The organism is Paraburkholderia acidicola, from assembly GCF_002362315.1.
Lineage (GTDB): Bacteria > Pseudomonadota > Gammaproteobacteria > Burkholderiales > Burkholderiaceae > Paraburkholderia > Paraburkholderia acidicola.
Map to the genome: position 1 here is coordinate 2,531,357 of NZ_MTZV01000006.1, position 57,671 is coordinate 2,589,027.

Below are 57,671 nucleotides of genomic sequence, written 5' to 3' on the forward strand. Positions count from 1 at the left end.
ACGCATGCCCTCGTTGAGCATCTCGGCGGGGAAGCCGGTTTTCTCTGCAACGGTACGCAGCAGTAGCGCGGTAACGTCGATGCCTGCGTTGGCGCTGACCGGTGCTGCTGCGACTGGCGCAACCGACGGCGCGGATGCACTGTGCTGGCTACCCAGCAGCGCTGCAATGTCACCGATCGTAGCGGCCTGGCGCAGTTCGTCGCCGAGCTTGCCATCTTCGGCAACGCCCAGTGCATCGCGCACGCCAGCGAGAATTTCCACGCGCTTGATCGAATCGACGCCGAGGTCCGCTTCGAGACGCATGCCGGTGTTGAGCATTTCGGCAGGGAAGCCGGTCTTTTCGGCAACGATGCGCAGCAGTAACGCAGCAACGTCGACGTGGCTCGCGGCGCTGACCGGTTGAGCTGCGACCGACGCGACCGAAGTCACTGACGTAACCGATGCTGCTGCAGGTGCCCCTTGATGGCTGCCGAGCAACGCAGCGATGTCGCCGATCGTTGCTGCCTGACGTAACTCGTCACCGAGCTTGCCATCTTCGGCGACGCCTAACGCATCGCGTACCGAGGCAAGAATTTCGACGCGCTTGATCGAATCGACACCGAGGTCCGCTTCGAGGCGCATGCTGGCGTTCAGCATCTCGGCAGGGAAACCGGTCTTCTCGGCTGCGACGCGCAACAGCAACGCGGTGATGTCTACGCTCTGGCTGGCAGCGGCTGTAATCGGAGCGGCAACGACCGGAGATGTTGCTTTTGCGACCACCGGAGCCGGGGCTGCTACAGGAGCTGTTACAGAGGCAGCAACGTGGGCAGCAACAACAGGTGGCAACACGTTCGCGCGCGGCGCTTCGAGCGCGATGGGCGCCAGTTGCGGTGCAGCGACCGGTGCGCTGACGTTGCCCGACCACGCGACTGCTGTGCCGCCAATCTCCGCCGACAAGGCTTGTTGTCCTTGCAGGAATTGCAGATGCAATGCCATCGCTTGCTGCTGGCCACGCTCGATCTGCTGCAGTACCGCGGCTGACGGCGCGTGCTTCGCGAGCGTCACCGCAAGCTCGAGCTGACCGTCGAGGAACTGACGATGCGCATCGGCGAGCCACGCGTTTGCCTGCACGTCCTGTCCTACGTTCTGCGTGGCAGCGACCGGCAACGGCGCCGGTGCCACTGTCACTATGGGCGCTTGCACCGCCACAGGCACCGGAACATGCGCAACTTCCGGCCATGCCGGCCGTTTGCCAATGCGATGGTTCGAAGCGCTGATATTGAACGCGAGCGCACGCGGCGCTGCTTTCTGAATCGCGGGAAATTCCAGCTGCAGCGGCAATCCGAGCACGGCCAGTTGCACGGCCGCCGACTGGATCTGCAGACCGTCGTCGCCGGCCGGATCGGGTGCGGTCGGCAGTGCGACGTGCGGCTGACCTTCGAGAATCTCGCCGACGAGGCGCGTCAGGATGCTGCGCGGACCGACCTCGACGAAGACACGACCGCCCTCGGCGTAAGCCGCTTCGATCTGTTCGCGAAAGCGCACGGCGTTGAACGGCTGACGACGCAGCAGATCGCGTATGCCGGCGGGATCGGCGGGATAGGGTGCAGCGGTCACGTTGGCCAGCACCGGACAGTGCGGCGCGTGCGGTTCGAGCGTGGCGAGCGCGTCGTTCCACGCGGCTTCCGCGTAACCGACATGGGCCGTATGAAAGGCCGCTGCGACCGGAATGCGGACCGCCTGAATGCCGGCCTGCTTGAGCACCGGCAATGCCTGCTCGATGGCTTGCGCGTCTCCGCCGGCGACAGTCTGGCGCGGGCTGTTGAGGTTGGCGAGGCTGATCCCCGGCAGTTGCGGCAACAGTGCGCGCACGCGCTCGGCGTCGACATTCAGCGCCAGCAGGCCGCCTTCGGCGAGTCCGGCAGGCGGTGTCAGTGCACCGCCACGTGCGAGGACGATGGCGCGGTATTGCTCGTCGTCGAGGCTGCCCGCTGCCCACAGCGCGGAGAGTTCGCCGAAGCTATGACCGATCGCAAGGTCGGGTCGAAAGCCGTGTTCGCGCAGGAACGTGAACACGGCCATGTTGTACGCGCCGATCGAAGCTTGTGCGTACAGCGTATGGGTCAGCGCCTGGCGTTGAGCCAGCGCTTGTGCAGGAGCGAACGTTTCAGGCGGATAAAGCAGCCCGGTGATCGCGGCGTGGCCGCGTGCTTTCGCTTCGGCATCGAAAGCGTCGAAGATCGTGCGGAGCTGCGGGAAATCGGTGGCGAGCTTTGCGCCCATGCCAACGGTTTGCGCGCCTTGTCCGCTGAATACGGCGACCACTTTCGCGTCGCTGTCGAGCGCGCGACGGCGATAGTGGACCGTCTGCTGCAGGCTCCACGCGGCTTCTTCACCACGTTGGGCCAGCGTCTTCGCGACGAGACGCAGCAGGGTCGCGGCCTCATGCGCGTTGACGGCGGTGATGCCCACACGCGGTTGATCGACGGGCGGCGCAGTCTCGGGCCAGGGCTGCGTATGGTCCGCGTCCTGTTCGAAGCGTGCCGCGACTTCTTCGCAAAGTTGTGCGAGCGCGGCAGGTGTGGCGGCGCTCAACAGCAGCGGCAACGCACGGCGATGGCCAGGATCGGCGGGCACCGTCGCCGCATATTCCTGGAGCGCCAGATGCACGTTGGCACCGCCGAAGCCGAACGCACTCACGCCCGCACGACGCGGATGATCCGGATTGCCCATCCACGGACGAGCCTGTTTCGGCAGATACAGCGGACCATCGTCGCCGAGCAGCGTATTGGGCTTGCGTACATTGAGCGTCGGCGGCAACACCTTGTGGTGCAGCGCGAGCAACGTCTTGACGAGACTAGCCGCGCCAGCTGCCGCCTTGGTATGACCGATCTGCGACTTGACGCTGCCGAGCGCGACCGGTGCCTGGGCACCTTCGAGCACGGTCTGCAGCGAAGCGATTTCCACTGCGTCGCCGACGGTCGTGCCGGTTGCATGCGCTTCGATCAGGCCGACGCTGTTGGCCGGAAAACCGGCTTCGTCATAGGCGTTACGCAGGGCCCGCAACTGACCTTCGCTGCGCGGTGCGTAGATCGCGCCGCCGGCTGCGTCGGTGCTCGCACCCGCGCCGTGAATCACACCGTAGATGCGATCGCCATCGGCTTGCGCATCGGCGAGGCGCTTCAGCACCAGCATCGCGACGCCTTCGGAGATCAGCGTGCCGTCGGCCTCTGCATCGAACGCACTGACCTTGCCGCTTTTCGACAGGGCAGGCGTCTTGCTGAAGCTCAGGAAAGCGAGCTGCGAATTGTCGGTGTCGACACCGCCGCTGATCATCAGATCGGCGGCGCCGCTGCGCAGCTCCTGGCAGGCGAGTCGCACGGCAGCCAGCGAACTGGCGCAGGCCGCATCGACGGTATGGCTCGCGCCGCCCAGACCGAAACGGTTGGCGACCCGGCCGGCCACGATATTGGCCAGCATGCCGGGGAAGGTGTCCTCGGTCCACTGCGGGTAGTAGTTGCCCATCGCGGTGGCGACAGCATCGATCTGCTCCGCCGCGACGCCGGCCTGTTTGAGCGCGTCCTGCCATTTCGGAATGTCGCTGCGACGGGCCATGTCGAGCGCGAGTTCGACGGTGGTGCCGGCAACGCCGAGCACGACGCCCGCACGCGCGGCCGGCAGCGGTTTGCCCGCGGCATTCGACTCGGTGGCATAGCCCGCATCGAGCAGCGCTTCGCGCGCCACCATCATCGCGTAGAGCTGCGCGCTGTCGGTGGCATCGAGACTGTTCGGCGGGATGCCGTACAGCAGCGGATCGAAGGCGAGATCGGGCATGAAGCCGCCGCGATCGGCATAGGTTTTGTCGGGTGCCGACGGATCGGCATCGTGATACTGATCGATGCGCCAGCGGCTCGGCGGCACCGGCTCGAGGCATTCGGTGCCACCGAGAATATGACTCCAGTACTCACCGAGGTTGCGGGCCTTCGGTAGTACCGTGGCCATGCCGATTACCGCGATCGGTGCGGAGACCTGGTTCTGGACTTTGGAGGACTTTGGCATGAGCGGACTCTAGTCGGACACGGTTGGTGCGGTAGCGGGGGAGAAAGGGTGTGACGAAGACGGGACAGGCGGCAGCGGGTGTTCGAGCGAGTGTTCGAGCGAGTTTTCCCGCGAGTTTTCAAGCGAGTTTTCCAAGATCCGCGCCGCCAGCTCATCGACATGCGCGGCGGTGATCATGCCGATGTGATCGCTGCCGACACTGACCGTCGCGGCATGCGGACACAGGGCATGCCAGCCGAGGCTGGGCTCGCTGTCGGCGGGTCGTGATTTTTCGCCGCGGATCACAGTGAGCGGCCCGGGCCACACTGGCGGCCGGTAGGCTGCGAGCACGAGAGCGCTGCGGCGATAGATCGTCAGCAGGCTGTCGATGATCGAAATATCGGCGCTGCCAGGCAGGATGCCGGCCGCCTGACACGTCGCGAGCATGGCGCCGTGTCGCTCGTCGCGCGGCAGCTTGCGCAGGGCATCGGCGTCCAGCGGCAATGCGCGATCGAAATAGGCGACCATCGCCTCGGCGATCTGCAGCAGTAGCCCGGTTTCGTCGTACGCGGCAAACGGATCGCTACCGTCCGGAGCCGGCTGGTCGATCATGATCAGACTCTCGATGTCGCGACCGCGTGCCTTCAGCGCCTGGGCGACTGCATAGGCGAGCACGGCACCGAACGAATGGCCGGCCAGCCGCAACCCGCCTTCGGGCTGGCGCCGCGTAATCGCTGTCGCGAACTCGTCAGCCAGTTGCTCCATTGACGGCTCGTCGGTGCGCATGTGCAGATCGGGTCGCCCCGCCTGCACGGCGAGATGGCCGTCGAGCGCGCTCGCGAGCGGCAGGTAAGACATCGGATTGCCGCTGCCGCCAGGGAACAGATAGAGCGGAGCGCCCTCGTGGCCCAACGCGATCAGCGGTTCATCGTCGGGTTCGCCGTCGGCGCTCGCGGGTCCGCCGAGTAACGCCGCGAGACCTGCCACCGTGGGCTGGCGCAGAAATGAGGCGAAGGACACCTCGCGGCCGAAGTGTTGCCGCAGCCGCGCCATCAGATCGAGCGCAAGCAGCGAGTGCCCGCCAAGATCGAAGAAGTTGTCGTCGACGCCCACTGCACGTTCGGTGAAGAGTTGCTCCCACAACACGCAGAGCTCCAGTTCGAGCTGCGTGCGCGGCGCGCGGCTTTGCTCCTGGATCGGCATGCAGCGCTGCGGCGTCTGCGCGGGCAGACCGGCGATCAGTTCGCCGAGCCTCGCGTGCTCGTCGGCGAGTCGCTCGAGCAAGCCCACATACGCATCGAGCAACCGGCCCGCCTCGGCGAGCGGCATATAGGCGGTATTGACCACCAGCTCGCACCGCCAGCCCTCGTCGACCGGCACCACCAGCAAGGTCAGCGGAAAATGCGTCCGCGCGCCGTGTCCGTTCACCGCGACGATCGGCACCGTCGCCGCTTCCTGCTGCGCCTGACGCGGGTAGTTCTCGAACACCAGCAGCGCATCGCTGAGCGTGCGACCGGCAGGCAGACCCGACCAGCGGTGGATATCGGCACCGCTACACCATTCGTAGGGCACGGTGGCAGCCGCGCGATGGCTGACGTCGTCGCGCAGCCACGACCACGCATCGCCTTGCGCAGGGATGTGCAGGCGCAGCGGGAGGCTGTTGATGAAGAGGCCGATCCATTGCTCGCTGTCATCGAGCGCCGCGGGACGACCGGACACCGTGGTGACCTGGACCACGTCGCGCTGTCCCGAGGCCCAGCCCTGCAAGAGGGCGAACGCTCCACGCGCGACGTTGGCGAGGGTGATGCCGTGTTTGCGTGTCAACGCTTGCAGGCGTGCTGCCGGTGCGGCGGCCAGCACGCGATGCAGGTCCACCTGGCCCGCGGTGCCATGCAGGTCCGCGTGCGGTTGTCCGAGCGTAGTCGGGCCGACGAAGTCGTTCAGGTTCCCCTGCCAGAATGCAGCGGCCTGCTCGCGATCGCGCACGGCCAGCCAACTGGCGTAGCGGCGCGCACTGTGGCTCGGTGGCGGCAGATGTTCGGTGTGCAGTGCCTCTTCGAGCAGACGCGCGACGCTCCAGCCGTCGAGCAGCGCATGGTGGTAGGTCCACACGAAGAGCCAGCGCTGTGCGCCGGTCTCGTCTGCGTGGTTCGCATCGAGGCGCAGCGTGGCAAAGCGCAGCGGCGGCGCGTGGTGCTCGAAACCTTGCTCGCGGTCGGCGGTGAGCCAGGCGGCAAGGCGCGCTTCATTCTCTGCCTGGCCCTCTGCGTCATCGCGCCAGTCGAGGTGTTGCCATGCGGGCGTGAACTGCGTGAGTACCGCGCACAGCAGTTCATTCTGCGCGGCCCACACGAAGCGGCTACGCAGGGCATCGTGACGAACGATCAGGCGAGCCCAGGCGGCTTCGAGCGCAGCGGGATCGAAGCTGCTATCGAACGTCGCCGTGAATTGTTCGATATGCATGCCACTGCCGGGATGCGCGAGGCTCTCGAGCAACATGCCGCGTTGCTGGGCGCTGACCGGCAACAACTCGGCGAGAGCGCCCGGTGCCAGTTGATACGTGTCGAGCAGGCTATCGAGCGACGCCTGTTCGTGGATACCGCTCAGCGGAAAGTCGCACGGTGCGCGGCCGCCCGCATCGGGATGACGCAGCGTCGCGAGCAGTGCTTCCAGTGCCTGCACGGTGGCTTGAGCCCAGGCTTCCAGCTGGCGCGCGTCGGTTTGCGCCGCGCTATAGCGGAAGTCGATCCGCAGACCCGCCGAGGTCGCGTGCGCGACGATCTCGATCGGGTAGGGACGTGGCGCCTGCGCATCGATGGTGTTTCCGCTGTTTGCTTCCACCGCGCGCAGCGGGCCTGTTTCTGCGAGCGCCTGGTCGAGCTGGCCGAGGTAGTTAAAGGCCACGTCCGGTGCGCGCGCTGCCAGCGGGTCCATGCCGGCGGGGGCGCTGCGGGCGCTTTGTTTGATCGCCAGAAGCGCCTGTTCGAGCGGGCTGCGTTGGGCAGTGGGCTGGCCGGGCAGCGCCAGTTCGAGTGCGACGATGCGGGTGAACCAGCCCACTGTGCTGGCCAGCGCGGCACCATCGAGATCGCGGCCGTGACGCTCGAGCGCGACGCCCAGGCTGTGCTGTCCGTACACCTCACGCAAGCCGAGCAGCAACCCGGTGAGCATCAGTTCGGTGGGCTCGCTGCGATACGGTGTGTTGGCCGGGCCGAGCAGTTCGTGGCTGAGCGCGCTCGACAACGCGACGCTGCATACCTGGGTGTTGCTTTCGAGGTTCTCGCCGTCGCGGTGAGCCAACGGTGCGGGCGTCAAGTGCGACGCAGCGATTGCAGGTTGCGCGGTTGCCTCAGTAGTGACTTCATTGGCCAGATGCGCCGCCCAGTCGCCATAGCCGAGCGCAGGTACGAGCGGCTGTTCACCGTGCAGCAGTTGACCGAGATGTTCCAGCAGAACACGCCATGACATCCCGTCCACCACGAGGTGATGAGCGACCATCAGAAGATGCGGCCACGGCCATTGCGGCGATTCCAGCAAGAGCGCGGTCCAGAGCGGACCGTGTTCGATATTGAGGCTTTGCTGGGCTGCGGCGATCAGGACCTGGGCTTCTGCTTCACTCGCGACGTAGTGATATTTCGGCACACGGTCCGCCTGTGCCTCGGCGATGGTCTGATGCCACTGTCCCTCGTCGCAATGAAACCGCAGACGCAACGCATCGTGCAGCCGCTCCAGTTCGCTCAATGCAGCGGGCAGGCGTTCGAGCGTAGCGGGATCGACGGTCAGTCGCACGGCCTGATTCCAGTGATGGCGCTGCGGCATGTCGATGGCGAAGAACCACTGCTGGATCGGCGTGAGCGGCAGCGGACCCGCATGCGTGCGGCGCGCGATGGTTTCGCGGCGTCGTTGCAGCAGCGCGACCTGAGCCTCCAGGGTCGGCTGGCGCAGCAGTTCCTGCGGTTGCATCTCCCAGCCCTGGCGCGAGAGGCGCATCGCCATTTGCATCGCGATGATCGAATCGCCGCCCAGGTGATAGAAGTTGTCGTCGGCGGCGAGCGTGTCGACCTTCAGCAATTCGCGCCACGCCGCGCTCAGTACGCGGGCCTGTTCGTTGTCGGGCAGCGCAGCGAGATTCGCGCTGCGCGGCGCCGGCTTCGGCAGCGCGTTGCGATCGAGCTTGCCATTCACGGTGAGTGGCAACCGCGGCAATGTCACCAGGGCCTGCGGCAACATGTAGTCGGGCAGATGCTGGCCGAGGAAGGCGCTGAGTTCGCGCGCGTCGAGCGCGTGATCGGGCGCGAGTACGACGTAGGCCGTCAGTTGCTTGTGGCCGTCGGTGTCCTGCACGTCGACGAGCGCTTGTGCCACTGCCGGATGGGCGCCGATATGTGCTTCGATCTCGGCCAGCTCGATACGGAAACCGCGGATCTTCACCTGACGATCGGCGCGTCCGAGAAACTCGAGGCTGCGGTCGGCGCGCCAGCGTACGAGGTCGCCGGTGCGATACATGCGGGCGTCGGGCGCGAGGCCGAAGGGATCGTGCAGAAAGCGCTCGGCGCTCAGTTCGGGCCGCTTCGCATAGCCGCCGGCGACGCCGCCACCGCCGACATACAACTCGCCGACCGCACCCGGCGGCGCCAGTTCGCCATGTGCATCGAGCACATACAAACGGGTGGCGCCGACCGCCGAACCGATCGGCACGCTGACCGCATCGGGGCCGACGTCTTCGGGGCGAATCGGATGCAGGGTGGCGAGCACCGTCGTCTCGGTGGGACCGTAACCGTTGTAGACGCGTACCTTGCCGCCGCGTGCGAACAGCGCGCGCAACGCATTGAGCGATAGCCGGTCGCCACCGGCGATCAGATGCTCGAGATTGGCGAGTACCTGCGGATGGGTTTCGCACAGGCTCTGGAACAGACCGGCCGTCAACCACGCGAACTGCACGTTGTGCGTGTCGAGCAGGTTGCCCAGTGCATCGAGATCGGGCAAGCCGGGTGGCGCGACGAGCACCTGAGCGCCCTTTAACAGCGGCAGCCAGATTTCCATGATCGAGGCATCGAAGGCAGTCGATGCGAAGCTCAGATAGGTGCCATCCGACGGAAACTGCTTCATCCCGTCGAGGAAGTGCGCAACGTTCGCATGACTGACCAGCACGCCCTTGGGGCGACCGGTCGAACCCGATGTGAAGATCTGATAGGCGACATCGCTGGCTGTGCCGACGAACGCTTCGCTTGCCGACGGTGCTTCGTGCTTGCCTTGTTCGCGCAGATCGATGGCTGCGGGAAACAGCGCGGCGAACGACAGTCCCGCGTCGTCGCAGGCGAGCAGCAGGTTGGCGCCGCTGTCTTCCGCCATCTCCGCGATGCGCGCGGGCGGTGTTTCCGGATCGAGCGGCAGATAGGCCGCGCCCGCGGCGAGGATACCGAGCAGCCCTTCGATGAAATCGATCGAGCGGTGCCCGGCCATCGCCACGACGTCACCGCGGCGCACACCGGCGGCGTGCAATTGCGCAGCGATACGGCGTGCTGTCGTTGCGAGTTCGCGATAGCTGACCTGACGCAGTTCGGGGTGATTCCACGCGAGCGGCGAGCTCAGTGCGATCCGCTCCGGATGCGCTGCGGCCACCTCGTTGAAGCCTTGCCACAAGTGCGTAGCAGGTGCGCCCGCGGGCCGGAAATCGAGCAGGGCGGCGCGCTCGCGTGCGGACAGCAGCGGCAGTTGCGACAACGGACGTTGCGGCTCGGCCAGCGCGACGTGGAGCAACTGCAACCAGTGATCGAGCATCGCCTGCATCGGCTCGCGCTCGAACAGTGCGCTCGCATATTCCAGCGCGGCGACCAGTTGATCGCCGCGCTCCTCGAAGCACAGCGCGAGATCGAACTTGGTGACGGTCAGCGGCGTCGTGATCGGGCGTACTTGCAGGCCCTCAAGATGCAGGTCGTCCTGGAGCGCGTTTTGTAGCGAGAGCATCACCTGGAACAGATCGCGGCCCGTCTCACTCGTGGGCAACGCCTGGGTGGCGATGCGCTCGATCGGCACGTCGGCGTGACTAAAAATTCCGGTCGTCTGTTGACCAATGCTGCCGATCAAGCCGGCGAAGCCCAGTTGCGGATCGACCTCGAGCCGTAGCGGCAGACGTCCGGCAAAGAGACCTACGACATCTTCCAGTTCACGCTGGCCGCGTCCCGCAATCGCGGTGCCGATCAGCAATTCCCGCTGGCCGCTGTAGCGATAGAGCAGCGCGGCAAAGCTCGCGCACAGCGCGGCGAACAAGGTGCATCTCGCCTGAGTCGCAAGCTGTCTCAGCGCGCGCAGTTCGGCCGTCGGTAGTTCGACCTGCACTGAGGCGCCGACGAACTGTTTGTCCGTGGCGCTGGCGCGGCGTGTGGACAGTTCGAGCGCTGGCGGCAGGTTGGCGAGCTGATCGCGCCAGAAGGCGAGGTCAGCGTGGTCGGCGTTGTCGTGGTGTTGCGCGACCTGCCAGGCGGCGTAGTCGGCATAGCCCAGCGCGATAGGCGGCAAACCAGGAACCGCCGTCGTGCCAGGACGATACAACGCGCTTAGCTCGCCCAGCAGAATCTCGATGCTCCAGCCGTCGGCGATGATGTGATGCAGCGTCAGGCACAGCACATGCCGCTCTGCGGCGAGGCGGATCAGCCGTGTGCGCAACAGCGGCGCGTGCGTCAGTTCGATCGTGTTGGTGGCTTCTTCGGCCAGCAGGCGTTCCAGTTCGCTCTGCTGCTGGATTTCGTCGAGCGTGGACAGATCGTGCAGCGGCAGCGCGAGGTCGACCGAAGGCTGCACGGTCTGCATCGGCTGCTCGTCGATCAGCGTGATCGTGGTGCGCAATGCTTCGTGACGTTCGCAGAGGGCCTGCAACGCGCGCTGCAATGCGTCGGCATCGAGCGGGCCGTCGAGTTGCGACGCGCCGGGCATCAGGAAGGCCTGGCCGCCACCGAATTGCTGAGCCGCCCACACCGCGCGCTGCTGTACCGAGAGCGGCGCAGGGGCGCCCTGCGGATGCGCCCGACGCCGGATCGTCTGCGCGTCGCGGGCCCGTTCGAGCTGGGCCAGCAACTCCGCGCGGTGCGCCACCAGACGCTCTTTCAGGTCGGGCGGCAGCTTCCCCTTAGGTGCGCGAAAGCGCAGCTGACCGTCCTCGATCCATAGCGCGATACCGAGGTCGTGCAACTCCGCCAGCAGGCGGATCGCGATAGCGTTGCCTGCATCGTTCATAGAACGCCCTCTTCAAAAGCGTGGTCGTCGCTGGTTTCGGTGCGACCGCTACCGGTGCCAGCGCCGCCACTGCCGTTACGTAAGGCAGCGATTTCGGCGGCCAGCAGGCGCACGCTCGGCGCGCGCAGCACCAGCCCAACCGACAGCTTCAAGCCAGTTGCTTCGCGCAACTGGGCGATCAAACGGGTGGCCACGAGGCTGTCGCCGCCGAGCTCGAAGAAATCCTCATCGGGTCCAAGCTGCGTGAGCCCCAGCGTGCTGGCGAGCGCCTGGGCCACGAGGGCTTGCAGCGGATCGTCATACGCGGTGGCGAGTGCGGTCGGCGCGAGCGTATCGACGGCAGCCGGTGCGCGCAGCGTCTGGCTATCCCAGCGGCGCAAGCGGCTTTGCAGGTCGCTGGCCACCGCGAGCACGCGACCGCTGAGGCCAGCCGTCAGCGCCTGATCGGCGAGCGCGATGGCCGTGGCTGCGTCGAGCGCCGGTTCCGGCGGAAGGTCGCTGCTGAAATGCAGGCCGTCGTAGGCGAGCGCCAGCCAGCGGGTGTCGCCGCGACGGCTCTGCGCTTCCGCGAACACTTCCATCCAGCGATTGCCAGCGGCGTAGGCGGCGAAGCCGAGACCACCCAGCACCGTGGAGATCGACGAGCACAACAAGACGTGATCGAGCGTCAGACCGTCGAGTGCGGCGGCGAGCTGTTGCGTGCCGGCGCGCTTGGCCGCCCAGATCGCCGCGCTCTCGGCGAGGTCGGTTTCGAGCAACGGCCGTTGCGCCTCGCTACCGGCGATACCGGCCGCGTGGATCACCGCATGCAGCGCGCCAAAGCGTTGCTGGGCGATTTGCACCGCGCGTTCGGCCACGCCGGGTTCGGCGATGTCGCCGCTCAGTGCGAGCACCTCGGCACCGTTCGCGCGTAGCGCTTGCAGGCGCGGATCGTCGTCGGGTGGCGCGGTGCGGCCCAGCAGCACGAGCCGTGCTCGCGAGTGTTGCGCCAGATGCTGCGCGAAGGCGAAGCCGAGCTGGCCGTAGCCGCCGGTGATCAGCACCACGGCCTCGTCGCGCCACGGTGTCGCGGCCGGTGCGGCGGGCACCGTCTGCACCTTGGGCAGTCGACGTTGACCGTCGCGCAACTGCACCAGCGCGGGACCATCGGCCACGCACTCGGCCGCGAGTGCGGCGAGCTGACGGGCATCGTCGGCGCCCGCCAGGTCGATGCGGCGCAGACCCAGTTCGGGCAGCTCCTGGCTCAGCGGCAACGCGGCGGCGAAGGCCATGGCGGCTTCGCTGTCGGTGGCGTCGCAGCCGTCCTCGGCATGACGGCCGACCAGCACCAGTCGTTGCGGCGGCGACACGGCCAGTTGATGCGACAGCGCCAGCACCTGGCTGTAATCGGGCGCCAGCACGACGAGGCGTTGCTCGCGGCGCAGACCGTTGAGCGAGGTCAGTGTTTCGACAGCGGCGCCGGTTTTTTCGAGCCGTGCGGCGAGTGCGGCGAGCAATGCCGGATCGTTGCCGTACAGCGCGATTGGTTCGGTGCTGTGTGCGCGCGGCACAGCCGGCGCACGTTGCCAGTCGAGTACGGCCAGTTGCGGACCGGATCCGCTCGCGGCGTCGAGCCAGTGACGATGCTGCGCAAACGGATAGGCCGGCAAGCTCAGGCGTTGCGGCAGACGTGCGCCGTGCAGCGCGTGCCAGTCGACTGCACCACCTGCTTCCCAGTGCCCGGCCAGTTGCGCCAGCGATACTGCGTGCGTATCTGACTGCACAGCATCGGTCCCGGCAGTTGCCTCGGGCAGCGCGCTATCGCGCAGCAGCGCGACGGCTTCGCCGACCGTTTCGACGAGCCACGCCTGACGCCAGGCCAGCACGCGCCGGCCGCTCTGCAACGTCCAGGCGAGAGCGGCGAGATCGGTGTCGGGATGCTTCTGCAGATAATCGGCGAGTTGCTGGCGCAGGCGCATCAGCGCATCGCGATCGACGGCGGAAAGCGGCAGCAGTTGCGCGGCCGGTGTCACGACAGCGGCCGCGCGTACCGGCGGCTGCTCGACGATGCAATGCGCGTTGGTGCCGCCGATACCGAACGCGCTGATACCGGCACGACGCGCCTGCTTGTCCTGCCACAGTGTCGGCGCGGTCGCTGCGCGAAAACGCGTAGCGTGTTCCTGCAGCAGCGGGTTCGGTGTGTCCAGATGCAACGTCGGCGGGACGATGCCGCGCTCCACGGTCAGCGCCGCCTTGATCAGACCCGCCACACCGGCAGCCGCATCGAGATGGCCGACGCTCGATTTCAGCGAACCCAGCAGACACGGTTCGGTGCGCGCCTCGACACCGTCGAAAGCGGCAATGAGCGCGCTCAGTTCGACTTCATCGCCGAGCCGGGTGCCGGTGCCGTGCGCCTCGATATAGCCGATCGTGTTCGCCTCGACACCGGCATCGGCCAGCGCGGCGCGGACGACCGCTTCCTGGCCTTTGATCGACGGTGCAGTGAAGCCGAGCTTGTCGGAGCCATCGTTGTTGATCGCGATACCGCGAATCACCGCGCGGATCGGATCGCCATCGGCGAGCGCCGCGCTCAGTCGTTTCAGCGCGACCATCGCGACGCCGTTACCGCCGATGGTGCCGCCCGCGTCGCGATCGAACGCGCGGCAATGACCATCGGGCGAGTAGATCGAGCCTTCGTCGTAGAGATAACCGATTCGGTGCGGGACGTTCACCGATGCGCCACCGGCCAGCGCCACGTCGCATTCGCCGTTGCGTAGCGCCTGCACCGCCAGCGCGACCGCCACCAGCGAAGTGGAGCACGCGGTCTGCACGCCGATCGCGGGGCCGTTCAGACCGAGCTTGTAGGCGATGCGACTCGCGACGTAGTCCTTGTCGTTGGCAAACAGCACACGCTGGGCGAACGACGGGTCCTGCGCATGCTCGCGCAGCGCATGCAACGCATAGGTGCTGACCGTCGCACCGGCGAACACGCCGATGCGCTGATCGGTGTGCTCGGGATTCACGGCAGCCTGTTCCAGCGTTTCCCACGCGCATTGCAGCAGCAAGCGGCCTTGCGGATCGAGCAGCGCGGCGTCGGCGGGGCTGTAGCCGAACAGCTTTTCGTCGAAGTGACCGATGCCGTCGAGCGGTGCTGCGTACGGCACGTACGACGGATGGTCGAGCACGGCCGGGTCAGCGCCGTCAGCGAGGGCTTCTTCGCGGCTCACTTCGCGGATGCCGCTGCGTCCTTCCAGCAGTGCCTGCCACAACTCGTCGACATTCGCGGCGCCTGGGAAACGGCCGGCCATGCCGACGATGGCGATGGCTTCGTCAGCAGTACGGGTGGCATGGGCCGCACGCGGTGCCGCGCTCCGGTTTGCAGGACTCGCACCGTCGAGATGGGCCGCAAGCGCAGCGACGCTCGGATAGCGGAACAGTTCGGTCAAGCTGGGCACGCGCTCGAAACTGCGCTTCAACCGTGCATGCACCTGGACCAGCAACAGCGAATTGCCACCGGCCTCGAAGAAATTCTTCGTGGGCTCGATGTGCGTCAAACCCAGCACCTCGCACCAGATCGCCGCGACCTGTTGGCGCGTGGCGGTGCTCGCCGGTGCGATGTCGGTATCAGGCGACGCCAGCGGCGTCAGCTCGGCAAGCGCGCGGCGATCGGTCTTGCCGCTGACGGTCAACGGGAAGCTTTCCAGCGCATGCACGCGCGCCGGTACCAGGGCTGCAGGTAACTGCTCGCTCAGGAACGACCGCAACGTAGCGCCGTCGGGTGCTCCGGGGCTGACCAGCGCGAAGGCGTCGAGCCATGCGCGCACGCCTTCGCCCTGCAGCAGGACGATCGCATCGCGTACAGCGGGATGCTGGCGCAGAGCCGCCTCGATTTCACCGAGTTCGATGCGCTGGCCACGCAGTTTCACCTGATGGTCGCGACGTCCGAGGTATTCGACCCAGCCCTGTTCGCGCCAGCGACCGAGGTCGCCGGTGCGATACATACGCGCATGATCACCGGTCGCGTCGGGCTCGCCGACGAAGCGCTCGGCGTCGAGTTCGGGCCGGTTGAGATAACCGCGCGCCACCTGCACACCAGCGATACAGATTTCGCCGGGTACGCCGATCGGCGCGATGCGTCCGTGGCGATCGAGGATGTGGATGCGGGTGTTGGCCACCGGCCGGCCGATCGGTACCGGACCGCCGTGCCCGGCACAGGGCCAGTAGGTCACGTCGACGGCGGCTTCGGTCGGGCCGTACAGATTGTGCAGGGCCGCTTGCGGCAGGAACGTCAGGCAGCGGTCGCGCAGATCCGGGCTCAGTGCCTCGCCGCTCGTGAACACGCGGCGCAGCGGCGCGCAACGGCCGGGCTCGGTGTTGGCGAGGAAAATGTCGAGCATCGAGGGCACGAAGTGCAGCGTCGTGATCTGCTCGCGTTCGATCAGCGTCGCGAGGTAATCCGGATCGCGATGGCCATCGGGACGGGCCATGATCAGCGTGGCGCCGGTCAGCATCGGCCAGAAGAACTCCCATACCGACACGTCGAAGCCGCACGGTGTTTTCTGCAGGACGCGGTCGTGAGTGCTGAGCGCGTATTCGGCTTGCATCCAGTGCAGGCGGTTGGCGATCGCGCGGTGCGACACCATCACACCCTTCGGCTTACCAGTCGAGCCCGAGGTGTAGATCACGTAGGCGAGATTGTCCGGGCTTCTGTTCTGGTCTACCGGGCTGGCTTTGGTGCGGCGTTTGGTTCGCTTGCCTGCGCTCTTTCCTGCCGCGGCAGCGGCGGCCGATTCGCTCGCGAGGTTCGGCGCGAGTACGGGCAGCTCCGCGGGCAGCCACTCGTAACTACCGGCCGTAGCGACGAGCGCCACAGGAGCCGCGTCGGCCACCATGAAGGCGAGCCGGTCGGCAGGCAGGTCGGGGTCGAGCGGTAGATACGCTGCGCCTGCGCGCAGCACGGCGAGCAGTGTCATCGGCAGATCGACGCCGCGCGGCAGATACACGGCGACTACGCGGTCCGGTCCGGCGCCGATGGCGCGCAGACGCTCGGCGAGCGCATCGGCGCGCGCGAGCAGTTCAGTGAAATCGATTGCGCCGTCTTCCGCCGAGATAGCGGTGGCCTGCGGTGTGCGCTCGACCTGTTCGGCGATCAACGCATCGAGCGTCGTGGCCTTGCCGTAGTCAACGGCGGTATCGTTCCAGGCCGCAAGGCGCTGACGATCTTCCGCGCTGGCCAGCTCCACCTCGGCCCAAGCCAGCGCGCTATCGCCGGCGGCTTCGAGCAGCGCGCGATAGCCGGCGGCCATGCGTTCGATGGTCGACGCGTCGAACAGCTCGTTGCGGTAGATAAAGCGGCCGTGCACGCCGTCCGCGGAATCATCCAGATGCAGAGAGAGATCGAACTGCGCGATGTCGCCGGGCAGTTCCAGCGGTTGCAGGCGCAGGCCATCGGTCACCGTCGTATGGATGTCCTTGTGCATGTAGTTGAACAGCACCTGGAACAGCGGATGTTGACCGTTATCGACGCCGGGGCGCAGTGCCTCCAGCAGGCGTTCGAAAGGCAGCGCCTGGCGTTCGAGCGCCGTGCGGTAGCGCTGCTTCACCATGTTGGCAAGCTGGCCGAAATCGGCGGCTTGCGTCAGTTCGACGCGGATCGGCAGCAGGTTGATGAAGCAGCCGATCACGTCGTAGATATCGTCGCGCTCACGGCCGGCAATCGGCACACCGAGCGCGAAATCGTACTGACCGCTCCAGCGTCCGAGCAACGCAGAGAAGATTGCGAGGCTCGCGACGAAACGCGTCGTGCCCGTGGCGCGCGCCAGCTTGTCCAGCGCGGTGACGGCTTGACTGGAGAGGGCGAAATCGACCTGTGCGCCGGTGCGACCCAGATGGGCGGGGCGCACGTGATCGGTGGCGAGATCGAGCGCAGGCAGATCGGCGAGATCGTGGCGCCAGGCATCGATATGGTGGCGTAGCGGTGCGCTGTCGAGCATCGCCAGTTGCCATTGCGCGTAGTCCGCGTATTGCAGCGGCAGCGGCGCTAACGTGGCCGGACGTCGTGCAACGAGGCTGCGGTACAGCTCGCCGAGTTCCTGCCACAGCACACCGAGCGACCAGCCATCGATGATGATGTGATGCACCGTCAGGCAGAACACATGTTGTTCTGGCGCGAGGCGCAACAGCCGTGCGCGCAGCAGCGGCGCTTCGGTCAGATCGAATGGACGGCTGCCCTCGTCGCGGGCGAGTGTGAGCAGCGCCTGATCCTGTCCGGCGGGATCGAGTGCTTCGAGGTTGTCGACTGGCAACGCAATGTTGCCGGCCGGCATGACTTGTTGCAACGGCACACCGTTACGATCGATGAAGCGCGTGCGCAGGCTGTGCTGGCGTTCCTGTAGCAGCGCCAGCGCCTGCGTTAGCGTATCGACCTGCAACTGACCGTCGATCCGCACCGCACCGAACTGGTTGTACGCCGTATCAAGTGGGTCGAGTTGATGAACAAACCATAGGCGAGCCTGGGCCGACGACAGCGGCGTGGCGGCAAGCGCATCGCTAACCGGCACCGCGATCTGACCACCGGTGGACGCAGCGATCGACGCAACCGCAGCGCTCGACGCAGCCGATGCCGCCGCTGCGCCCGTCGTGAACGCCGCCGCCAGGCTGGCGAGCACCGGCGCATCGAACAACGTGCTGATCGGCAGCGTGCGCTGCAAGTGTTTGCCAAGGCGCGCCATGGCCTTGGCGGCCAGCAGCGAATGACCGCCGATCTCGAAGAAGTTGTCGCGGCGGCCTACCCGCTCCATGCCGAGCAGTTCCTGCCAGATCCGCGCGATGGCCTGCTCGGTTTCGCCGAGCGGGGCCTCGTATTCATGCGCCGATAGCTGCCCTTGAGAGTAATCGGGTACCGGCAGCGCCTTGCGATCGAGCTTGCCGTTCACCGTCAGCGGGAACGCATCGAGCGCGATAAAGGCGGCCGGAATCATATACTCCGGCAGCACCTTGTCGAGCTGGGTGCGCAGAGCGGGCACCGACAGTTGCGCGCCCGCATCGAGGATTACGTAGGCAACCAGCCGCTTGTCGCCCGGCGTATCTTCGCGCGTCAACACCACTGCTTCGGCGATCGTCTCGCAAGCGCTGAGCTTCGCTTCGATCTCGCCCAGTTCGATGCGGAAACCGCGAATCTTCACCTGATCATCCATGCGACCGAGATGCACGATCTCGCCGTTCTCGAGCAGCTTGCCGAGGTCACCCGAGCGATAGATCCGTTCGTGCGGCAGGTACGGGTTGGTCACGAACCGCTGTGCCGTCAGATCGGGCCGGTTCAGATAACCGCGACCGACACCGAGACCGCCGACGCAGATTTCGCCAGGCACGCCCGCGGGCACGAGGCGCTGCCCGGCATCCATGATGTAGACCGTGGTGGTCGGAATCGGCCGGCCTACGTTCGACAGATTGCTGTCGATCTCCGCCTGACCGATGTGCTTGAACGTGACATGCACGCAAGTCTCGGTGATGCCGTACATGTTGATCAGCGCAACGTGGCCGTACGCGCGATGGAATGCGCGCAGCTTGCCCGGGTCCAGCCCTTCGCCGCCGAAGACGACGTAACGCAGTGCCGGCAGCGTCCGTTCTTCTCCGGCAACGGCGACTGCGCTCAGGTTGTAGAAGGCCGACGGCGTCTGGTTGAGGACCGTGACACCTTCATGCTCGAGAAACTCGAGGAACAGTGCGGGGTCCTTGCGTGCCCGGTCCGGCACGATGGCCACGCGGCCGCCATAGAGCAGGGCGCCGTACATCTCCCAGACGGAGAAATCGAAGGCATACGAGTGGAACAGCGACCACACGTCGTCGGCGCCGAAGGTGAACTGCAACTTGTCGTTGTGCATCAGGCGCACGACGTTGCGGTGTTCGAGCAGGCTGCCTTTGGGTTGCCCGGTGGAGCCCGAGGTGTAGATCACGTAGATCAGGTCATCCGGTGCGGTCAGATTGTCCGGATTTGAGTCAGGCCAGCCGGCCAGACTGTCTGCGCTATCGTCCAGCGTGATCGTTTCCAGATCCCCGAGGGGGAGAGTGCCGGGCAGGTTCGGCGAGACGATGGCATGACGCGCGCCACTGTCCTTCAGGATGTATTCGATGCGGTCCACTGGCGCATGCGGATCGATCGGCACATAGGCCGCGCCAGCCTTCATGACCGCGAGGATCGCGACGATCATCTCCGCAGAACGTTCGACTAGCAGCACCACCAGCGCCTGCGGCGCGATGCCGGAGGCGCGCAGCCGATGCGCGAGCTGGTTCGCACGCGCATTCACTTCGCGGTACGTGAGCTGCGTGTCGCCGTAGCTGACGGCGATGCGCTCTGGCGTGCGTTCGACCTGCTCTTCGAACAACTGGTGCACGGTCCGTTCGTGCGGGTAGCTTGCCGCGCTGTCGTTCCAGGTGAGCAACTGGGTATCGCGTTCGGCAGGGCCGAGTAGCGGGACCGCGTCGACGGGTTGATCCGCTGCTGTCGTCAGCGCTTCGAGCAGGGTCAGGTAGTGCGCCATCATCTGTTCGATGAGCCGCGCGTCGAAGTACAGCGCGTTGTAGACCAGCTTGCCGGACCAATGCTGCTCGTGCGCATGAATGAACAGATGCAGGTCGTTCTTGCCGTAGCCCAGGTTGGTTTCAACCACCGTCGCGTTGAGTCTGCCACCCGACAGTGTGTCAGGCGCCGCGTCGTCGAACTGGAACAGGATGTCGAACAGCGCGGTGCGGCTCATATCCTTCTCGGGCGCGAGCGCGAGCACCAGCTGGTCGAACTGCATGTCGCGATGTTCGAGCGCTTGCGACGTCGTGCGATGCACCTGATCGAGCAGGGCTTGCAGCGTGGTCGTCGCATCGACGTGGGTGCGCAATACCAGCAGGTTGGCGAGCGGACCGATCAGTGCCGCGAGCGCGGCGTGTTCGCGACACGGTGCGCTAAAGCCGACGACAAGCTCGTCGTGTCCGCTATAGCGCCGCAACAACGCATTGAAACCGGCGAACAGCACATCGGCGGGGTTATAACCGAGGCGCGCGGCGACGGCGCGCAGGCGCTCCACAAACGGCTCGCCGATGACGAACTCGTGGCGTGCTTCGGCGAATACATGAATCGCCTTGCGGGCCCGGTTCAGCGGCAACTCCATGGCCTGGAGCGGACCGCGCAACTGCTGCGTCCAGTATCCGCGCGCTGCCTGTGTGGCTTCGGCCGGCAGGCGCCGCTGCCAGGCGGCGTAGTCGGCGTACTGGACCGGGAGTTCCGGCAACGCGGCGGCGCGTCCCGTCACCGTCGCTGCATACAGCTCGAACAGCTCGCGCGCCAGCAGACGCATCGACACGCGATCGGCGATCAGGTGATGCGCGGTGATGGCCAGCACCGCGTGCTGTGCGTTGATGCGGATCAACGCGGCGCGCAGCAGTGCCTGACTGGTGTGCATCGCGAACGGCTTGCGGGTTTCCTCGATGGCGCGGGCGAGCGCTTCCTCGCCAGTGGCCGGGAACTCGCTCACGGAGACGCGCAGCTCGGGGTCGAAGACCTGCCAGGCTTGCTCGCCGTCGCTGTGCACGCGTGTGCGCAACACTTCGTGGCGCGCGACCACACGGTTCAGCGCGGCCTCCAGCGAGGCAATGTCGGTATGTCCTGCCAGTTCGAGGATCAGCGGAATGTTGTGATAGACCGGGTTCGCGTCATACAGATAACCGGTCTCGAAGGTATCGACGAACCAGATGCGTTCCTGGTGCCACGACAGCGGGGTCCTCGCGTCGTGGCGTGTTGTCGCGACGAGGGCGGGCAGGCCGGTCGACGGATCGAGGTTGCTGGTGTGCGCCGGTGCATCGGTGCGGCTCGCTGGCAGCGTGGGTAGATCGGCCAGACGGGCGTGCGGCGCGGCGAGCGCGGCGTCGAGCAGCGTCGCGAAGTCGCTCGCCAGGTGTTCGATGGTGCTGGCATCGAACAGCGCGCTGTCGTATTCGATTGAACCACCGTAGGTGTCGCCGGCTTCGCCCAGTTCCAGCACGAGGTCGCTCTTTGCCTGACCGAGCCATAACGACACGGGTTCGCTGCGCAGACCCGGCAGCGTGGACAGCGGGATCGCCGGGAACATCGAGAAGAGCGTCTGAAACAACGGCGTACGATCGCGCGCCAGGGGGCGGTTCAGGCTTTGCATCAGGCGATCGAGCGGCACGCCGCCTTGCGCCAGCGCTTCGCGCGAGGTTTCGCCGACGCGCTGCCACAGCGTGCGCATGTCGGCGGCATCGTCGAACCTGAAAGGCAGCGCCGCCGTTTCAACGAAAAAGCCCACCGCGCCTTCGAGGTTCGCTTCGCCATGACTGGTGATCGGCACACCGATCGCGAAATCGTGTTGCCCGCTCCAGCGTGCGAGCAGCATGCCCCAGCCACCGAGCAGGATGGCGAACGGCGTGACGTTGGCGCTGCGCGCGGCCTGTTCAATCCGGTGCCGCAGATCCGCATCGAAACTCAGCTCGACACGTGCACCGCGCGCTGCGCGCACGGCCGGCCGCGGATGGTCCGTCGGCAGGGCGAGGTCGGGCACGTTCTGCAGGCGTTGCTGCCAGAACGACAGCCGCGCCTGCATCGCCGGCGTGTCGAGTTGCTCGCATTGCCACTCGGCGTAGTCGGCCATCTGCAGCCGTGGCGGTTTCAGCGCCGGTTGCGACGAATCGAGACGGTGGCTATAGGCGATCGCGATATCGGTCAGCAGCTGGACCAGAGAAGATCCGTCGCAGACGATATGGTGGATGCACAGGCTTAACAGCCAGTCCTCGTTGTCGAGGCGCAGCAACTGCACGCGCAAGAGCGGTGCATGCTGCAGGTCGAAGTTGCGCTCGATCGTCTCGCGAGCCATCTGCAACGCAGCCGGCATGCGTTGCTCGGCGGGCAGTGCGCGCAGATCGTGTTCGATCAGGCCGATGTGCAGTTCGGGTTCGACGGCTTGCCAGGGCGTGCCGTCGATATCGATGAACCCGGTACGCAGGCTTTCGTGCAAGTCCACGCAGTCGTTCAATGCCAGCTTCAGCGCCTGTGTCGACAACGTGCCGCGCAGGCGCAGGGCGCCGGCGATCAGGTAGTCGCTGATGCCGTCGTTCAGTTGCTCCAGCAGCCACAGTCGCTGTTGCGCGGGCGAGGCACGGAACAGCAGGATGTCGTTGGTCGACACCGATTCATCGATGCGAGCGCTCATTGGCTCACCTCACTATTGGCGGACTCGATGGCCTGCACGCCTTCGAGCGCGGCATCGCGGCGCACTCGGCGTTGCGTACGGGAGCGGATCGGGATGATGCCGGCGGATATGGGCGCGCCGCCCGCACGCGCTGCTTCGATGGCGATCGCGAGGCTGCGCACGCTGGGCTCGGCGAGGAACAGCTTCAGCGGCAACTCGATCTGCCACTGCTGACGTACCCAGCTCACCAGCTTCGCTGCGGACAGCGACTGGCCGCCGGCGGCGAAGAAGTTGCCGGTGGTCCCGCCCGGCGCCAGTTGCAGTTCGCGGTGCATGAAGTCGAGCAGTTCGCGTTCGAGCGGCGTCGCGTCCGGGACGACGATTTGCGCAGCGTCGGCTTCAGCGGGCCGCGGCAACCCCGCGCGATTGACCTTGCCGCTGCTGTTCAGCGGCAGCTCCGGCAGGCTCAGGTAGTGGGTCGGCAACATATAGGCCGGCACCTTGCTCGTCAGGTACTCGCGCAGGTTCGCAATCTCAGCGTTGGCCTGCGGATCGTTCGGCACGTACCAGGCGACCAGCATCTGATCGGCGAGCAGGTCAACTACGGCTGCGCCGATCTGCGGATGCGCGCGCAAGGCGATTTCGACTTCGCCCAGCTCGAGGCGCTGGCCGCGCAGCTTCACCTGACGATCGGCGCGACCGCGGTGAACGACTGCGCCGTCCTCGCGCCAGCAGGCGCGGTCGCCGCTACGGTAGGCGCGTGCGTTCGCCCGGCTCAGCGGGTCGGCGATGAACTGGCGCTGGGTCAGCTCCGGATTGCCGAGATAACCGCGAGTGACCTGTTCGCCGCAGATCAGGAAATCGCCTTCGATCCCGACACCGACTGGCCGATTGCGACTATCGACGATGCGGAACCAGGTGCCTTTAGGCGCGTGTCCGATCGGCACGTAGCGTTCGGTCTGCCCGGGCACGCAATCGAACTGGCTGACGAGGACGGTTGCCTCGGTCGGACCATAAGCGTTGTGAAATTCCAGTGGCAGCCCGAGCCCAAGAACCGCATCGCGCAGATCGGCGGGCACGGTGTCGCCGCCGGCCAGCAGATGGCGCATCGAACGGCATGCCTTGAATTCGGGCTGGCGCACCACCAGCTCGAGCATCGCCGGCACGATGAACGCGAAGCTCACCTCTTCGGCCACCATCAGCCTGGCCAGATACTGCGGGTCACGATGCTGCTCCGCCGGCACCACGACCACGCGCCCGCCGCTCGCGAGCGACAGACAGATTTCCATCATCGCGACGTCGAAGGTGGGGGGCGAAACGAGCAGCACTGCATCGTCGTGGCCCAGATCGTATTCGTCGAGCATCCAGGCGAGCAGGCGGGCCAGACCGTCGCGCGTGCACTGGACCCCTTTGGGTACGCCGGTGCTGCCCGAGGTGTAGAGCACATAGGCCAGTTGACCGGCCGTGATCTGCACCGGCTCGAAATCTTCTTCGGCGCTAGCCGCGGCGAGCGCGGACGGCGATTCGAGCGCCAGCACCGGGAGCTCGATATCGAGCAGGTCGGTCGCCGTGGCGGCCAGCGTGAGCACCACGACCGGCTGCGAGGCGGCGAAGATCTGCGCGCGGCGCGTTTTCGGTTCGTCGCCGGAGATCGGCAGGATCGCTGCGCCGACGTAGTAGCACGCGAGTACGGCGGTCACCAGTTCCGCCGAGCGCGGCAGTACCGCTGCCACGATGCGCTCCGCGCCTGCGCCCAGATCATGTAGACGTTTAGCCAGAACCCGGGCTGCGCGATCGAGCGTCGCGTAGTCGTATTCGCGTTGCTGGTCGCGAATCGCGACGGCATGCGGTGCGCGCGCAAGCTGCTGACGGAACAGCTCGACGACATCGGCAGCCGGCGGCGGCGTGGCATCGTCGGCAAAGGTCGCGAGGACCTTGTCCAGCTCCTCGGCCGGTAGCGCCACTGCGCGTTCCAGCTCGATGTGCGGATCGGCGGCAACCCGGCCGACCCAGTCGAGCCAGCGTCGACCGATGCGCTCGATCTGCTCGCGTTCGTAAAGGCCGTTGCTGTAGTCGAGATCGAGAAACCAGCCCTGCCGCGTCTGCAACAGATTCAGCGACAACTCGAACTTCGCGCCGGCCACGGGGGCATCCAGCAACTGCGTAGCGAGCCCTGCGAATTCGGTGTGGCGGGCATGGTCCATGTTGAAGATCACGTTCAGCGCGCCAGCGCGCTGCTCGTTGCCGAGCACCTGTTCGAGCAGGCGCGACACCGGATAGGCCTGGTATTCGCCCAGTCCTTGCCATTGCGCGTCGACTTCACGCAGCAACGTCTCGAAGCGCATGCCGGGCTTAAGGCGCGAGCGCCACGGCAGCACCTGCGCAGCCTGGCCGATCATGCGTTCGTGGCCGTGCTGGCGGCCGTGCGCGGCGATGCCGATCAGCACGTCGTCGCGGTCGTACGAGGCATGGAGCAGGCTCAGCGTTGCGGCCAGCGCTGCGGTAAACACCGTGGTGCCGTGGCTGCCGGCGAGCTTGCCGAGCGCCACACTCACGGCCTCGGGGACCGGCAGGCGCACGCGGGCGCCTTGCCAGCGCGACTCCTGCGTCGAACCTAGCGTGGACAGCGGCAGCGGTGCCGGTGCATCGGCGATGCGTTGTTGCCAGAACGCCAGCGCCTGCGTGCCGTCGGCTTCGGCGAGCGTCCGCAGATGCTCGCGGAACGGGGGTGCGGGCGGCAGTTCAGCGTGCGGGTTTTGTAGCAGGGTCGACAGTTCTTCGACCAGCAGACCTAGCGAAATGCCGTCGATCAATGCATGGTGCGCGCGGATCGCGAGCACGCTGTGTCCGTTCGACTGTTGCAGCAGGCCAACCTGTAGCGGACCGGTGCGATCGACGTCGAGCGGTTCGGCCTGAAGGGCGGCAAGCCATGCGTCACGTTCACCGCTGGTCGCGATGCGCAGCGGCACCGGCAGCACGGTGTGCACGGTCTGGCGATCGTTTTCGCCGTCGAGCGTGGTGCGCAGCGCCTCGTGGCGCTCAGCGAGGCGGCCCAGCGCGCGTTGCAGCGCGATCGCATCAAGCTGGCCCGCGACTTCCAGGCTGACGGTTTCGACATAGGCGAGCGCACCGGCCGGATCGATCTGCGAAGCAATCCAGATCTGTTTCTGCTGATCTGACAAAGGCAGGTTCAGCGGCTGTCCCAGCACGGGCACGGCGGTAGCCGCCTTCGCGCCGGGCAGGTAGCCGCCGTCGCGCAGTGCTTCTACGCTATCCATCGTGCGCTCGACGATGGCGTCGATTTCCGCTTCGCCGTGCGCATCGCAGAGGAAGCAGTTGCGACCCTCCCAGATGAACACGCCGCGATAAAGCAGGTGGTAGTACAGCAGATCCAGATTGCCGGTGTGCTTGAAGCGGAACAGCGAACCGAAGCGGGTGAGCGACAGCGGCGCGTCGATGGCCGAGAGGCGCCGGTTCAGGCGTTCGGTGAGTTCGCCGGTGCGCTCGTTCAGGCTCTCCTGGAACGAAGGACCGCGACGCTTCAGTTCGGTGAGCACCGAATGGCACAGCGAGAGGCCCAGCGGATGATTGTTGAACGTTCCCGCGAAGAAGGTGATGTACGGGTTCGGTGCCGAAGCGTCACCGAACTGCCACTGGCCGCCGTCGATGCCATCGAGCAGATTGCCGCGCGCAGCGAGCGCCGCCATCGGCACACCGCCCCCGATCGTCTTGCCGTACGTGACGAGATCCGCTTCGACGCCGAAAACCTGTTGCGCGCCGCCCGGTGCGCTGCGGAAGCCGGTGATCATTTCGTCGAAAATCAGCAGGATGCCGTGGCGTTTCGTGACTTCGCGCAGACGCTGCAGGAACTCGCGTGGCTGTATGCCCACGTTGCGGCTCTGCACGGGTTCGACGAGCACGGCGGCTAGCGTGTCGGCCTGGCGCGCGATCGCTTCGAGCGACTCATCGCTGTTGTAATCGAGCACCAGCAGGTCGTTGACGAAGCTCTGCGCGATGCCCGGCGCGACCGGTTCGCTCAGATCGCCTTGCGCACTACGGTCGCCGAGGAAACCGTCGAAATGACCATGGTAGGACTTGCGGAACGTAGCGATGCGATCGCGGCCGCGCAGTAACCTGGCCAGGCGCACTGCGGTCATGACCGACTCGCTGCCGGACTGGCAGAACAGTACCCGGTCCATCCCGCTGAGTTCACACATCAGCCTCGCGCACTCGGCGGCCAGCGGGGAACGCGGTCCGAGCGCGATACCGTTATCGATCTGCCGGTGCGCAGCCTCCTGCATGAAGGGCGCGCCGTGGCCGAACAGATTCACGCCGAAGTCCATCGAGATGTCGATGTATTCGTTGCCGTCGACATCCCACAGCAAGGCGCCTTTTGCGCGCTCGCCGGTGATCGGGTAGATCAACTCCTTCATCGAAGGGCGAAAGCCTGCCGAGGCGCGCACGTCGGCGAAGTGTTGACGACGGATTCCGGCGAGTCGTTTGGATTCTGCTGTGCGCGCGATGTAGCGCTTCGCAAATGCGTCGAAATGCGCGGCCTGGCGCGGATCGGCATGCGTTGTTGTCGCGGGGGCTGCTGCGGCGAGCGCGACGGGAGTATGCGACTGCGGTAGCGCAGCGGCTACGCTCGCCACTGCCGGTGCTGTGGCTGCTGTCCCGATGGCCGCGATGTTGCCCGTTGTGCCGAGCGCGGCGAGTTGCGCGCCGATCACACTCTGCACGAGGCTCAGCTGTTGCTGGAGCAGGCCTTCGATGCCGGTGGAAGGCAGCACCGCTGCCGTTGCTGCTATCGCAAGGGGCGCAACAGGCGCTGCTGCGACGGGCTGTGCCACGTGTGCCACAGGCGCCACCAACGCTGCCGCTGGTGCCTGCGTCTGAACGACAGGCGTCGGCGCCACCGTAGTCTGCGTCGCGAGGAACGCGCCCAGACGATTGATCGTATTCAGCTCGCCGAGCAATTCGCGGATCCCGATCTTCACGTTGTAGCGGGTCTGGATGGCACGCACTGCTTCGGCCAGCACCACCGAGTCGGCGCCCATTTCCACGAATGGCAGGTCACCGGTCACGGCCTCTACGGATTCACCTAGCGCCTCGGCGACCTGGGCACGCAGTTCGGCCTGGATCGTGGCGACGCGTGCGGTGTCTCGTGCGGGGTCGCTAGCGGCGACGACGGGTTCGGCGTTGCGCCCGGAATTGGAAGTTGTCATGGGAGCGAGTCTCGACTGGGCCAGTTTGTAGGTACTGCGTACGAAGGGCGAAGGTGACTGCGGGGTGCGGCTACGGCGATAGGGGCGGTCGAAGGCAGTCCAGTCCAGGTCGATGCCGGCCGCGTACAGCGCGGAGGCGCTGTCCAGCATGCCCTGCCAGTCGTCATCGCTACCGTTCAGACTGCTGCACCACAGGGTGTCTGCCGGCGCCGAACTGCTTTCGCCGAGCGTGCTCAGCACCGGACGCGGCCCCAACTCGAGGAACGTGCGATGGCCTTGCTCGATCAGGGTGGCGAGACCTTCGCGAAAGCGCACCGATCCGCGTGCGTGGCGCGCCCAATAGGCGGCGTCCGGTGCGTGTTCGTGGGCCTGTGCACTGAGATTGGAAATCACCGGCACAGCGGGGGCGCGCCAGGTGATCCGTGCGGCCAGCGCCTGCAACGGCTCCAGCACGCTGTCCATCAACGGCGAATGGAAGGCGGCATTGGTGTCGAGCGCGCGGTGGCGAATCTTTCGCGCGGCCAGTTGCTGCGCGACGCGCTCGATGGTGGTGGGACTGCCCGCGAGCACACAACTGCGCTCGCCGTTATCCACTGCCAGGGCGAGTTGCGTGGGCTCGGCGTCGATCAGCGCAGCGAGACTGCTGGCTGGCGCGGCGACTGCAAGCATGCGACCCGCTGGCGCATGTTCCTGCATCAGTGCACCGCGTGCGGCCACGAGCGGCAGGATGTCGTCGATGCTCGCCATGCCCGACAGTGCCGCGGCGCTGTACTCGCCGAGGCTATGGCCGAGCAGCGCGACGGGATGAACGCCCCAGTCTGCCCACAGCTGCGCCAATGACCAGCTCAGTGCGACGGTGGCGGGTTGTGCGTAGCGGGTCTGTTGCAGCAGCGTGCTGTTTTCGGCATCGAACAGCAGACGCGGCAACGGGAGTTCGAGCGAGGGCGCGAGGAGTTCGGCGCAGCGATCGATGGCCGCGCGGAACACCGGTTGCGTGCGATACAGCACGGCGCCGGCGCCGGGGCTAGGGTTGCCCTGACCGGTCAACAGAAACACCACGCCCTGAGTGCGCGGCTTGCCGTCGGCGGGAGGCGTCGCGGCCAGCTGTTGCAGCGCCTCGCGCAGCGCGGTGCGATCGCTTGCGTGTACTGCGGCGCGCAGCGGGTGCCGCGCGCGGCCGACATTCGCGGCAAAGCAGAGATCTGCCAGTGCGACGTGCGGTGCATCCGCGAGGTCGGCTGCGGCGCGGCGCGCAAGCTCGGCCAGCTGCTCGCTCTTACGCGCACTGAGCGCGTAGAGATGGCGCGGCCGCTCGAGGTCCGCGCTCGGCACGACCACCTCGGGGGCTTCTTCGATGATCACATGCACGTTGGTGCCGGACAGACCGAACGCCGACACCCCGGCGCGACGTGGCCGCTGTCCGCGTGGCCACGCGATGCTTTCGCGCACGACCGACGCGACGCTGTGCTCCCAGTCCACATTCGGATTAAGCGCGGCAATCGGCGGTTGCGGCGGCAGCGTGTGCTCGCGCAGCGACAGAACGACTTTGGCAAAACCGCACAGTCCGGCAGCGGCCTCGGTGTGACCGATGTTCGCCTTCACGGCGCCGATGTACAGCGGCGCTTGCCGGTCTGCTGTGCCGAATACCGACTGCAACGCGGCAACCTCGATCGGGTCACCGAGTCCGGTGCCGCTGCCGTGCGCTTCGACGAAGTCGATGTCGTCCGGTTGCAGACCTGCGTTCTGCAATGCGGCGCGGATGACCTGTTCCTGCGCGAGCTTGCTCGGCACGGTCATGCCGCCGCCGCTTGCGCCATCCTGGCTCAGCGCGGTGCCACGGATCACTGCCTGGATGTGGTAACCCTGACGTACCGCCTGCGAGAGCGGCATCAATACGGTCGCGATACAGCCTTCGCCGTTGCCGAAACCATCGGCATCGGCGGCGAAAGTCTTGCTACGGCCGTCGGGCGCGAGCGCGCCGATGCGCTGAAAATAGCTGCGCGCGAACGGCGCCAGATTCAGATGCGAGCTGCCGACGATCGCCAGCTCGCACTCGCCGCCGCGTAGCGCGCGGCAGGCCAGGTGGACTGCGGTGAGCGAGGACGAGCAGGTGGTTTCCACGGTCATCGACGGACCGCTGAGTCCGAGATGATAGGACAGCCGGCCTGCGGCAAACGCAGCGGCGTTGCCGGTGCCGAACAGCGTGTCGACGGTGTCGAAGTTGCCGTTTGCGAGCGGCAACTGTCCGTAGTCGTTCGAGCCCATGCCGACGTAGACACCGACCCGGACGCTATCGGGGGCGTCGCGCAGGCGGTCGGGAGCGATCGCAGCCGATTCGAGCGCTTCCCACGCGACTTCGAGCAGCAGCCGCTGTTGCGGATCAAGCGAGGTTGCTTCGCGGCGCGACAGCCGGAATAGCGGCGCGTCAAAGTCGTGAGCGGCGCGCAGGAAAGCGCCTCGCATGCCGCTCAGATTGCCAAAATCTTCGTGGCGTTCGGGCGGCAGGTCGCCGGTTGCAAGCCGGCCGGCGGCGAGTAGTTGCCAGAAGCTGTCGAGGTCTTCATTCGTGCTGGCGTCGCCATTCGGCAGACGCGCCGCCAGCCCGACGATGGCGATCGGTTCGCGCGCCAGCACCTCTGCTTCCACGCTGTGCTGACGCAGGCGTGAAGCTGCTACGGCAAGCTGCATCGAGCTGAGCAAAGGCAAATCCGACATCAGGCATCTCCCGTGGCTGTGATCAGTTCTTGCGCGGCGGCGGCGTCATCGAGTCCTGCGATCAGGGACAGCAACTCACGCACGGGTTGGTCCGCGAGCGTCGATGGCCGGACCGCCGTGGTCGCGCGTGAAGACGATGCGCGATCCTCGGCTGGCAGCAGCAAGTCGAGTAGACGGGTAGCGAGGCTACGGACGGAGGGTGTTTCCAGCGCCAACGTACGAGGTAGCTGTAAACCGCTGGCGCGCTGCAGGTTGTCGTGGAATTCCAGCGCCATCAGCGAGTCCATGCCCTGCGCCTGCAGGCCCAGCACCGTATCGAGACGCTCGCCTGACGGCAGATGCAGAACGCGCCCGATGATTTCGCCGATCCGCTGTTCAAGCAGGTGGGTTCGCTGTGAGGCCGGTGCGTCGATTAGCCACTGGCGCCATGGGGCGTGTGCGACAGGCGCCGCGTGCTGTTGAATACGATCGTCGGTATGCAGGTTCTGCGGTGCCGGGTTGGTCGCTGTGGCTGACTGTTCCGGTTGTGTCGCGAGTTGTTGCTGCGGTTGTTCTTGTTCGGCAGCCGCGAACCAGCAGCGACGACGGCGCCACGGATAAGCAGGCAAAGCCGTAATGCGCCCCTGCGGGTAGATGCGATCCCAAGCCAGGTCGTGGCCGTGAACGTAAAGCAGCGCGAGTGCTTGCGCAGGTTCGTTTGCCTGCAGCAAACGGATGCGGTCGGGCAGGCCGGCCGGTGTATCGGCGGTGTGCAGCAGCAGGTCCCAGCGACCCGTGAGTTTGCTCAGCGCTTCCTTGCCGGCGCCTGCGGGCAGCACCTGGTCGACTGCGAAACGACCGTCGTCGAGCGCGCTGTCGTCGGCGACGATTGCGAGCTTGCGCGGTCCCGCCGCGGGCCGCTGACCTTGCAACAGCGCGGGGTGGGTTTGCCCGGCTGCGGCTGCACGCAAGGCGGCGACAAGAGTCGCGTGATCGCCATAGGCGAACAGACGCTGATCGAGATGATCCCGGTGTCGTGCCGCGCTATAGCAGACGTCGTGCAACTGGTCCGGCGCGATGCCGTCGATACGTACCGCATAGCGTGCGGCAAGCTCGCGCAATGCGTCCGGATGTGCTGCTGAAAGCGGCAACGACCCGCTTTGCGCCGGGTCGATCGCTACGTGGTTGTTAGGCCCGGGTTGTGCGCTGACCTGTTCGAGAATCACGTGTGCGTTGCTGCCGCCGAAGCCGAAGGCACTGACGCCGATATGTGCGGGTCGACCTTGTGGCGACAGCGGTGTCATCGACGTGACCACCTGCAGCCCGAGTGCTTCGAGATCGATCTCCGGATTCACGCGCTGGAAATTCAGACTGGCCGGCAAGCGACCTTCGTCCAGTGCCAGGGCTGCTTTAAGCAATCCGGCCATGCCGGAGGCAGACTCGAGATGGCCGATATTGGTCTTGACCGATCCGACCAGCAGCGGCGATGTCCGCTCGGCCCGCAACGCATGGGCCAGTGCGTGCGCTTCGATCGGATCGCCTAGCGGCGAACCGGTGCTATGTAATTCCACGGCATCGATGTCGCTGGCCTGCAAGCCCGCGTCGGCCAGCGCCGCTTCGATCACCGCAACCTGTGCGGGTCCGCTCGGCGCGGTGAGGCCATTGCTGCGGCCGTCCTGATTCGACGCGCTACCGGCAATCAGGGCGAGGACAGGGTGATGGTCGCGGACGGCGTCGGTTGCGCGTTTGAGCACCACGATTGCTCCACCTTCGCTACGCACGTGACCATCGGCATCGGCGTCGAAGGTCTTGCAGCGACCGTCGGACGAAAGCATCCGCGCATTGCCGAACACCTCCATGAGATCGCCCGCGAGCAGCAGGTTGACCCCGCCGACAATGGCAAGATCGATCTCGCCCGCGCGCAACGCGCGTACCGCGAGATGGATCGCGTTGAGCGATGACGAGCAGGCCGTATCGAGCGCGAGGCTCGGACCCACCAGATTGAGGACATAGGAAATGCGATTCGCCGCGATGCTAAGCGCATTGCCGGTACCCGAATACAGATCGCGTTTGCCGTCGCCGCCCGCTTGCAGACGACTGTAGTCGCAGTTGGAGATGCCGACATAGACGCCGGTCTTGCTCTCCGCAAGATCTCTGCGCGGCAGGCCGGCGGCATCGAGTGCTTCTACTGCCAGCTCCAGCAGCAAGCGCTGTTGCGGATCCATCTGGTCGGCTTCGCGCTGCGCGATGCCAAAGAACTCGGGATCGAAGCGATCTATTTCATTCAGCAGGCCGGCGCGCTGCACGCCGCGGGCCAACTCCTGGCGCGCGGCCGGTATCGTCGTCACTGCCTCGCGTGCGTCACCTAGCAAACTACGGAATGCGGCCAGATCTTCTGCGCCTGGAAATCTACAGGCAGCGCCGATTATGGCGATCCGTGAAGGTCCGGATGATGTCAATGACATACCTGAGTGCCTCGTTCCGATCGCGCGTAGACAGACATCCACGCAATGTTTTATATGCGGTGGGCATGCGTGGTTTCTGGGAACTGTTTCACACGCAAGCCCTGTTAAAAAACGCCTGAACTCTGGCGATCGGACAAATGGATTTGCGTAACGAATCAATTGTCAGCGGTGGCAATTAGACGCGGGCCGGCTCGGGATGTCTGCCCCGGAAACGAGGGACATTGCCGCTTAAGCGGTGACGGTGGTATTTGTCACGGGAATGGGAGTAAACGCGGGTGTACGCTTACGTGTAATTCGCTATTGCTGGAGTGGATTTACCGACGCGCAAGTGGACGCCGTGAAGAGGGCAGGCGGAGTTAGCGTGACTGGTTGTCGTGGGACAGTGATGCGGACATGCATCGCGCATTTGCGATAAATCGCAGGTTGAGTGGGTTCAGATAATGTTGTTTTGAATAGCCTGATATCCAGCAACCCGTTTTTGTGTGATCGCGCATCAGAATCGATCAGCATATTTGACATCCGAATGCCATATGCGCCGGTCATAAGCATTATTCAGTTGATCGAGTGTCATCGCGTGGTCACGCTGTTCAAGCAGGCCGTCCTTTTTTAGAAACTGAGGGTACTCGCTTGCGAAATCCGGGGCCCGGCACGCGATTCTGTCCGTCTTCGCATGGCAGCACAGCGAAAAATTTAAATGCGTGTATGCATATAATGCACGATGATCGTACTTGTGCATAAGCATGTTTGTAGTGAATCCAGCGACTCTCCACGCCTCACACGATCATCCTCGACACTTCGCACCGCATCGATCTCACTGGAAAAAGGGTTAACCCCGCTTGGCGTTCCGCCCAAACGATCCTAACGTTGCATACATTGACCGAACGGCTGGACGGTTTATTAATGGCCCGGCCCGGTCGATCAGGCGGATGTGTTCCTTTCCTTCAGATTACCGATCTCCTCTTCGTCACCGCGCAGCGATCCTGCTCATGTCGACGAAAGCAAAGAACTCGACTCTCCGGCCACAACGGAAATAAATAGGATTCCTACATCTGGAGCTACCAACGTGAACAGCTGGATTGAAAGCAATGCCATGCGATTCGCCATCGCATTGGTCGTGGGAGGGTGTGCGCCCGCTTTCCTGGGTTACGGCAACGCGGACGCTGCCGGATCGCTGGCGGCGCTGGCGGCGCCGGCAGCGTTGAAACCGGTCGACTACGTGACACAGTGCGCGAAAATCAACGGCCAGCAATTCAATGGCATTACGGTGACAGCCAGTTTGCGCATCGCTACTGCAGGTGGGAACCCCGCCTATTGCAAGGTATCCGCAACAGGGGCCGCGAATACCCAGCTCGACATCGAGGTCGATCTTCCCGACAACTGGTCGAACCGGTTGCTGCACCAGGGCGGGGGTGGTTTCGATGGAAGCATTCCAACTGTCGAAGCGACCTCCGCACAGTTCCCGTTGATCAAACCGCTGGCACGCGGGATTGCCTATACCGCATCGAATGGCGGCAATCGCACCGGCAATCCTGCGGAGCTGCTGACGAATGCAACCGAGCTACAGGACTACGCGTATGCATCGACGGGCATCACGGTTCATTTCGCCAAGGCAGTGATTCGCGCGTTTTATGGTTCGGCGCCGCGATATACGTACTTCAACGGTGCGTCGAACGGTGGCCGCGAAGCCTATCTTGCCGCGCAGAATCTGGCGGGCGATTACGACGGCATCATCGCTGGCGATGAGAGCATGAACATGGGCACTCAGGTCGCGGCGATGCTGCATACGGCAACGCTTGCGGGTTCCCCTGCCATGCCATCGAGTGCGCAATGGACAGCCGCCTATGGTGCGGCAGTCGCGCAATGCGGCAACGCCAATGGCGTGATCCTGAATCCGGCTGCCTGCACCTTCGGTCCTGTCGCGTTGCAGTGTGGTGCGTCGGGTGCGCCTGCGGCAACGTGTCTTTCGCCGGCACAAGTACAGACCGTGCAGCGTTTGCTTGCTCCCTTATCGACAAGCAACGGTCAGCTCCTTTTTGCCGGCTATAACTGGGCGGATTTCGGCTCCATGTTCGGTGTCGGTGGATACGGCGGACTGGGTGGCGGCTTTGCGGCGATCGGAACCGGCAACGTGGAGTGGTTGTTTCCGCCGACGGTACCTGGCAGCCTGCAGGCGAACTTCAATGTCGACGCGTCTTATCCGGTCATCGCGGCAGGGCTGCAAAACATTGGCGCGGATCACCACCTGCCGGCCATCGCGCAATATCTGATGGCGGGTAAAAAGATGATCTCGTTTAACGGCGCCGCCGATCCGTTGATTTCACCGCGCGACCATCTGCGCAACTGGAAAACCGTTGTACAGCTTGCTGGTTTTGCCGGGAGCAATGCGCGCTTCTATCTGGAGCCGGGCGTGGGACACGTGCTCGGCGGCAACGGTCCTGATCAGACCGACTATCTGGGCGCAATGATTGCGTGGGTCGAGTACGAGATCTCGCCGGGGCAATTGCTGCTCGTGAAATTCGATGCCAATGGCAAGGTGACGTCGTCGCTGCCGGACTGCCCGTATCCGTTCGTGCCGCACTATCTGGGCGCTGGTGATGTGAACGCGGCGTCCAGCTATATCTGTGTGCCGGGATAAACGGGCGCGGCGGTCATGGTCCAACGAGCCTTTAAGCAGGAGGTGGTGTGCTTTGAGAGGTTCCGCGGACCGGACTGGATCTTCCGTTTGACGCAAAAGGCAGCGGGAGACCGGAATATGCCGGGAGTCGGCGAAGTCTTCAGTGAGGTTTGAGTTTTGGTGACGCCTGCGTGGATCATGGATGGGGTTGGCCAGAATGACTTGCCTGGATAGTCATTTTTGCTATGATTGTGACTATGGACAAATGACCATAGGCAAATCATGAATGACAATCAGGTTTCCAAATCCGAATTCAAGGCGAGAGCGCTTGAATTCTTCCGGCAAATCGAGTCATCGGGCGAAAGTATCATCGTGACTGATCACGGCAAGCCCGTGCTCGAAGTCAGGCCGTTCGGCGGCATCGAGCGCAATCCGCTTGATGTGCTACGGGGTTCGGTTGTGCGGTACGACAATCCGACCGATCCGGTCGCGGAAGGTGATTGGGAGGCAGCGCAGTGATCGTGCTGGATACGCATGCGCTGGTGTGGTGGGTGACGGCTGACCCGACGCTAAGCAAGAAGGCCAGGACCGCTATTGATCGGGAACTTGCCGGAGGCGAGATCATCGTTTCGGCAATCTCGGCTTGGGAGATCGCCATGCTCGTCGATCGGGAGAGGCTGGTCCTGTCGATGGACGTGGGGAGTTGGCTCGCAACGGTATCTGCCATCGAAGCCGTGCGCTTCATTTCGATCGATCCTGAAACGGCAGTCAAGTCGGTCGAGTTACCGGGCGAGTTTCACAAAGACCCCGCTGACCGGATGATCGTTGCGCTCGCACGTAAGTTTTCAGTTCCGCTTGTGACCAAAGACGAAAAAATACGGGCCTACGCCCATGTCAAAACGATCTGGTAACAGGAAAACGATGGAAGCAAGATGTCTGGTTTCAACTTCGCCTTTCCGTGAACGCTTCCTCAATTCCGCACACACCGAAACCCCGCATAAACATGCTGATAATGCGCCTGAAACCAGTTGCGGAACGACGGTCTCAGCATCGATAGCGCGGTGCGCGCCGAACCGCCTTTAAGCACGTAATGCTGTCCATCGAAGAAATTCGCCGAGTAGCCGAGATAGAACGGAAACGCCTCGAAGCCCGGTAGCGCGTCGAACTGCGTCGAGGTCCATTCCCAGCCGTTGCCGAACTGGCCTTCAACACCGAATGCACTGACGTTGTCGGGATGGGCATCGACCGGCTGCGGGTTCCAGTTGCGAAAATCGAAATTACCCGAGACGCCTTGCGGCGCACCGTGCGCGGCGCGTTGCCATTGCGCCTCGGTGGGCAGTGACTTACCGGCCCAGCGCGCGTACGCACTCGCTTCCGCGTGGCTGACATAGACCGGCCAGTCGAGCGGCAACGCAATATCGTCGAACATCGTGTGTAGCGTCCATGCTTTGCCATCGCCGCTGTCGTGATTGCTACGCGACCAGACCACCGGATGTTCGATCTGTTCCGCTTCCCGCCATGCCCAGTCCGCGTCGTTCCACCATGTACGCTCGCGATAACCCCCCGCATCGATGAAGTCGCGATACTCGCCGTTCGTCACCATATACCGGTCGATCTCGAACGCCGGCACATCCACGCGCAACTCGCCGAATTCGTTGTCCCAGCCGAACTGTCCGCTTTCCTTCGTGATGCCGAGCACGGTCGGTCCCGCGGGCACGCTCATCATCGCCGGCGCGGTGAGTGCGCGCACGGCATCGTGTGCCTGAGCCGACGATACGCCCCCGCTGGGGAGTGGCGCGATCTTCTGCGCAAGCGGCAACTGATGCAGCATGTACGCGAGCGTTTCCGCATGCATCAACCGGTGCTCGATGGCGACGTTCAGCAGTTGTGCGGGCGAACCGGTCGCCATGCCGTTCTGCTCGAAATCGATGGTGGCGAGCGCCTGATCGATCTGCGTGCGGGCGCGTTCTGCGTAGTCGCGCACGACGTCGCGTGTGGGCCAGTCGGCGGGCTGATCGGTGGGGAAGCCTTCATCGACGGGGTCGATGCCGAACGCGAACAGCGCGTCGAGCGACGGCGCGAAGGCGGGCAGGGCGCACAGGCGTTCGGCGAACAGATTGCGGTCGAACGCTTCGAGGTGGCCGACATAGAACACGATGCGATGACGCTCGCGAATCGGTCGGTCGTAGAGGAATTCGGGTTTGACGACGGCAAACAGCGCGTCGGTCACGTTACGGGCTTCGATCAGGCGTTGGATGAGCGGATGCTGGACGGCAAGGTCGCGTTTCATGTCGCCGGGTCTCCTTGCGGGGGGACGGTTTGCAACTTTACCTTTTTTGCAGAAGGCGTGCCTGGGTGCGATGCCGCGCTCGAGCGTTCGCACGAGCGCGGCCACTATGTCGATCTGTCCAGGCTTTTGAAATTCTGACAGGGTCAGGCTGTCTTGTCGTCGTCATGCCCCGCCGCTGCCGGGACCAGCAGTACCGGCAATGTGGCCTGCCGCACACAACGCTCCGCGACGCTGCCGAGTATCAGCCGCTGGAAGCCACGCCGGCCATGTGTGCCCATCACGAGCAGGTCGGCGTGAAAGGCCGCGGCGCCTTTCAGCACGAGCGTGGGGACATCGTCGAGCGAGGAAGCGTCGGCGGTGACGAGTTCGCCGGCAACGCCGTGTGCGCGCATGACCTGCGCGAGCTCGGCGGCGAGTTCCTTGCCCTGTGCGATCAACTGGTTGTGCAGTATCGACGGATCGTAGCCCGGCGCCTCGAAGTACATCGGTGTGTTCTCGATCACGTAGAACGGTTGCAGTACCGCGCCCGGTGTACTCGCCAGCGCGAGCGCTGCATCGAATGCGCGGCGCGAAGTAGGGCTGCCGTCGACGGCTACGAGGATGCGTGTGTACATGGAAGACTCCGCGTCGAAAGAGAGGGAAGCTGAAAATCCGCAGACGTTTCCAGCGTGGTGCGGCACGAATATCAGCTTAGATGATTGCCGGCGGGCGCGCAGCGTGCAGCGCATGGGATGTCAAACGTTTGCCTGGCAAATTTTCCAGTGACCCTGCGGCGCCGCGAAGGCCTGCTGTGACTGGTTTTGGCACATATCGACAGCACTAACTGAAGCAGTTCTCGACGGGAAACCGGGTAGATTTGCCTTACAATCCAAACCTATTCAGACAAGCTGATTCCCGTCGACGATGAACGAGCGCAAATCGTTGGGCCTGCCCGACAAGATTTACAGCGACATCCTCAGTCGTATTCTCGAAGGCGAATACAAGGAGGGTGGCCGTCTGCCCACCGAGCACGCGCTGGCCGAACGTTTCGACACCTCCCGGCCGACCGTGCGCGAAGCACTGGCGCGGCTGCGCGCCGACGGCATCATCGTGACGCGGCACGGTTCGGGGACGACCGTCGCGCGGCGCCCCGATCCGGACGTGCGTCGCTTTGCACCGCTCGAAACGCTGTCCGACATCCGCCGTTGCTACGAATTTCGCATCGTCACCGAGGCGGGCGCGGCGGCGCTCGCTGCCCAGCAGGCGGACACCGACGATATCGCGGCGATCCAGCACGCGTGGGACGAACTCGAGCGGATCGTCGAAACCCAGGGCATCGGCGCCAAGGACGATTTCTCTTTTCATCTGGCCGTGGCCCGTGCATCGAAGAATCCGTTTTTCATCACCGTGATGTCGTTTATCGAAGAGCAGATCGTGTTCAGCATGAACCTGTCGCGCAACCTGTCGCTGGTGAAAACCGTCGAGCGGCAGCGGCTCGTACAGGCCGAGCATCTCGCGGTGCTCGATGCGATCCGTAGCAGGGATGCCGTCGCGGCGGGCCACGCGATGCGCGTCCACCTCGAAAACGCACGCGACAGGATGTTCGGCTCGTAGCCGCGCGTCCTTCCTGCGCGCGCTGGGCCGCGAGGCTGTCGGTAGCGCATCCGGTGTCTGCCTCTCCCAAGCTTGACCCACCTTCCGTTTTTATCCGTTCTCGCGCTTCGCGCCAGGTTTGTCCCCCGTGAATCCTTCCCGCCCCCTGCCTTTTCGCGACGCGCTGCTGGCCATGCTCGGCATCGGCCTCGTCAACATGCTGGTCGCACTCGACCAGACCGTGGTCAGCACGGCGCTTCCGTCGATCGTCTCCGAGCTGCAAGGCTTCGAGTACTACGCGTGGATTGCTAGCGCGTATCTGCTGGCATCGGTGGTCACGGTGCCGGTGTTCGGACGGCTCGGCGACTACTTTGGCCGCAAGCGCTTCGTGATCGCCGCGGTGATCGTATTCACGGCAGCGTCGGTGCTGTGCGGCGTTGCGACCAGCATGCCGTTCCTGGCGATTGCGCGCGGCCTGCAGGGCGTGGGCGGCGGCATGATGGTCGGCACGGCGTTCGCGTCGATTCCGGATCTGTTTCCCGATCCGCGCGCCCGCGTGCGCTGGCAGGTCGTGATGGCCGCGGCCTATGGCATCGGCACGGCGGCCGGGCCATCGCTGGGCGGCTGGCTGAGCCAGCATTTTGGCTGGCGCTCGACGTTTCTCGTCAACCTGCCGGTCGGCGCGCTCGCGCTGTACTTCATCTGGGCGCATCTGCCGGCTTACCGGCGCGTGGGTGGCGGCGAGGTGCGGATCGACTGGACCGGGGCAGCGCTCGTTGCGCTCGTGCTCGGCGGTCTGCAGACCTTCATCGAGGCGGTGCCGAAAGACGGCCTGACCACGGGCAACCTCGTGCTGGCTGCGCTGGTCGTGCTCGGTGCGCTCGCGTTTCTCGTCTGCGAGCGGCGCGCCACGCACCCGATCGTGCCGCTCGATCTGTTCCGGGACCCGCAACTGGTCACGCTGTTCACGTTGTCGCTGCTGTCGGGCTTCGTGATGTTTTCGCTGATCTTCTTTGCGCCGTTACTGCTGCAAGGCGGCTTCGGACTGTCGCCGCAAGAGGCGGGCCTGCTCGCGACGCCGATTGCGGCGTGTATTGCGCTCGGTAGCCTGATCAACACGCGCATCGTGATTCATCTATCGAAGCCGACGTTGATTCTTTCAATTGGCTTTGCGTTGCTCGTGGCGGCGTCGGTGGGTATTGCACTCGCTACGCCGACCACCCGGCACCTGTGGCTGGAACTCGCGATGGGAGCGGTCGGTATTGGGCTCGGTTTCATCCTGAACAACCTGAACGTGTTCGGCCAGGAGATCGCGGGACGTGAGCGCTTCGGTATCACGACGGCGCTACTGCAGTCGACCCGGATGGTGGGTGGCATGCTCGGCACGAGCGTCGTGGCGACGATCGTGAATCGCCGCTATGCCGCGGGTGTCGCGGATTCGCTGCGGGTGCTCGGCGAACCGGTTGCGTCGGCGTGGCTGCCGAAGCTCGCCGATCCACGCATCCTGATCGATCCCGCGCTGCGCGACGCGTTGCTCGCTGAACTGGTGCGGGCACGGCTCGACGGTCCTGCGCTTGTCGAAGCGGCCCGGCAGGTGCTGGTGCAATCGATACACATCGGGGTGCTGCTGACAGGCGTTGCCGCGCTGGCGGCGGCGCTGATGGTGCGCCGTATTGCCAGCATTACGTTTCGGCGCAGTTGAGGGTGACAAGCCCGGCCGGGGTTCGTCATCAAGTCAAAGCATGCCCAACGAGATGGCCTTGATGACCGTTTGCCCGCGCGTGCGCGTGGCAAACTTGTCGAGCAGGTTGCGCACGTGATACACGACCCCATGCTCCGAAATCCTGAGCAGCGTCGAGATCTCGTGCGTCGACTTGCCCGCTGCCAGCCAACGGAGTACTTCCGCTTCGCGTCGTGTCAGCCGCGGAGGTAACTGTGGCTGCGGACCCTTGATGATCCGGCGCATGGCTTCGTGGGCCATCGTGGCAATCAGCGGTCCCCACATGAGATTGGTCGTGATTTGTCGTTGCGCGTCTCGCCCTTTTTTGTCCAGCGCGAGGCTCAACATGCCAAAGTCGCCTTCTCTCGTCTGTACAGGGAAAGACACGCCGGACTTCAGTCCATAACTCGACGCTTCCTCCCAGAATTCCTGTTGTCTGGGCGAACCACCCATCGCGTCGGACCATACCAACGGGACGAGAGAGTGCATTGCGTGCTCAACTACGGGATCGAGCGCAATGTAGTTTTCGTGATCGTAGGTCTCGCGCCAGCGCGGGTCATAGTTCGATTCGATTCGTTGTTCGATATTCCGGGCGCTGTCGATCGCGAACCGGCCACCGTACAGCATGGAATCGAAACCAAGCTTTCGACCGAGGCGCACGAGAGCCAGTCGGAGCATGTCAGCATCTTCGAGCGTGCCAATTTCCAGAACCGTCGATACGAGTTCGTGGTTGTCGGATATTTCCATCTGAGGCTTCCTGTAGCACCACTGAATGCGCACCGTTGATTTGCAACGCGCGCAAAAAATCAACTATACCGCGCCTGATATTCGATTACTTCCTGGCAGGCACGGGTACGGCCATACGATTAACACGTTCTGCCGCCATTGAAACTGGCGAATGGTGAGGGGCGAGCATGCGTTGCGCCCCGTACCCGACTAGTGAATTTTCTTTGCGTTGTTGCCGGCCTGGCAATCAGGCCGCAATCGCCATCGATCCAAACAGTGCCGCCAGCGTTTGTGGGCTGACCGACCAGTCGAGTGCAACCGTGCGCTCCACGCCGATCTGCAGGGGCGCCCCAAGACGATCTATTTCGACGCCGGCGCGGCGCAGCATCCGCTCGATCGGCATGGTTGTCACGACCACGTAACTCGTCACCCCTATGCGTTGGGCGAAGGTCATGGCGGCCTGGAACATACGGATAGTCAGATTGCTGAAGCCAAAGCCCTGTTCCTCGCCCTCTGTATCGACCGCGAGCCGGCTGAGTTCCCAGATATGCCGGCCGACCGGTGCCGCCGCGCCGTGCAGTGTTTGCGGGAAGGTATGGCGCAGCATGTTGGGGCCTTCTGTTGGCATCAGGCGGCAACATCCGCGAACCTGGCCTGTTTCATCCTGAGCTATCACGTAGTAGGGATCGAGCGCATCGTAGCCGTCGACCTCCATGCCGTCGATGATGGGAATGTCCCAACCTAGCCGGCCACCGAAGACCTGGGCGCGTAGCCGGTACATCTCCTTGATGTGTTTGCTGTCGAATTCCTGCCTGGTGCCAATCCGGATCGTAGTGTGCATAAAAGCTCCTCCTGCATGTTTGGGTAGGTACGAAAGGGAGAAGCTATGCAGTTTGTATGGAGATTGCACCTATCCATATAGGTAGGTGCCACCAGGGAGCGTACTCCAGCAAAATTGAGATGACCGGCAAACAGATAGAACGGTTGCTAAATTAACCACTGAGAGATACACCATGGAACTACTGGAAAATCATTGGCAAGCGGGCATCCAAGAACGGTCGCCGGAGGTGTCGTCCGCGGTTGACCGTGTACTGATCATTGCGTACAGGAAGAAGAAAAAGGAAAGTCAGCGCCGTTTCTGGGCACGTTTCGGTGTGACCCAGTCGCGCGGCAGCCGGTTTGAATCGGGCGCGGAAATTCCGGCACCGGTGTCAATCCTGCTGGGTCTTTATTTCACGAAGACGATCTCCGATGGAGATCTGGGACGGGCTGAGCGAGTGCTCTACAGCCAGGAATCCCGGTCGTTGATCAGCTTGGGTCAATAAGTCCAAGCTGCGTGGCAATCACGGCGGCCGCCCGCCGTGAATTGACACCAAACTTCGTTCGGATGTTCTTGACGTGAAAATTCACGACAGCTTCCGAACAGTTGAGAATATGTGAGATTTCCCACGTGGACTTGCCTTGGGCGGTCCACGCCAGACATTCGCGCTCGCGGGGCGTCAACTGCGGAATCAGCGGTTGTGCGTGCGCCTTCAGATGACGCTGGCTGGTGTCTATCACCAGGTCGCGCAGCAGCATGAGGTCGGGTAGCGCGGTGTTGACGTCACGCCAGAAATCGTCGGTCGGCGTGCGGTCAGTCACGAAAGATAGCCCGCCCCATTCCTGCTTGGATCCATGAATCGGCAACGTCACGCCGACTCGCAGGCCGTGCGAGCGCGCTTCCTCAAACATCGCTTGCTGCGGTGCTGGGGCGTTGTCGAACAGTTCCTGCGACCAGGCAAGCGGCGCAGAACGTGTCGAGCAATGCGACACGACGGGATCGATACTCGAGAGCTTCCTGTCGTCGTAGATCCGGCGCCATGACGCCGCGTACGTGCTGCGTATGAACGCATCTTCGAACCGGCTGCCCGGTCGCAGCAGGATCGCCACGAAGACCTGATTGAAACCCCACTTTTCGGCGAGATTGCTCACCGCACCGAACCATGCCGATTCGTCCGGGGCGTCCAGTATCGGTGACATCTGCTCGAGAAGGTGTAGCGACACGTCAGTTCTCTCCGGTTGCGCGGCTCGACCGTCGGTGATGCCGGGGCGAAAATCCCGGCCGGTCGTTTGCACGGGGAGAATTTATCATTATTTTTAAATTCTGGTAATTGAAATTGGAATAAAGATCGCGTCTATTCCAATTGCGGCGGCGCGCAATAGCCTGAGAGAAAACAAACAAAAGCTTCTCGCCCCGATTGATCAGGATAAGCACACTACTGCGTGTACGCGCCGGTTGTCGGGCAACCGGCCGGTAGGGCGGAAGCCCGGATACGCCATTTCACCGTCATCGATTTAACAGCTGTGATAACACCACAATAAGAGTTGCTTCTACAATTGAGATTCAATTCCATGTGGACAGTCAAAAGAACACGTAAAGGCACAAGTGAGGTAGAAATGCCCGTCTGAATGTCTATTACTCAGTAAGAATGAGCCTTCTCGGTTGTCATACCAAAATGGCTCAAATTTACTCAAGTTGTTTGACAACATTGTGGGCCCGGTGCTAACTTGTCGGTTGTCTGACCGAACATGCGCCGAGGCACCATGAACGTTTCCCCGCTCCACGAAAGCGAATTTGCGGCCACGGTGATGGCGGTTCCGCCGCTTGCCCGCCGCACCGATTTTTCCCTCGACGCCGAACAGAACCGGAAACTGATTCGCCACATCGAAGCGGGCGGCGTGCGCACGCTGCTGTATGGCGGCAACGCCAATCTGTATCACGTGGCGGTGAGCGAGTATCGCGCGCTGCTCGACCTGCTTGCCGAGTGCGCAGGTCCCGGGACGCGCGTGATCCCGGCGATCGGTCCGGACTACGGCAAGATGCTCGACGAGGCCCGCATCCTCGCGCAAACCTCATACCGCACCGCGATGGTGCTGCCGCTCACCGGCTTCACGACGTCGCAGGGGATCGAAGACGGCCTATCGCGCATCGCCGAGACGGCCGGGATGCCGCTCACGCTCTATATAAAGAGCGAGGAATACGTGGATGTCGACACGCTTGCCCGACTGGTCGAGCGCGGTACGTTGATTGCTGTCAAGTACGCGATCGTGCGTGAACGGCCGGAGCACGATCCCTATCTGCGCCGCCTGCTGCAACACATCAGTCCGGCCCAGATCATTTCGGGGATGGGCGAGCGTCCGGCGCTCGTGCATCTGCGCGACTTCGGGCTCGCGTCCTGGACGACCGGTTCCGGCTGCATCGCGCCGCATACGGTGACGGCGTTACTCAATGCAGTGAAGGCCGCGCGCGTCGATGAGGCGCAATCGCTCTACGATGCATTCATGCCGCTCGAAACGCTGCGCGACCGGATCTCGCTGATCCGCGTGCTGCACGATGCCGTCACGTTTTCGAAGATCGCCGATATGGGGCCGCTGTTGCCGTTACTGAGTTCGACGCCGGTCGAGCATCATGCGAAGATCGACGCTGAGACGCAGGCACTGCTCGCGTTCGAGCGTCATCTCGTCGAACGGTCCACAATCCGTTGACGGCGTCCTTACCCCGTCTGACTTTGCGTGGCGCACCCCGGCGGTAGGTCGAGGCGGCGCGGCGCCTCACAGGAGTGGCAACATGCAGATTACCGGAGACATGCTGATCGGCGGCTCGACGGTGCGCGGCACCAGGGGCACGCTGCGCGCGTTCGACCCGGCCCGCAACGCGGAAATCGAGCCGACCTTCGGCGCGGGCGGCACGACGGAAGTCGAGCGGGCCTGCGAACTGGCCGCGCGCGCATTCGATTCATACCGCGCAGCACCGCTGGAAACCCGCGCCCGCTTTCTCGAAGCAATTGCCGACAACATCGTGTCGCTCGGCGATGTATTGATCGAACGCGCGCACGCCGAATCTGCGCTGCCGAAGGCGCGCCTCGAAGGCGAGCGCGGTCGCACGGTCGGTCAGTTGAAGCTGTTTGCTGCGCTGGTGCGCGAGGGCCGCTGGCTCACCGCCACGCTCGATTCCGCGTTGCCTGAACGCAAGCCGCTGCCGCGGCCGGACCTGCGTCTGCAGAAAATTCCGGTCGGGCCGGTCGCCGTGTTTGGCGCGAGCAATTTCCCGCTGGCGTTTTCGGTCGCGGGCGGCGATACCGCATCGGCGCTCGCGGCCGGTTGCCCGGTTGTCGCGAAGGCGCATCCGGCGCACCTCGGTACGTCCGAACTGGTCGGCCGCGCGATCCAGAAGGCGGTCGTCGATTGCGATCTGCCGGAAGGCGTGTTCTCGCTGCTGGTCGGCGCCGGGAACGAGATCGGCGAAGCGCTCGTCGCGCATCCGGCGATCAAGTCGGTTGGTTTTACAGGGTCACGCCGTGGCGGCCTTGCGCTCGTCGATATCGCGGCGAAGCGTCGCGAGCCGATTCCGGTGTTCGCCGAAATGAGCAGCGTCAATCCGTTTTTCCTGTTGCCGGGCGCGCTGAAGCGGCGCGGCGATGAAATCGCGGCCGGTTTTGTCGAGTCGGTGACGCTCGGTGTCGGCCAGTTCTGCACGAATCCGGGCCTTGTCATTACGCTCGATGGCGAAGAGACGCAGCGCTTCATCGACGCGGCGGCGCAGGCGCTCGCGAAGAAGGGCGCGCAGACCATGCTCACCGCCGGTATCGCGGCTGCCTATAAGGATGGTGTTCTGCAGCGCGGCGAGGAACGTGGTGTGACGACCGTCGCACAGGGCATGGCAAGCGATGCGTCGTGTGCAGCGCTGCCGGCGCTCTTCACGACCAACGCGATGCACTTTCTCGCGACGCCGGAACTCGAAGACGAGATCTTCGGGCCGACGTCGTTGATTGTGATCTGCCCGACGATCGACGACATGCTGCAGGTGGCGCGTCATGTGGAAGGCCAGTTGACCGCGACGTTGCAGCTCGAAGCCGAAGACTATCCGCTCGCGCGGCAACTGCTGCCGGTACTCGAGCGCAAGGCGGGGCGGATTCTCGCGAACGGTTTCCCGACCGGCGTCGAAGTGTCCTACGCGATGGTGCACGGCGGTCCGTTCCCGGCCACGTCCGATCCGCGCGCGACATCGGTGGGTGCGACGGCGATCGAGCGTTTCCTGCGCCCGGTCTGCTATCAGGATCTGCCGGCTGAGCTGCTGCCGGAAGCGTTGCGCGACGAGAATCCGCTGAAGCTCTGGCGTCTGCGCGACGGCAAGCTCGGGCGGGAATAAGCCGCACCTGAAAGTCCGACATGCCGGGCGTTCATGCGCCCGGTTCTTTCTCTTTCCCTCTCCTGCGCCATGACCGACGCCAGCCGACGCTATCCCGACCTCTCCGTCCGTATCCTCGATCCGCGCTTCAACGCGCTGCGCCTTCCGCTCGCTTCGGTCGAGTGCCTGTACCAGGGCACGCGCTGGTCCGAAGGCCCGGTATGGTTTGGCGACGGGCGCTATCTGCTGTGGAGCGACATTCCGAACAACCGCATGCTGCGATGGGACGAGGAGAGCGGTGCGGTGACGCCGTTTCGCCGGCCGTCGAATAACGCGAACGGCAACACGCGCGATCGCGAGGGACGGCTCGTCACCTGCGAACATCTGACGCGGTGTGTGACACGCACCGAATACGATGGCTCGATCACGGTGCTCGCCGACCGTTATCTGGGCAAGCGCCTCAACTCGCCGAACGATGTCGTCGTGAAGTCCGACGGGTCGATCTGGTTCAGCGATCCGACCTTTGGCATCGAAGGCTATTACGAGGGCGAGAAGCAGGAATCCGAGTTGCCGGCCTGCGTGTATCGCGTCGATGGACAGACCGGCGAAGTGAGCGTCGTTGCCGATACGGTGCTGGGTCCGAACGGTCTCGCGTTTTCACCGGACGAGTCGGTGCTGTACATCGTCGAATCGCGCGGCACGCCACGCAAGATCCGCGCGTTCGATGTCGCCGGCGACGGCCGCACGCTCACTGGCGACCGTGTGCTGATCGACGCGGGTCAGGGCACGCCCGATGGCTTTCGTGTCGATATCCACGGCAACCTGTGGTGCGGTTGGGGCATGGGCACCGACGAACTCGACGGCGTGCGCGTGTTCACCGCGCAAGGCGAGGCGATCGGACATATCGCGCTGCCCGAGCGCTGCGCGAATCTGTGCTTCGGCGGACGGCATCGCAACCGTTTGTTTATGGCGGCGTCGCACGGGCTGTATTCGCTGTACGTGAATACGCAGGGCGTGAAGGGTGGTTGACGAACGATGGTGCCATGCGAGGAAAGTTGCTAAACAAGTTGGAGAGGTGACTTGGCGATGTGGTAATGCGTATCTCGATGCAATCTGTAAAACCCTTATAAATAAAGGGATTGAAGCGTAAATCCACTGGCTTGACTCCATGATGTGTTTCTGAAATTTGCTTGACATCTAAGGGCCGCCTTCGCTATGTTCCACGAGGAGCGAGACATGGAGCGCCGCTGCTCGACAGGTGGTGGGGTTCCCTACAAGAAGCGAGGAGATGCGATGATTTTTTCGGGTAGCGTGTCGGCAAGGCACGTCGCGGCGTGTGCGGCGCTTGCGGCTGCAGTGGCACTGACAACATTCGCACCGCTCGCGCACGCAGCCGGTCCAGTTGCGCTCAACATCGTCGACGTAGCCGGCGACCTGCAACTGACACAAAAAGGTTTCGAAGCCTTCAAGGCGAAATACCCGACCCTCGTGTCGAACATCACCTACACGAATGCACCGGCTCCGCAGTTGCCCGGCAAGATCAAGGCGATGCAGGGCGCAGGACGCTCCGACATCGATCTCGTGCTGACTGGTACCGACGCGCTCGCGGCCGGCATCCAGCAGAACCTGTGGATCAAGCTGCTGCCCGATCAGGCGGCGGCGTTTCCCGGCACGCTCGACCGCTATGCGCCCGGGCCGCGCAAGATGCAGGAGCTCGCGCAGGGCTACGGTCTCGAGGTCGCCTATATGCCCGCTGGTCCGCTGCTCGAATACAACCCCGCGAAGGTCAGCGATCCGCCGCGAACACCCGCGCAACTGCTGCAATGGTGCAAGGCGCACCCGGACAAGCTGATCTACGCGCGGCCCGCCAATTCGGGTCCGGGCCGCACGTTCCTGATGGGGCTGCCGTATGTACTCGGTGACAAGGATCCGCAGGATCCGGTCAACGGCTGGGACAAGACGTGGGCGTTTCTCAAACAACTCAACGACTGCGTTCCGTACTATCCGGGCGGCACATCGGCGGTCATGAAGGAACTCGGCGAGGGCACTCGCGACATGACCGTCACGGTCACCGGCTGGGACATCAATCCGCGCGCACTCGGTATCGTGCCGGCCGAATTCCGTGTGCAGGCGTTCGACAACATGACGTGGGTCAACGACGCGCACTACATGGTGATCCCGAAGGGCGTGCCGAAAGAGAAACTCGACGTGCTCTACAAGCTGATGAACTTCATGCTGGAACCGGCGCAGCAGGCGCTCACGTACGACGACGGTTACTTCTATCCGGGTCCCGCGATCAAGGGCGTGACCGTCGATCAGGCACCGGCGCACAGCCAGGACGTACTGAAACAGTACGGTCGCCCCGAATACGCGAAGCTGCTGGCCGAGCGCCCGCACGTACTGCCGCTCAGTGCATCCGCGATGGTGGCGGCGTTCCAGAAATGGGACCGCGAAGTAGGTGCGCAGAAAACGAAGTAGCCGGCTGCGCTGGCTGCTTTGCACGAGCGAACCGGACGGCGCGGCCCGCGATACCGCCGTCCGCATCAGGACATCGTCATGAAGCATCAGTTTGAGCAATTGCGGCTCGCAGCAGTGAGCCGCAGTTTCACGAGCGCCGACGGCCATCCGGTCGCCGCGCTTCAGGGACTCGATCTCGACATCCGGCGCGGCGAGTTCATCGCGTTGCTGGGGCCCTCGGGATGCGGCAAATCGACGGCGCTCAACTGCATCGCGGGTCTGCAACCGCTCACGTCCGGCGGTATCTGGCTCGACGAAACGCGCATCGACATACTGCCGCCCGAGAAGCGCGGCTTCGGCATGGTGTTCCAGAACTACGCGCTGTTTCCGCACATGTCGGTGCTCGACAACGTCGGCTTCGGCCTGAAGATGCGCGGCGTGTCGAAGAGCGAGACCGCCCGCCGCGCACGCGAAGCGCTGCAACTCGTGCAACTGGTCGGCCACGAACGCAAGCTGCCTGGTCAACTGTCGGGCGGCCAGCAACAACGCGTCGCGATTGCACGCGCGATCGTGATCGAACCGCCGCTCGTGTTGATGGACGAACCGCTGTCGAATCTCGATACGAAGCTGCGCATCGAAATGCGCGCGGAGATTCGCCGTATTCATAGCCAGCTCGAACGCGCGACGCTTTATGTGACGCACGATCAGGATGAGGCGCTTTCGATGGCCGATCGTATCGTCGTGATGAAAGAGGGCGTCGTCCAGCAGGTCGGGACGCCGAAGGAAGTCTATGGGCGGCCGAAGAATCTGCATGTTGCGCGTTTCATGGGCTATCGCAACGTGCTCGAGTTTGCGCTCGAGGGGCAGCAGGGCGACGGCATCGCGGTGAACGCGAATGGTGTGCGTTTGCTGGGTGTCGCGATGGAAGGGTTCGACAGTCAACGCGTGTGCGTTGCGCTGCGACCCGAAGATATCGAACTGGCTGCGCCAGGAACCGACAATAGTTTCGATGCGGACGTCACCACCGTCGAATACGGCGGTCACGATTCGCTGCTGCGTGTGCATACGATGTTCGGCGATCTGTGGGCGCGCATCGCCGGTGAATTTGTTGCCGGTGAGCGTCTGCGCTTAAGGGTGCCGCCTGCGCGTACGCTCGTCTACGACGGCAGCGAAGCACGATGAACGCCGCAACCCTTGCGCCTCCCGCTGCACCGCGCGATCCGAAAGCCTGGCTGGTTGCGCCGGCGCTGACCTTCATCCTCGCGCTGTTCGTCTATCCGTTCGTCTACGGTCTCGTGCTGTCGTTTCAACCGATGAACGGCGGCGGCGTGTGGGCGAACTACCGCACGTTCTTCACCGACACGTCGATGTGGCCGACGGTCCTCGTCACGCTCAAGCTCGCCGTGCCCGCGACGCTGATCAACGTCGGTGTATCGGTGCCGGTCGCATTCGCGCTGCGGCGCCACTCGCCGTATCAGAAGCTCGTTACGACACTGCTCGTGATCCCCGTCACGCTCGGCACCGTGTTGATCGCCGACGGCATGCTCACGTACTTCGGTCCGAACGGCTGGTTTCCGCAGGTGCTGCGCGCACTGCATCTGTACACGGACGAAGTGCGGCTTACGCACAACTACTGGGGCGTGTTGATCTCGCTCGTGGTGTCGGGTTTCCCATTTGCGTTCCTGCTGACGCTCTCGTACGTGACCGGCATCGACCCGACGCTGGCGAATGCGGCCGCGACGCTTGGCGCGAGCCCGTGGCAGCAGTTCCGGCAGATTTATCTGCCGTTGCTGATGCCGGGGCTGACGATGGCTGCGTGTCTGTCGTTCGTGCAGGCGTTCTCGGTGTTTCCGTCGGCGGTGCTGCTCGGTGCACCGGCCGGCCCGACTCGCGTGATGTCGATCGCGGCAGCGGAAGCGGCGTTCGAGAGCTACGACTACTCGCTCGCGTCGGCGATTGCAATCGTGATGGGCTTCGTGCAGTTGATCGTCGTCGCGGGCATGCTCGGCGCCCGGCGCTTCTTCTATCGCGGACCGGTTAGCGGAGGGAAGGGCTGATGACGACCGATCGTCCCGCTGCATCGTTACAGCCGAGGCCCACCGCAGCAGATGCGCCATCTGCACGCAACGGCAGCCACCGCACAAGTCTTGCCAGCCGAGCGTGGACCACGCTCGTATGGGGGACGATGCTGTTCTTCCTGCTGAACGTCGTGCTGCTGATCGCCACGGTCGCCGTCAACTCGCTCGCGACACGCTGGTTCGGCACGTTGCTGCCGCAAGGTTTCACGTTGCACTGGTACGCGCAGGCATGGGGTGACTTCCAGCTCGCGAGCGTACTCTGGGTCACCGTCGAAGTCGTCGGCGCGGTCGTGCTGCTATCGGTTGCACTCGGTGTGCCGGCGGCCTACGCGCTTGCACGCGTGCAGTTTCGCGGCAAGCGCTTCGCGATGCTCGTGTTCCTGCTGCCGCTGATGGTGCCGCCCGTCACCTACGGTATTCCGATGGCGACCGCGATGTACCGCATCGGTCTGGCTGGCACACTGGGCGGCGTGATCCTCGCGAACCTCGTGCCCGCGCTGCCGTTCGTGATTCTCGTGATGACACCGTTCATCGAACAGATCGATCCGGCGCTCGAGTCCGCGGCGCGTATCTTCGGTGCGAATACATGGCGCTATTTTCGCTACGTGCTGCTGCCGCTGCTCGTGCCGGGTATGCTGGCCGCAGGGCTGCTGGTGCTCGTGCGTACCATCGGCATGTTCGAGTTGACGTTTTTCACGGCCGGCCCGGCGACGCAGACGCTCGTCGTCGCGCTGTACTACGCGGTGTTTTCGACCGGCGTGCGAGCGCCGCAATCGATCGATGCGATGGCGATGATCTATATGGCGATCACGCTCGTGTGGGTGCTGATTGCGCTGCAGTTCGTGAGCCCGACGCAGATCGTCTCGCGCGTGAAGGAACAGCGCCGCTGAGCCGAGCCACCTCCTGTCGGACGAACCACGCTCGTCCACGATCCGATCAAGCTGGGAGCGATACGTGACAAAGAAAAAGACCCCTGAAGAACTGCGCAGTCATCGCTGGTACGGCGTCAACGATCTGCGCTCGTTCGGCCATCGCTCGCGCACCGCGCAGATGGGCTATAGCCGCGAAGAGTACGCGGGCAAACCGGTTATCGCGATCCTCAATACGTGGAGCGAGATGAACCCGTGTCATACGCATTTCCGGCAGCGTGCAGAGGAGGTGAAGCGCGGCATCTGGCAGGCGGGCGGCTTCCCGATCGAACTGCCGGTGCAGACGCTGTCCGAGCCGTTCCAGAAGCCGACTACGATGCTCTACCGCAATTTTCTCGCGATGGAAGCCGAAGAAACGTTGCGCTCGTATCCGGCGGACGGTGTCGTGCTAATGGGCGGTTGCGACAAGACCACGCCCGCGTTGCTGATGGGCGCGATCTCGATGGACCTGCCCACTATCTTCCTGCCCGCCGGCCCGATGCTGCGCGGCAACTGGAACGGCGCGACGCTCGGCTCGGGTTCGGACACGTGGAAATACTGGGCCGATCTGCGCGCGGGCAAGATCACCGAGGAAGACTGGCAGGGTGTGGAAGGCGGCATTGCGCGCTCGCCAGGGCACTGTATGACGATGGGCACCGCGTCGACGATGACGAGCGCGGCCGAAGCGCTCGGCTTCACGCTGCCCGGTTTCGCATCGATACCGGCGCCCGATTCGCGTCATGCGCAGATGGCCGCGAAGACCGGCATGCGCATCGTCGAGATGGTCTGGGAAGATCTGAAACCGTCCGACATCGTGACGGCCGGCGCAATCGACAATGCCGTCACGACCTGTCTCGCGTTGTCGGGATCGACGAATGCGATCGTCCACATGATCGCGCTCGCGCGCCGCGCGGGTGTCGAACTGACGCTCGATCGTTACGACGAGATTGCACGCCGCGTGCCGGTGCTCGCCAACATCCGGCCGACTGGTGCCTACCTGATGGAAGATTTTTTCTATGCGGGTGGTTTGCAGGCGATGCTCGTCGAACTCGGCGATCTGATCGACGGTTCGCAGAAGACGGTGAACGGGCGCACGCTCGGCGAGAACATCGCGGGTGCGCAGGTATTCAACGACGATGTGATCCGCCGACGCAGCGCGCCGCTGTTACCCGACAACGGCCTTGCTGTGCTGCGCGGCAATATCGCGCCCGACGGCGCGGTGATCAAGCCGGGCGCCGCTGATCCGAAGCTGCTCGTGCATACCGGCCGCGCGGTCGTATTCCGCGATTACAACGACATGGCGGCGCGTATCGACGACGATGCGCTCGATATCGACGAGACCTGCGTGATCGTCCTGCAACACGCGGGGCCGATCGGCGCACCGGGCATGCCCGAGTGGGGCCAACTGCCGATTCCACGCAAGCTGCTGCAAAAAGGTGTGCGCGACATGCTGCGCATCTCGGATGCGCGGATGAGCGGGACGAGCTACGGCGCGTGCGTGCTGCACGTCGCGCCGGAGTCGTTTATTGGCGGTCCGTTCGCGCTGGTGCAGGACGGCGACCTGATTGAACTCGACGTGCCGCGCCGCACACTGAACGTGCTGGTATCCGACGATGAGCTGGCCCGACGCAAGGCTGCGTGGGTCGCGCCGGCACCGCGTTTCGAGCGCGGTTACGGTGCGATGCATCAGGTGCACGTGATGCAGGCGGACAAGGGTTGCGACTTCGACTTTTTGCAACGCGGCGGCGCGCGTCAGGGTGATCCGGAGATCCACTGACACGGCGCTGCCGCTGCTCGAACGATCAGTTGACGATCTGCCGACAGTCAGTTGCTCGTTCAGTAACCGACGCGGTAAACCCGACCCGTCTCCGCGCCCTCGACGCTGCGCAGGTAACCTTGTGCCGCGCGTTGTGCGGTAACCGGTTCGAAGCCGCGGAAGTAAGGTGCATACGCGTCCATCGATTCGACCAGCACAGTCGGGCTCACCACGTTGATGCGCAGGCCGCGCGGCAGTTCGATCGCCGAGCCGCGCACGAAGCCTTCCAGCGCGAGATTCACGGTTGTCGCACTGGCGCCTTCGCGAATCGGTTCGTCGGCGAGGATGCCGCTCGTCAGCGTGAATGAACCGCCGTCGTTCACATAGCGCTGCGCACCGAGCACGAAATTGATCTGGCCCATCAGCTTGTCGCGCAGACCGGTCCAGAATTGCTCGACGGTCATCTCGGGCAGCGGCCCGAAGTGCACTTTACCGGTCGCCGTGACGATGCCGTCAACCTTGCCGATTTCGCGGAACAACTGCTCGATGCTCGCCGGATCGGTGCCGTCGACGCGATGCGCACCGCGTGTCGCGCCCACCTCGATCACTTCGTGACGAACCTTCAACGCTGCAGCCACAGCCTGACCCAGCGTACCCGTTGCACCGATAACGACGATCTTCTTCATGTTCTGCTCCCGCGAGTGGATGGTGAATCATTCCTGATTGTCGCGGACCGCCGCAGTGGGAAAAAGCCGTCGCGAAGCCGGGGTCCTGAAACCCCAGGTTTCGAATCGAATTCGGGTCGACGCATTCTCGCTCAGGGTCTCGCTCAGTACCGCATTGAAACGATGCACGTACTGCGCATCCGCGTGCGCAAGCCCGCTCGCGGATTGAATCAAACAGTGCGTTGCATCGCGCGATTATTTAACGCGCTGAAACTCGATCAAGCGAGCCGGCCGCCGATGATTCAACGCGTAATGTTTGTGCCCGCGAGTTTCGTAGCCGGGCGGCAGATCCGGGTTGTCGAAGCCCTCATCGAACGCTTGCGGTGGCTCTGGCTCGACCATGCCCCGATCGATCACCGTGTAACCTGGCGTGACCGCGAGCAGCAGATGGTTGCCACCCGTACGGCTGTCGAAACCCGCCATCCCATCACGCGCTTCGGGGACACTGTTGTCGAGTGTCGCGTTGCTTTGTGTCACTTCGTCGGGACCGATCGCGCCGTGTCCGTCGAGCCGCGCCGCTTCGCGATTCTTGCCGTCGGTGTCGACCGTGCTGTCGTGCGTACGATCATTGTGTAGCTCTGTACTGAGCCCGCGTGATACGGTATGTTTGTTCGTATCGTCGGTATCGGTTGTGTTCATTGCGTTCCTCACTCTGAAATATGCGGACCTCGACGGCTGTCGCGGCCTTCATTGATGAGTGAGCAAAACCCGTTCCGGGGAAGCAACGCAAAACGCCGTAAAAAAGTGCGTTCGCTCTATGAACCAAATGTCAATTTTTACTTTTTTAATGGACGATACTTTACGACAGAGTATCATCGTACTCCGACGAGCCGGCGCGCACCGAACACTCTGCAGGTCATCAGAAGCACCCACCGCAACAGCATTCTGCAACAGCGAAATTCGGGCTATTGCGGCGTGGAGGATGCACAGCGGCAGCGCGCCTTTCGAACCATCATACGAGGCAGTCAGGGCGGGTGACTCATGCACTTTGATGCTGCATTTACACATCGCGGCTACTTGCTGAATTGTGAGCCGGCACACGTGGGCGACGGCTCATGGCAACCCTATGTAGTGATCTCCCGTTCCAGCGACGGCGAGCTCGTTGCCAATCGTTTCTTTCCAACCGACCTTCGATTTCCCGACGAAGCCACCGCGATCGCGCATGCCCGCGACTGGGCGGTGCGATGGATCGACGCGAGTAGCGTGACGATCTGAGCGGGCGCATACAGCCCGCCTGGTGAAGCCCGTGCCTGGTAACGGCACGTTGCCCGGGGCGCCGCAAAACGCGGTAATCTCTCAGGACACTTCACTCTGAACCGTGCCCCGCCGCACGGCGCCGCGTCCACCATGTCAAATGTGTCTTCCCACAACTGGGGCCTCGAGCAGATCGTCGCGGATCTGCGCGCGTCGCGCGAGCAACTGCACCGCACCCGCCATCCGCTCGGCATTCGCGAACTGCCGTCGCGCGATGCGGTAATCAGCATTGTGGGCGGTTTGCGCGCGGCGCTGTTTCCGACCCACTACGGTGCCGCCGATCTGACCGACGAGAGCGTCGACTATTACGTCGGCCATACACTCGAAAGCACGTTGCGCCTGCTCGCCGAACAGATTCGCCGCGCGCTGCGTTTTCTACCCGAACATGCACAAACCAGCGACGAAGCGCTCAGCGTGCGCGCATTCGATGTGGCACGCGAATTCGGCAGGCAGTTGCCCGGTATCCGGGCGCTACTGGTGAGCGATATCCAGGCCGCATTCGCCGGCGATCCGGCTGCGCAACACATCACTGAAATTCTGCTCTGCTATCCGGGTGTGTGGGCGATGACGCACCATCGTCTTGCGCATGCGTTGCACCGGCTCGGTGTGCCGTTGCTCGCGCGCTTCATCAACGAGATCGCGCATTCGGCAACCGGCATCGACATTCACCCGGGTGCGCAGATCGATTCGAGTTTCTTCATCGATCACGGCACGGGTGTCGTGATCGGCGAAACGGCTGTGATTGGCCAGCGCGTGCGCGTGTATCAGGCCGTCACGCTCGGCGCGAAGAGTTTCGCCGCCGACCTCGACGGTACGCTTGTGAAAGGCAATGCGCGGCATCCGGTCGTCGAGGATGACGTCGTGATCTACGCGGGCGCGACGATCCTCGGTCGCGTGACGATCGGGCGTGGTTCGGTGATCGGCGGCAATGTGTGGCTCACGCATAGCGTGCCGCCGGGCAGCAGCGTATCGCAGGGCAAAGTCCGCGAAGGCGAGCGTACGGACGAAGGGAAACACTGATGGTTGCGCGCGGCGTTCGCGATGCGGTGGAGGCGGGCGCCAGACAACCCGGTGTCACCGCACGCGTTCAGATGCCGCGCTGTGCGCTGGCCGGTGTCGAAGCGACGGCGGCGCGGACTGCCCTGGCATTTGCCCGCCACACGCACGACCGCTTTGGCATCGGCGTGATTGCACAAGGTGGCCAGCGATCGGCGAGCGGTCGCGGCCCGGTCGAAGCGCGCGCGAACGACGTGATCACCGTGAATCCCGGCGAGATCCACGACGGTAGCCCGCTCGATGAACGCGGCCGCGCGTGGCGCATGTTGTACTTCGAACCGTCGTTGTTATTCGATGCCGTGGGCGAACTGGCCGATGCGCCTGCGCGTTCGCTCGAACTCACGGTGCCGGTGGCTCGTGATTTATTGCTGAAGCGGTTGTTCGAGCGTCTGTTCGCGGTATCGGTGGAAAGCGGGCCAGCGGCCGATTCGCTCGCCTGCGAGGAGGCGCTGCTTGCGCTGTTCGCGCACGTCGGCCGGCATCACACCACCGTTGCGCTTCGTAGCGCGCGCGAAGCGACTACGCCGGTTGCGCGGGCGA

The 57,671-nt window shown here is 64.3% G+C and carries 29 protein-coding genes (2 of these 29 running past the window's edge); 17 read left to right on the forward strand and 12 right to left on the reverse strand.

Features of this window, described 5'->3' with window-relative positions; genetic code table 11:
• The 5 genes in view from BWP39_RS29880 to BWP39_RS29900 are tightly spaced (at most 9 nt apart) and all read right to left on the reverse strand, a layout consistent with a single transcriptional unit that may run on beyond the window.
• Window positions 1-4,038: the 5' portion of a type I polyketide synthase gene (locus BWP39_RS29880; RefSeq protein WP_096725787.1), read on the reverse strand. 2,946 nt of this gene lie to the left of the window's left edge; only the first 4,038 of its 6,984 coding nucleotides appear in the window; it begins with the start codon at window positions 4,036-4,038; its stop codon lies off the left edge, out of view.
• A 9-nt stretch (window positions 4,039-4,047) separates the two neighbouring features.
• Complete coding sequence (locus tag BWP39_RS29885; protein WP_096725788.1) at window positions 4,048-11,250, reverse strand: non-ribosomal peptide synthetase; 7,203 nt, start codon at window positions 11,248-11,250, stop codon at window positions 4,048-4,050.
• Window positions 11,247-22,445: a non-ribosomal peptide synthetase gene (locus tag BWP39_RS29890; protein ID WP_096725789.1), complete on the reverse strand. Its 11,199-nt coding sequence runs from the start codon at window positions 22,443-22,445 to the stop codon at window positions 11,247-11,249. The genes BWP39_RS29885 and BWP39_RS29890 overlap by 4 nt, the downstream gene beginning before the upstream one ends.
• Window positions 22,442-30,364 (reverse strand): hybrid non-ribosomal peptide synthetase/type I polyketide synthase, encoded by a 7,923-nt coding sequence (locus tag BWP39_RS29895; RefSeq protein WP_096725790.1) that lies wholly within the window; start codon window positions 30,362-30,364, stop codon window positions 22,442-22,444. The genes BWP39_RS29890 and BWP39_RS29895 overlap by 4 nt, the downstream gene beginning before the upstream one ends.
• On the reverse strand, window positions 30,364-32,808 hold the full coding sequence (locus BWP39_RS29900) for a beta-ketoacyl synthase N-terminal-like domain-containing protein (protein ID WP_096725791.1): 2,445 nt from the start codon (window positions 32,806-32,808) through the stop codon (window positions 30,364-30,366). The genes BWP39_RS29895 and BWP39_RS29900 overlap by 1 nt, the downstream gene beginning before the upstream one ends.
• Before the next feature lie 1,063 nt (window positions 32,809-33,871).
• Between BWP39_RS29900 and BWP39_RS29905 the strand changes: the two genes are divergently transcribed.
• From BWP39_RS29905 to BWP39_RS29915, 3 genes are all read left to right on the forward strand, one after another.
• Entirely contained in the window at window positions 33,872-35,443 is a 1,572-nt protein-coding gene (locus tag BWP39_RS29905; RefSeq protein ID WP_096725792.1) for a tannase/feruloyl esterase family alpha/beta hydrolase, read from the forward strand.
• Between the two features lie 261 nt (window positions 35,444-35,704).
• On the forward strand, window positions 35,705-35,941 hold the full coding sequence (locus BWP39_RS29910) for a type II toxin-antitoxin system Phd/YefM family antitoxin (RefSeq protein ID WP_096725793.1): 237 nt from the start codon (window positions 35,705-35,707) through the stop codon (window positions 35,939-35,941).
• Entirely contained in the window at window positions 35,938-36,333 is a 396-nt protein-coding gene (locus BWP39_RS29915) for a type II toxin-antitoxin system VapC family toxin (protein WP_096725794.1), read from the forward strand. The genes BWP39_RS29910 and BWP39_RS29915 overlap by 4 nt, the downstream gene beginning before the upstream one ends.
• Window positions 36,334-36,392: 59 nt before the next feature.
• On the opposite strand, the gene BWP39_RS29920 is transcribed toward BWP39_RS29915, so the two are convergent.
• Both BWP39_RS29920 and BWP39_RS29925 read right to left on the reverse strand, forming a co-directional pair.
• A complete protein-coding gene (locus BWP39_RS29920; protein ID WP_096725795.1) occupies window positions 36,393-37,712 on the reverse strand; it encodes an SUMF1/EgtB/PvdO family nonheme iron enzyme in 1,320 nt (439 codons plus the stop codon).
• Window positions 37,713-37,855: 143 nt separating this feature from the next.
• Window positions 37,856-38,326 carry a universal stress protein gene (locus BWP39_RS29925; RefSeq protein ID WP_096725796.1) on the reverse strand — a complete coding sequence of 157 codons (471 nt, stop codon included), beginning with the start codon at window positions 38,324-38,326 and terminating at the stop codon, window positions 37,856-37,858.
• A 289-nt stretch (window positions 38,327-38,615) separates the two neighbouring features.
• Between BWP39_RS29925 and BWP39_RS29930 the strand changes: the two genes are divergently transcribed.
• Window positions 38,616-39,305, forward strand: coding sequence for a FadR/GntR family transcriptional regulator (locus BWP39_RS29930; RefSeq protein ID WP_096725797.1), 690 nt, complete (start codon window positions 38,616-38,618; stop codon window positions 39,303-39,305).
• Between the two features lie 172 nt (window positions 39,306-39,477).
• Window positions 39,478-40,986, forward strand: coding sequence for an MFS transporter (locus BWP39_RS29935; RefSeq protein ID WP_096725798.1), 1,509 nt, complete (start codon window positions 39,478-39,480; stop codon window positions 40,984-40,986).
• Between the two features lie 33 nt (window positions 40,987-41,019).
• Here BWP39_RS29935 and BWP39_RS29940 read toward each other — a convergent pair whose 3' ends face one another.
• Together BWP39_RS29940 and BWP39_RS29945 are read right to left on the reverse strand one after the other, a co-directional pair.
• Window positions 41,020-41,784 (reverse strand): LuxR family transcriptional regulator, encoded by a 765-nt coding sequence (locus BWP39_RS29940; RefSeq protein ID WP_133116976.1) that lies wholly within the window; start codon window positions 41,782-41,784, stop codon window positions 41,020-41,022.
• A gap of 193 nt (window positions 41,785-41,977) precedes the next feature.
• The gene (locus BWP39_RS29945) at window positions 41,978-42,571 is read right to left on the reverse strand and encodes an acyl-homoserine-lactone synthase (RefSeq protein ID WP_096725800.1); all 594 of its coding nucleotides are present in this window, start codon (window positions 42,569-42,571) and stop codon (window positions 41,978-41,980) included.
• Window positions 42,572-42,743: 172 nt separating this feature from the next.
• Between BWP39_RS29945 and BWP39_RS29950 the strand changes: the two genes are divergently transcribed.
• Complete coding sequence (locus BWP39_RS29950) at window positions 42,744-43,055, forward strand: helix-turn-helix domain-containing protein (protein WP_091015078.1); 312 nt, start codon at window positions 42,744-42,746, stop codon at window positions 43,053-43,055.
• Here the strand turns inward: BWP39_RS29950 and BWP39_RS29955 are convergent.
• Window positions 43,039-43,749: a helix-turn-helix transcriptional regulator gene (locus BWP39_RS29955; RefSeq protein ID WP_096726259.1), complete on the reverse strand. Its 711-nt coding sequence runs from the start codon at window positions 43,747-43,749 to the stop codon at window positions 43,039-43,041. The two genes, BWP39_RS29950 and BWP39_RS29955, sit on opposite strands and share 17 nt — an antisense overlap.
• A gap of 564 nt (window positions 43,750-44,313) precedes the next feature.
• Here BWP39_RS29955 and BWP39_RS29960 point away from each other — a divergent pair.
• The 8 genes from BWP39_RS29960 (at window position 44,314) to araD (ending at window position 54,117) form a co-directional block, all read left to right on the forward strand.
• The gene (locus BWP39_RS29960; protein ID WP_096725801.1) at window positions 44,314-45,255 is read left to right on the forward strand and encodes a dihydrodipicolinate synthase family protein; all 942 of its coding nucleotides are present in this window, start codon (window positions 44,314-44,316) and stop codon (window positions 45,253-45,255) included.
• 82 nt (window positions 45,256-45,337) lie between these two features.
• Window positions 45,338-46,918, forward strand: a complete 1,581-nt coding sequence (locus BWP39_RS29965) for an aldehyde dehydrogenase (NADP(+)) (protein WP_096725802.1) — start codon at window positions 45,338-45,340, stop codon at window positions 46,916-46,918.
• A gap of 69 nt (window positions 46,919-46,987) precedes the next feature.
• Window positions 46,988-47,926 (forward strand): SMP-30/gluconolactonase/LRE family protein, encoded by a 939-nt coding sequence (locus BWP39_RS29970; RefSeq protein WP_096725803.1) that lies wholly within the window; start codon window positions 46,988-46,990, stop codon window positions 47,924-47,926.
• A gap of 264 nt (window positions 47,927-48,190) precedes the next feature.
• Window positions 48,191-49,375, forward strand: a complete 1,185-nt coding sequence (locus BWP39_RS29975) for an extracellular solute-binding protein (RefSeq protein WP_096725804.1) — start codon at window positions 48,191-48,193, stop codon at window positions 49,373-49,375.
• 78 nt (window positions 49,376-49,453) lie between these two features.
• Entirely contained in the window at window positions 49,454-50,536 is a 1,083-nt protein-coding gene (locus BWP39_RS29980; protein ID WP_096725805.1) for an ABC transporter ATP-binding protein, read from the forward strand.
• On the forward strand, window positions 50,533-51,411 hold the full coding sequence (locus BWP39_RS29985; RefSeq protein WP_096725806.1) for an ABC transporter permease: 879 nt from the start codon (window positions 50,533-50,535) through the stop codon (window positions 51,409-51,411). Before BWP39_RS29980 ends, BWP39_RS29985 begins: the two co-directional genes overlap by 4 nt.
• Window positions 51,411-52,322 carry an ABC transporter permease gene (locus BWP39_RS29990; RefSeq protein WP_096725807.1) on the forward strand — a complete coding sequence of 304 codons (912 nt, stop codon included), beginning with the start codon at window positions 51,411-51,413 and terminating at the stop codon, window positions 52,320-52,322. Before BWP39_RS29985 ends, BWP39_RS29990 begins: the two co-directional genes overlap by 1 nt.
• Before the next feature lie 64 nt (window positions 52,323-52,386).
• Window positions 52,387-54,117: an L-arabinonate dehydratase gene (gene araD, locus BWP39_RS29995; RefSeq protein ID WP_096725808.1), complete on the forward strand. Its 1,731-nt coding sequence runs from the start codon at window positions 52,387-52,389 to the stop codon at window positions 54,115-54,117.
• 59 nt (window positions 54,118-54,176) lie between these two features.
• Here the strand turns inward: araD and BWP39_RS30000 are convergent, their stop codons facing one another.
• Window positions 54,177-54,782, reverse strand: a complete 606-nt coding sequence (locus BWP39_RS30000; protein ID WP_096725809.1) for a short chain dehydrogenase — start codon at window positions 54,780-54,782, stop codon at window positions 54,177-54,179.
• Between the two features lie 234 nt (window positions 54,783-55,016).
• Window positions 55,017-55,460: a DUF3005 domain-containing protein gene (locus BWP39_RS30010; protein WP_096725811.1), complete on the reverse strand. Its 444-nt coding sequence runs from the start codon at window positions 55,458-55,460 to the stop codon at window positions 55,017-55,019.
• Window positions 55,461-55,802: 342 nt separating this feature from the next.
• On the opposite strand from BWP39_RS30010, the gene BWP39_RS32445 reads away from it, so the two are divergent.
• The 3 genes from BWP39_RS32445 to BWP39_RS30025 all read left to right on the forward strand — a co-directional run.
• Window positions 55,803-56,036, forward strand: a complete 234-nt coding sequence (locus BWP39_RS32445; protein ID WP_091015106.1) for a hypothetical protein — start codon at window positions 55,803-55,805, stop codon at window positions 56,034-56,036.
• A gap of 132 nt (window positions 56,037-56,168) precedes the next feature.
• Window positions 56,169-57,095, forward strand: a complete 927-nt coding sequence (gene epsC, locus BWP39_RS30020) for a serine O-acetyltransferase EpsC (protein ID WP_096725812.1) — start codon at window positions 56,169-56,171, stop codon at window positions 57,093-57,095.
• Between the two features lie 71 nt (window positions 57,096-57,166).
• On the forward strand, window positions 57,167-57,671 hold the 5' portion of the coding sequence (locus tag BWP39_RS30025; protein ID WP_170043938.1) for an AraC family transcriptional regulator. 293 nt of this gene lie beyond the right edge of the window; only the first 505 of its 798 coding nucleotides appear in the window; its start codon is at window positions 57,167-57,169; the stop codon falls past the right edge of the window.

Coding starts and splice junctions, on each gene's coding strand:
- BWP39_RS30010 (WP_096725811.1), bottom strand. CDS start 55,460: ATGAACACAACCGATACCGACGATACGAACAAACATACCGTATCACGC.
- BWP39_RS29935 (WP_096725798.1), top strand. CDS start 39,478: ATGCTCGGCATCGGCCTCGTCAACATGCTGGTCGCACTCGACCAGACC.
- BWP39_RS29885 (WP_096725788.1), bottom strand. CDS start 11,250: ATGAACGATGCAGGCAACGCTATCGCGATCCGCCTGCTGGCGGAGTTG.
- BWP39_RS29965 (WP_096725802.1), top strand. CDS start 45,338: ATGCAGATTACCGGAGACATGCTGATCGGCGGCTCGACGGTGCGCGGC.
- BWP39_RS29980 (WP_096725805.1), top strand. CDS start 49,454: ATGAAGCATCAGTTTGAGCAATTGCGGCTCGCAGCAGTGAGCCGCAGT.
- BWP39_RS29920 (WP_096725795.1), bottom strand. CDS start 37,712: ATGAAACGCGACCTTGCCGTCCAGCATCCGCTCATCCAACGCCTGATC.
- BWP39_RS29890 (WP_096725789.1), bottom strand. CDS start 22,445: ATGAGCGCTCGCATCGATGAATCGGTGTCGACCAACGACATCCTGCTG.
- epsC (WP_096725812.1), top strand. CDS start 56,169: ATGTCAAATGTGTCTTCCCACAACTGGGGCCTCGAGCAGATCGTCGCG.
- BWP39_RS29945 (WP_096725800.1), bottom strand. CDS start 42,571: ATGCACACTACGATCCGGATTGGCACCAGGCAGGAATTCGACAGCAAA.
- BWP39_RS29930 (WP_096725797.1), top strand. CDS start 38,616: ATGAACGAGCGCAAATCGTTGGGCCTGCCCGACAAGATTTACAGCGAC.
- BWP39_RS29895 (WP_096725790.1), bottom strand. CDS start 30,364: ATGTCGGATTTGCCTTTGCTCAGCTCGATGCAGCTTGCCGTAGCAGCT.
- BWP39_RS29925 (WP_096725796.1), bottom strand. CDS start 38,326: ATGTACACACGCATCCTCGTAGCCGTCGACGGCAGCCCTACTTCGCGC.
- BWP39_RS29985 (WP_096725806.1), top strand. CDS start 50,533: ATGAACGCCGCAACCCTTGCGCCTCCCGCTGCACCGCGCGATCCGAAA.
- BWP39_RS29910 (WP_096725793.1), top strand. CDS start 35,705: ATGAATGACAATCAGGTTTCCAAATCCGAATTCAAGGCGAGAGCGCTT.
- BWP39_RS29990 (WP_096725807.1), top strand. CDS start 51,411: ATGACGACCGATCGTCCCGCTGCATCGTTACAGCCGAGGCCCACCGCA.
- BWP39_RS29950 (WP_091015078.1), top strand. CDS start 42,744: ATGGAACTACTGGAAAATCATTGGCAAGCGGGCATCCAAGAACGGTCG.
- BWP39_RS29955 (WP_096726259.1), bottom strand. CDS start 43,749: ATGTCACCGATACTGGACGCCCCGGACGAATCGGCATGGTTCGGTGCG.
- BWP39_RS30000 (WP_096725809.1), bottom strand. CDS start 54,782: ATGAAGAAGATCGTCGTTATCGGTGCAACGGGTACGCTGGGTCAGGCT.
- BWP39_RS29975 (WP_096725804.1), top strand. CDS start 48,191: ATGATTTTTTCGGGTAGCGTGTCGGCAAGGCACGTCGCGGCGTGTGCG.
- BWP39_RS29900 (WP_096725791.1), bottom strand. CDS start 32,808: ATGTCATTGACATCATCCGGACCTTCACGGATCGCCATAATCGGCGCT.
- BWP39_RS29970 (WP_096725803.1), top strand. CDS start 46,988: ATGACCGACGCCAGCCGACGCTATCCCGACCTCTCCGTCCGTATCCTC.
- BWP39_RS32445 (WP_091015106.1), top strand. CDS start 55,803: ATGCACTTTGATGCTGCATTTACACATCGCGGCTACTTGCTGAATTGT.
- BWP39_RS29960 (WP_096725801.1), top strand. CDS start 44,314: ATGAACGTTTCCCCGCTCCACGAAAGCGAATTTGCGGCCACGGTGATG.